The following is a 54,564-nucleotide window of genomic DNA, read 5'->3' on the forward strand; positions in this document are numbered from 1 at the left end:
GGTGACGCCCTTGCGGTCGAGGTCGGCGACGAGGATGTCGCCGCGGAGCCAGCCGCGGGCGTCGAGCCGCTCGAAGGCGGTGTAGTTCACGCCGGGAGCGACCGGGCTGTCCTGCCGGCTGGTCACCAGCCCTTCGCCGGGCGGCGCGATCGCCACGTCGGCGATGTCGGACCCGCTCGACGGCTGCCGCAGCGCCTCGACCGGCGTCTGCTGAAAGTCGAGACCGGGCCCCGGGGCGGCGGCTGCCGGGCTGAGCGCGGAGCCGGCGAGCAGGCCGCCCAGCAGGACGGCAGCCGTCGTACGGCGGCGGAGCTTTGCGCCACCGATCGGCATCGGACGGACCTCGTGCCGCCCGGTCGGCGAGCTGGGTGGGCGGAATTGGGCATGCCTGGACACAGGGGCCTCCTCGGCGTGGACGGACGCGGCCATCCGACGCCGCAGGCCCTACCCCGAGATGAGCCCCGAGTGGACGCCGGTCAACCAACCGGTGACAAAGTAACCTTTCCAGCCCTCAACCGGAAGGTTTCTGTCCCTGACGGCCGCCGCCAATCGCCGGGAGACGATCCGGGTCAGTCGAGGGAGACGGGCCGGCCGGCCGATTCCCAGGCGTGCATGCCGCCGTCGAGGTTGATCGCGTCGCGGCCCTCGGAGGCCAGGAACTGGGTCGCCATCGAGGACCGGCCGCCGACCGCGCAGACGCAGAGCACCTTCTGGCCGAGCGGCACCTCACCGACCCGCTCCTGCAACTGGCCGAGCGGGATGTGGACCGCGTTGTCGATGTGCCCGCGGTTCCACTCGTCGGGTTCGCGCACGTCGAGCACGAACGCCTCGGCGAGCAACGCGTCATCGACGTCGGCAACCACCACTGCGGGAATCTCCGGGGTCTGGTACATGCCCCCGATCATTCCAGTCCCATCAATCAGTCAGGAACCCACGGTCCCGTTCAACCCGGCCGGGCGGGCTACTTCAGCAGCTTGGAGAGCCGGCGGTCGGCCAGGGGCTTGCCGCCGGTCTGGCAGGTGGCGCAGTACTGGAGGGAGGAGTCGGCGAAGCTGACCTCACGGACGATGTCGCCGCAGACCGGGCACTTCTGCCCCTTGCGGCCGTGCACGCGCATGCCGCTCTTCTTCTCCGACTTCAGGTCCTGGACCGCGAGTCCGGTCGAGCGGCCGACCGCGTCGCGCAGGGTCTCCTGCATCGCGTCGTAGAGCTGCTGGAGCTCGTCGGCGGACAGGTTCGACGCCGGTTTGAACGGGCTCATCTTCGCCACGTGCAGGATCTCGTCGGAGTACGCGTTGCCGATCCCGGCGATCACCGACTGGTTTCGCAGTACGCCCTTCAGCTGGACCCGGCCGGCCGCTTTCAGGATGTCGCCGAACTGCTCGGCGGTGAGCGTGAACGGGTCGGGGCCGAGTTTCGCGATCCCGGGCACGTCGGCCGGGTCGCGGACGACGTACACGGCGAGTTTCTTCTGGGTGCCGGCCTCGGTCAGGTCGAAGCCCGAGCCGTCGTCGAGCACCACCCGGCAGGCGATCGGCCCCTTGCCGGGCCGGACCAGACCGGTGGACTGCTCCTCCCGCCAGCGCAGCCAGCCCGCGCGGGCCAGGTGGATGACCAGGTGGATGCCCTGTGCGGAGATGTCGATGAACTTGCCGTGCCGCTGCACGTCGTCGATCAGCAGACCGACCAGCGACGAGATCGGCGGGTCGTAGGTCTTCAGCGCACTGATCGCGGTGATGTCGGCGCGAACGAACGCCCGCTCGACGGCACGCTCCCGCAGGAACCCCGTCAGCGACTCAACCTCCGGCAACTCGGGCACCCGTCAAGTGTGCCCTACCCCACCGACACACGACAGAAATTTGCAGAGCAGCCGGGCGAGGGCTGTGGTGACTTGCGTGGGGGCGGGGGGTCGGTCAGGGTCTGGGGGTGACCGACGTACCGACGTTTCGCTACCACCCGGATCCGGTGGCCACCGGTGAGGTGATCACCAGCGACGACCCGTGCCGGTGCTGCGGCCGGCGGCAGGGGTTCATCTACACCGGGCCGGTCTACAGCGCGGAGGAGGTGGTCGAGGAACTCTGCCTGTGGTGCATCGCGGACGGCTCCGCGGCGACCCTCTTCGAGGCTGAGTTCACCGACGTCGTCAACGTCCCCGACGACGTCCCGCAGCCGATTCTCACCGAGGTGCTCACCCGGACGCCCGGCTTCAGCAGCTGGCAGCAGGAGCGGTGGATGTTCCACTGCGCCGACGCCGCGGCGTACCTGGGCAAGGTCGGCTACGAGGATCTGCTGACGGTACCGGAGGCGCTGGAGATGCTCCGGGAGGAGAACGCGCCTTTCCCGTGGTCCGACGAGCAGCGCGAGGCCTACCTCCGGACCCTGACGCCGACCGGCGAAGCGACCGCCTACCTGTTCAGGTGCCTGCACTGTGGCACCCACCTGACCTACGCCGACCACGCCTGAGAGATCAGTACGGGGTCAGTACGGGGCATCACCCATGGGGAATGGTTGCGGGTACCGCTACCTTCGAAGCAAGCAGAGAAGGAGGCCCCCATGGGTTTCGTGAAGTCACTGGTCAAGGGCGCCGTCGTCGCCAAGCTCCTGCAGGTCGCGCAGCGCGAGCTCAGCAAGCCGGAGAACCAGCGCAAGGCCAAGGAGATGTTCAACAAGGTGCAGCAGCGCCGGAAGACGCACTAACGACGGCGCGCTTGCAGGGTGTAGGTGGCGGGGAGACGCTCCGGGTGATCCGTGAGGCGCCACTCGCCCTGCTCGTCGCGTGTCATCTGACCCGGTAGCGGCTCCCAGGGGGCGCTGTCGTGCTCTTCCAGGTCGGTGACGTCGAGGCCGGCCCTCGTCAACGCGGTGAAGATCTCCCCGAGACCGTGGTTCCACTCGTGCGTGACGTTGTGGCTGAACTCGACGTCGGTCTCGACGTAGGTGCCACCCTCGTCCCAGATCTGCGGCTCCTCGGTTTCGAAGTACGGGGCCGCGAGGACGATCTCGCCGCTGGTCTCGGACACGTCCAGTGACCACAGCATCGGGTGTCCCTCCCGGATGAACAGCCGGCCGCCGGGCTTGAGCAGACCCGCTACGACAGCGGCCCAGCGTTCGATGCTCGGCAGCCACCCGATCGCGCCGATCCCGGTGAACACCAGGTCGTACTGCGCTGCGCCGAGCACCTCGACCGCGTCGTACACGTCAGCCTGGTGGAAGTCGATCTCGTGCCCGAGCGAGTCGGCGAAGGACTGCGCCTGGGCTACCGCGGGACCGGAGAAGTCCAGCCCGCTCATCCGGGCGCCGAGGCGGGCGAGTGAGACCGTGTCGGTGCCGATGTGGCACTGCAGATGCACGCCCCGGAGTCCGGAGATGTCGCCCAGCCGCGGCAGATCGAACCCCACGACCTCACTCAGGTACTGCGGGTCCGCGGCGAACCGGTCGACCTTGTAGTCCGGCGACGCGGCGTGCGCCGGCACTCGTTCGTCCCAGCTGGCCCGGTTGACTGTGCGGTAGTCGTCCATGGGGCCGACTGTGACACACCAACCCGCAGTACCGCCTGTGGTTTAAGGCTTACTGGAAGGCCGTGGTCCAGATCCTGGCCTTGTAGAACTGGGCGCCCGACCGGGTCCGGTCCGGCGAGGCGGAGAAGCGGACCGTCTTGTTGGCCCACTCGCGCGGCTGGGTGCCGTCGCCCTTGATCGAGACGACCTCACCCGAAGAGTGCTTCACGTACGACTTCACGCTGCGCTCGGTCGAGATCTGCCGGGTCCGGAAGGTGCCGCCGTCGGTGAGCAGCTCGTACACGCCCTTGGTTGCGGTGAGCAACATCTTCTGTCGGTTCGTGTAGTCCGGCTGCAGGTCGTGCCCGAGGTTGCCGCTGCCGAGGCTGAAGTGCCTGCCGTACTTGAGTCGCGTGGCCCGCCTGCTGCCGGTCACCGCGTAGTGGCTGAAACGGTTCTTCCCGACCACCCACAGCAGCTCGTAGGTCGGGTCCCACAGCACGCCGTGCGCGCCGGCGTAGTCGATGGTCTGCACCTTCGCGAGGCTGCCCAGGTTGGCGACGCTGCTCGGCGCGTAGACGGTGAGCTTGCCGTCGGAGCTGGCCACGATCACCGACCCGTTGCCCGGAACCCGCTCGATCGCGTGCGGGTTGCCGCCAGGAGTCGCCGACCAGGACAGGTCGTTCAGTTCGGTGTGCTTCTCGCTGCCGATGTTGACGATGCCCGTCTTGCCGCCGGATGCGGCGACCAGCGCGATCCAGCCCTGGGCCTCGGTGGCGCGGAACTTCACGTCCGACAGATTGGCCCACGCGCCACCACCGGGGCTGAAGCTCCAGTGCCGGTTGGCGTCGGTGAACGCCTTGTTCTTGTCGAAGACGAGGATCTTGTTCTGCGTCTGCTCGGTGGTGCCGACGTAATAGCTGGCCGTGGCCGCCGCCTGCGCCTCCTGCTGGCCGAGCATCGCGGCCGCCGGAGCTGCCGCCAGTCCGAGAAGTAGGGTCCTGCGCTGCATCAACGTGATCCTCCGTCGGTCGAATGGATCACTCACCCTGCCAAACCGACGGGGTCATCTTTCGAACACAGTCGAATTGCTTGACAGATTCCTACGCGCGGGTCTGCGCGGCGAGCTGAGTCAGTGTGAGGACCTGTTTGCGCATCATCAGGAGGTCACCCCAGGCGAGGAGGGTTCGGCGTACGGGGTTGCCTCGGGCCGGGAGTGCGAGTTTCACGAGCAAGCGGGAGCCCGTGGTCGTCGGTACTGCGGCGTACGTGACGGCGAGCTCGCCGAAGAGGCGGAGGGAAGCGCGGTCGACGAGTCGTAGCGTCAACTGGTGGCCGGGGGTGAAGTCGGCGACCTCGAAGATCGTCATGAATCTCTGGCCCAGCTCGAGGTGGTCGACACCGGGGGTCAGGGTTCGCGGGCTGGTCTTGCCAAAGTTGTCGAGCAGGTCGTAGCTGTACGGCGCGACCCGCAGCTGGCAGATCCAGCGGAACAGTTCTTCCGCGTCAGCGGCCGAGTCGCCGGCTCGCCAGCACCCGGTCACCGGGCCGTCGACGAACCGATCGCACGGGTACTCCGCCGCCATCTCCTCGGCCGTGGCCTGCCAAACCCATGGAAGCTTCGTCACAAACCAGACCATACCGTATGGTATGGCGCCTCGTTAGCCTCTGGATTGGGCATCCGCCAGCGCCGCGGATGCCTCGGCCACGCGTTGCCACTCCCCAACTTGATCCAGCCCCACTACTGCGACCCGGTACGCCGCCGTGGCCTCCCGGAGCCGCCCCAGCCCGGCCAGCGAGCGCCCGAGTTCGTAGTGGACAACCGCGCTACCCCACTGGTCGTCGTGGGCCTCGAAGACCGCCAGTGCTCGCCTACCGCGTTGCAGCGCCTCGTCATAGCTGCCCTGGTCGTTTCGAAGTGCACTGAACCTGTACTCCGCCATGGCGACCCCACGCTCGTCGCCCAACTCGGAGCGCATCTTCAGAGCGAGTCGCAGGCAGGCAGCTGCCTCAGCGTGCTTCCCCAGCATTCGCAGTGCGTGCGACCGCCTGCCGATCGCGGCCGCCTGACCCCACTGGTCACCCAGCACCCTGCATCGCTCCGCGTGATCGGCATGGCGAGCCTCAGCCTCGGAGTACCGGCCGAGACCTTCGTAGGCCAGGCCGAGGCGGCCGACGAGTTCCGCCTCCTCGGCAGCGAGTCCTGCTGCCCGGGCGTCAGCCAACCCGAGTTCACACGAGGCCAGTGCGGCGCGGTACCGGTGCTGGCCGAGTTGACCGAGCCCGAGCATGCTGTAGGCGAAAGCCCGTTCTGCCACATCACCTGTTCGGTCGGCGACGACTCGAGCGTGATCGGCGACCTCCACCATGTCGGACCACCGGCAACGCAGGTCGTAGTACCAGGGGATCCGTTGCGTGAGGTCGCTGAGCAACGGGTCGAGTTCCCCGTCGACGCGCTCGGCTGTACGGCGTACTGCTCCCAGCAGCGCACCTGCCTCGGCATCCAGCCAGGCCACTGCGGCCGCACGACCGCCCGGGTACTCCGACGGCTCCGGCGCGAGTGCTGCCGAAGCAAGCCGCGCCTGGTCGAAAAGCCAACCGAACAAGGCCTTCTCGGCTTCGTCACAGCGCCCTTCCTCCTGGATGAGCTCGGTCGCGTACAGGCGAAGGAGGTCATGCAAGCGATAGCGTCCCGACGTCGCAGCGAGGCCGACCAGGCTTGCACCAGCCAAGACCTCCAGCGCAGCCTCCGCCGGTTCACCCAGCAACGCAGTAGCAGCCTGTACTTCGAAGTCGGCGCCAGGAGCAAGCACGAGTCGCCGGAACAACCGCCCGGCCGTCGGCGGGATTTCCCGGTAGGACAAGGCGAAAGCACTCCGCACTGCCAGGTCGCCCGCAGTAAGCCGGCCTAGCCGGCCGCGCTCGTCTCTGAGCAGCTCTGCAAGATGTGCGATCGACCAGTCCGGCCAACAGGCCAAGCGATTACCAGCGATTCGCACTGCCAGCGGCAGTCTCCCGCAGGCAGCCACGACCTCCGCAACGGCATCAGGCTCGGCCGCAGCGCGCTCGACGCCGACGATGTCCGAGAGCAACGCTCGCGCGTCCTCCTCTGCCAACTCAGCAAGGTCGACGCGTCGCGCCCCTGCCAAGCCCGTCAGCCGCTTGCGACTGGTCACCACGACCAGCACAGGACCAGGCCCTGGCAGGAGTGCGCGGACCTGTTCCTCATCACGAGCGTTGTCCAGCACCAGTACGCAGCGGCGACCGGCCAGCCGCGACCTGAACATGGCAGCCGCCTCACCCACCTCTGCCGGCAACTGCCCATCCGGTACGCCGAGTGCGCGCAGCAGCCGATGCAGTACCGCCTCAGGACCGGCCGAGCCGAGTTCCACGAAGAACTGCGCGTCGCGGAGTCCCAGCGCGAAGGCCTGCGACGCCGCGTGGACAGCAAGCGTGGTTTTGCCGGCCCCTGGCTGGCCTGCGACTACCACCGTGATCGGACCGCCCCCGGCCAGGCAGTCGGCCGCAGCAGCGAGCACACTCGCCAACTCCGCGCTCCTGCCTTGGAAGTCAGGCGGCGCCGCCGGCAACTCAGCAATCGCGAGAGCCGACCCCCAGCCCTCGCCCCCACCACCCCTGGCCGCCCCCACTGACGCAGCCGCCCCCACTGACCCGGTGGGCCCCACTGACCCGGCCGCCACCCCTGCCTCGGCCGCGCCGGCTGCCCCCGCTGACCCGGCGGCCCCCGCTGACCCGGCGGGCCCCGCTGACCCGGCGGGCCCCGCTGACCCGGCCGCCCCGGCCGCCCGGGTGGCGCGTTCGGCGAGGGCTGCGGCGCGGAGTGCTCGCAGCTCCCCGTCGGTGATCCGCAACTGCTTCTCGTACCGCTCGATCAGGTCCTCGGGCGCGAGCCGCCGGCCCTTCTCGTAGTCGGACAGGCCGCCGTGCCCCTGCATGCCGAGCCGACCGGCAAGCTGCCGCAGCGACAGGCCGCGGGCCAGCCGGTGACGCAACATGGCAGCGCCGAGCGCGGCCAGGGCAGGGCTGTCCATTGCCTCACCTCGCCCCCGCTGGACAGTCTCTGGACGGCAACCAGCCCACAACATAACGGACGCTCAGTAGTTGATCGATAGCTTCGAGCCACCAATCCTGTTCCGTCCCACCAGGAGGATCGTTATGACGTTCAACTCGCGCCGGCACTGGGTTACGGCGCTCGGCTCCGGCTTGCTGGCCGGAGCCCTGGCAATCCCCGCAGTACAGGCCGCGGCAGCACCAGAGGCCGGGCCGCAGCAGGCCGGACTGCAGCAGGCCGATCTGCAGCAGGCGGTGACGGCGAAGGTCAACGCCACCAAGTCCAGCAAGGCGAGGACCGCCGGCATCCAGGTCAACGTGACCCGTGGCGCCGGCACCGGCTCGGTCTTCGGTACTACGGTCGCGCTGGCTCCGAAGGGGCAGGACACTCACCCCGAGGGCTGGCTGTTCGCCGCCCGGCTGGTCGACGGCAAGTGGCAGGTCGGTCTCGAAGGCGAGCGGACCTTCAGCGACCTGGCTGCTGACTCGCCGGTGGTATCGGCGAAGGAGAAGCAGCTCTTCGGGCAGTCGTTCGCTCCACAGGCCGCCGGTGGCGACTTCCGGACCGGTATGCGGCTGCCATTCGCGACCGGTGTCTCCTGGACCATGCCAGGCGGCCCGCACGGCTGGGGCGGCACCGATACGCCGTACAGCGCGGTGGATCTGGCCGGCGGTAACGGCCAGGTGCTCGCGGCGCGCGGCGGTACGGCGTACACGATGTGTGGCAACGGGAAGGGCTGGATCCGGGTGATCCACGATCGGGGCTACTCCACGGACTACTACCACCTGTTCGGCAACATCGCGGCGAACGGGCTGGCGGTCAGTGAGGGCACCTTCCTCGGCAACATCGGCACGGACGTGTCCTGTGGCGGTGCGGCCGACGGCGCACACGTGCACTTCGCGCTCCGCCAGAACAGCGCGTACGTCGGCATTGCCGGGCACAACCTCGGCGGCTGGGTGTTCCAGAACGCGGCGTCCGCGTACAACGGCACCGCACTGCACGGGAGCACCCTGCGCGGCCCGGGTCAGGCGCTCTACAACTACGGGGCGCTGGGCTTCACCCAGGGCATCATCGACTCGTTCGGCGGCACCTCGGTCAACAAGCGGACCGGGCCGGGCACCAACTACGCGTTGGCGGGCAGTGTGGCCGACGGGACGACGGTGAACATCTCCTGCTCGAAGAACGGCACCTCTCACACGGGTCGCTGGGGAACCAGCAGTCTGTGGAACCGGCTGAGCGACGGTACCTGGGTGAGTGACGCGTTCATGTGGACCGGCTCGGCGGCTCCGGTCAACGGCACCTGCCCGTAGTACCGGCTGGACAGGTAAGTGGCGGGAGGGCTACAGAGGCCTCCCGCCACTACTTTCGTGCTGCATCAGGCCGCGTGCCGGCCGTGGGGGGCGAAGATCCGGGCGGTGCGGATGCTCACGACGGTGGCAGGGGTCGAGGCAGGCTTGTGGGAGAACGGCTCTGCGGCGCCACCGAGGGCGAGCAGGTCGAGCTTGGTCCTGGCGAGATCGCGGTCGTCGGCCACCTGGCGGCCATTGGGCCCGTGGCCGAACCCGGCGACATTGCGCCTGTTGCTGGCTTCGAGAGCCGCGATCACTACCAGCGCGAGTACTGCGAGAACTACGATTCCGGTCATGGCAGTAATCTTGCTACCAACCAGATCCCGCCACAATTGGCACTACTGACCATCATGCACAAATTTCTGCCATACTGATTCTCATGCTGCGGAAGATCGCTGTCGTCCTGATGGAGGACGTCGCCCTGTTCGAGTTCGGGGTGCTGTCGGAGGTGTTCGGGATCGACCGGACCGACGACGGCTGCCCGCCGTTCGACTTCAAGGTGTGTTCGACCACGCCGGGTGTGCCGCTGCAAACCAGTAGCCACTCGTCGGTGATCGCGCCGTACGGGCTGGAGGAGCTGGAGGACGCCGACCTGGTCGCGCTGCCGGCCACCACCTGGCGCGGCTCGTACGACCAACGCATCCTGGCCGCCCTGCGCAAGGCGCACGAGCGCGGCGCGATCCTGCTGACCGTCTGCTCGGGCGCCTTCGTGCTCGGCGAGGCGGGTCTGCTGAACGGGCGCAGCTGCGCGACCCACTGGCGTTACGCGGACAAGTTCCGGCAGCAGTTCCCCGAGGCCAAGCTCGACGCCGACGTGCTGTTCGTCGACGACGGCGACATCATCACCAGCGCCGGTACGGCGGCCGGCATCGACGCCTGCCTGCACCTGGTCCGCCGGGAGCTCGGCAGCGCGGTGGCCACCCGGATCGCCCGCCGGATGGTGGTCCCGCCGCAGCGAGACGGCGGCCAGCGCCAGTACGTCGAAGTACCGGTGCCCGAGTCGTCCGGGGAGAGCCTGCAGCCGGTCCTCGACTGGATGGTCGACAACCTGACCATCGAACACACCGTGCCGGAGCTGGCCCGCCGGGCGAAGATGTCCGACCGCACGTTCGCCCGCCGCTTCGTCGCTGAGACCGGTACGACGCCGCTGAAGTGGGTCACCACGCAACGCGTCCTGCACGCCAGAACCCTGCTGGAGCAGACGAAACTCGGTATCGAGCAGATCGCGACCGAGGCCGGCTTCGGGACGGCGGCGTTGCTGCGCCATCACTTCCGTAGAGTGGTGGGCGTGCCACCACAGGATTATCGCCGTACTTTCCAGACCACCAGCTGATGCCGGCCGAGCAGGAAACCGCCGATGGGCTCGTCTTCCGGTCCGCCGCGGCGGCGGATGCGAGCGCAGTACTGGATTTCTGGGCCGAGGCTGCCGAGGACTCCGACCGCCCGGCCGACTCCGTCGACGCCGTGCTGCGGCTGGTCGCCCGCGACCCCGACGCCCTGGTCCTTGCCTTTGACAACAACCAGGTCGTCGGGTCGATCATCGTGGGCTGGGACGGCTGGCGCTGCCACCTCTACCGGCTCGCCGTCGCCCCGACCCACCGCCGTCGCGGGATCGCCCGCAAGCTCATCGCGTTCGCGGAGAGCCGCTTCACGGAGTACGGCGGGACGCGCGCCGACGCGATGGTGCTCGACACCAACACCGAGGCACACCCGGCCTGGCGCAACGCGGGCTACTCGCCCCAGCCGAACTGGTCCCGCTGGGTCAAACCGCTCTGATCAGACCGACCGCTGGTACGTGCGGAAGGCCCGGGTGGACAGGTAGCCGACGATCAGGGTGAAGGCCACCAGGTACAGGCCGTGCCGGGCGACCGAGTTCCAGTCGGGATCGGCCGACAGCGCCTGGCGTGCTGCGACCGCGGCCCAGTCGACCGGGTTGAAGCGAGCCGCGACCCCGACCCACTCGGGTGCCAGTTTGGGGTCGAGCATGATCGACGACATGAACGTCAGCGGTAGCGAGACGAACTGGGAGATGCCGATCAGCGCGTCCTGCTGACGAGTGAGCAACGCGACCGCGTTCGAGAGCGAGCCGAACGCCGTACCGACGAGCATCGACGCGACGACGGTCACGACGTACCCGAGCACGCCACCGTCGTACCGGGCACCGGCCGCGAAGCCGATCGCGAACACCAGGACGGTCTGGATCATCGTGGTGGTCCCGTTGCTGATCAACTGGCCGGCCATCAGCGCGCCCCGGCGTACCGGTGAGGCGAGCATCCGGTCCATCACCCCGCGCTCCATGTCCGCGATGAACGACGTCCCGCTCCAACCACTCGTCATCAGCGCCGTCATCATCACGATGCCCGGCGTCAGGAACGCGATGTACGACGAATCACCGAACCCCGGAATCGCGACGACACCCTTGAAGAGCTGGCCGAACAGCAGCAGCCAGATCGCGGGCTGGACCAGCGTGAAGGCGATCAGCGCGGGCGACCGGTACTGCGCCTGCAGCCACCGTCCGGTGATGAAGCCGGTGTGGCTGAGGAACCCTCCGGGGCGGACCCGGCGGTCGGTGGTGGCTCGTTCTGCTGTCAGCGCGCTCATGCTGCCGTCTCCTCGTCCTTCTCGGCCGACTTGAACGAGCGGCCGGTGTACTGCAGGTAGACGTCGTCCAGCGACGGCCGCGAGACCGTCACCGCCGTGACCGGAATCGCCTTCTCCTCAAGGGCTCCCAGTACTGCGGGAACCGCGGTCGCGCCGCGATCGACGCGCGCTCGCAACGTGTTGCCATCAGCAACGATTTCGCCGATGCCAGGGAGGGCTGTGAGCAGGTTGCGGACGGCGCCATCGGTGTCCGGTTCGACGAGCTCAACGTGCACGGAGTCGCCGCGGAGCTCGGCCTTCAGCGCCTCAGGGGTGCCCTCGGCAACCACCTTGCCGTGGTCGACGATCGCCAGCTGGTCGGCGAGGCGGTCGGCTTCTTCCAGGTAGTGGGTGGTCAGCAGGACGGTCAGGCCTTCGGTCCCGGCCAGCCGCTCGACCTCCGCCCACAGGTCCGCACGGGCTTCCGGGTCGAGGCCGGTGGTCGGCTCGTCGAGGAAGAGCACCCGCGGGCGGTGGACCAGCCCGAGAGCCACGTCCAGCTTGCGCTGCATGCCGCCGGAGTACGTGCGAACCTGCCGCGCGCTGACCTCGGTCAGGTCGAAGCGTTCGAGCAGCTCGGCGGCCCGGCGTACCGACTCCTGCCGGGACAGGCCGTAGATCCGGCCGGACAGCACGAGGTTCTCGGCGCCGGTCGCCATCGGGTCGGAGCTGGACTTCTGCGGTACGTAGCCGATCGAGTGCCGGACCTCGTCCTGCTGCTTCCCGACGTCGAAGCCCGCCACCCGGGCGGTGCCGGAGTCGGCGCGCGACAAGGTGGTGAGGATCTTCACGGTGGTGGACTTGCCGGCGCCGTTCGGCCCGAGCAACCCCAGTACGACGCCCTCCGGGACGGTGAAGCTCAGCCCGTCGAGCGCCCGCAACGGCGGCTTCTTGCGCCCGGCGGGATAGGTCTTGACCAGTTCTACTGCCTCGAGGGCAGGCGATGATGCCATGACGATACGACTCCTCTGAACGAGTGTGTGAGGAGTCGATCCGGCGTACCTGGCTATCCTGTGGTTGCGCCTTGGGCCAGGTCTCGTTCGCGGGATCGACTCGAGGAACTGCGGCCTTCGACTTCGGCGTTGCCGCGCCTTGGTCGGAGGCCGTTTTACTTGCCTACTTCTCTGGTGGGGCGGGCTGCATCCAGGGGAGCTCCTCTCCGAAGTACTTGACCGGGTCCTTGAACAGGTCGGCCGACGGGATGCCGAGCTTCTCGGCCAGCTCGTGAGCTTTGCGCCAGAAGGCCGAACCCTCCAGCTCGTCGGTACGGATCTCTCGGATCAACCGCCGCAGGTAGGCGATCTCCGCCTCGACCAGGGCGAGCCGGAACTCCGACTCGATCCAGAACACCCGCGGAAGGTTCGCCGCCGCCACCGCGGCGTGCGCACCCTCGATCTCCTTGACCTCGGCATCCAACGTCTCGACCCGCTGTTCCAGCAGTTCGACCACCTTGGCGGGTGGAAACGCGGCTGCGTAGGCGAGGCCCGCCTCCAGTGGGCTGAACTGACGCTCGGGCGTGCCGAGCAGCTCGGACAGCCAGTCCGCGAACTCCTCGCGGCCGGCTTCGGTGATCGCGTACACGGTCCGCTCCGGGCGATTGCCGTCGCGCACGGTCTCGACCGCCTCGACGTACCCGTGCTTCTCGAGGGCGGTCACGACCGAGTAGAGCGAGCCGTAGTTGAGCTTGATGCTCATGTCCTTGCCACGCGTCTTGAGCATCGTGGAGATCTCGTACGGGTGCATCGGCTGCTCGATCAGGCTGCCCAGCACGGCGAACGCCAGCGGGTTGGCCACCTTGCGTCGCGCCATACTCATCTCCTCGATCTCAAGTACTCGAAATCGAGTATTCGTCTCCGTCTATCCGATGTCAAGTAGTCAGACGGCTCGCTCGAAGAGCAACTCCAAGCCGTCCTCCTCGTCCCACTGCTCGCCGGCCTCCAGGAAGCCGAAGCCCGCGATGGTCGCCAGGGAGGCAGCGTTCGTAGGACTGATCGAGGCACGCACCACCCGTACGCTGGGCTCGGCCGCGGCTTGCTCGATCAGCGCGGCGAGCGCTGCCCTCGCGTAACCGCGCCGCCGGTACTGCTCATCGACGGTGTAGCCGACCTCGACCATGCCGTTCTCGTCGGGCGGTCCGTGGTAGCCGGCGTGGCCGACCACCGTGCCGTCGGGTTCGGACACGATCGCGTGGATGAGCCACCGGGCAGAGCCAGGATCGCCCTTCACCTGGGGAAGGCGGAAGTTGAGCAGCCACTTCGAGTGCTCGTTCAGGAACAGCTCGGTCAGCTCGACGCCGGCCTCCCGATTGGCCGTTGGCAGGTCGTCGGCGAGCAACGCTTCCATCGTTGCCGCGGACAAGGGCACCAAGCGGATCTGCGGTGTTGTCATGGCGATGATGCTGCTGTGCGCATGACGTCACGTCTAACGGTTTAGCGCTTCGGCGTACCAGGGCTTGATGACGGTGTCGATCAGGGCCAGCCGTTCGTCGAAGGGGAGGAAGGCGGACTTCATCGCGTTGATCGCGAACCAGCGGAACTCGGGGAGGCCGTAGCCGAACGCCTCGGCGAGCAGGGCCAGCTCGCGACTCATCGACGTACCGCTCATCAGCCGGTTGTCGGTGTTCACCGTGACCCGGAACTTCAGCTTGGTGAGCAGCCCGATCGGGTGCTCGGCGATCGAGTCGGCCGCGCCGGTCTGCAGGTTCGAGCTCGGGCACATCTCCAGCGGGATCCGCCGGTCCCGCACGTACGCCGCCAACCGGCCGAGCTCGACCTTGCCGTTGGGTTCGTCGTACGAGATGTCGTCGATGATCCGGACGCCGTGGCCGAGCCGGTCCGCGCCGCACCACTGGATCGCCTGCCAGATGGACGGCAGCCCGAACGCCTCGCCGGCGTGGATGGTGAAGTGCGCGTTCTCGCGCTGCAGGTACTCGAAGGCGTCCAGGTGCCGGGTGGGCGGGTAGCCGGCCTCGGCGCCGGCGATGTCGAAGCCGACGACCCCGCCGTCGCGGTAGGCGACGGACAGTTCGGCGATCTCCATCGACCGCGCCTGGTGCCGCATCGCGGTCAGCAACTGCCGCGCGACGATCGGCCGCTCGGCCCTGGCCATCCCGTCGTCGAAGCCCTCGCGGACGGCGTCGACGACCTGCTCGAGGCTGAGCCCGCCGGTGAGGTGCTGCTCCGGCGCGTAGCGGACCTCGGCGTACACGACGCCGTCCGCGGCCAGGTCCTGCACGCACTCGCTGGCGACCCGCTTGATCCCCTCAGCGGTCTGCATCACCGCGACGGTGTGGTCGAACGTCTCCAGGTACCGCTCCAGCGATCCGGAGTCGGCCGACTCGACGAACCACTGGCCGAGCTCACCGGCGTCGGTCCGCGGCAGCGTGTGCCCCACCTCGGCCGCCAGTTCCACGATGGTCGCCGGTCGCAGGCCGCCGTCCAGATGGTCGTGCAGCAGCACCTTCGGCGCGGCCTTCAACTCCTCCTGCGTGATCATCCAGCCATCTTGCCCCAACCTGCCCACCGAAGGCCTTCGTGTCGGTCCCCGACCCGCCCCGATCCTGACTGGCATGAACGCGCATCGCCCGGCCTGGTACCCGGAGTTCCTCGACGCGGTATCGGCCCACCTCGCGGCGGAGGAGGACAACCCGATCCTGACCGCGTGGACGATCGGTCACGAGATCCTGCGCTGTCAGACCAGCCCTGGCTGGTCCAGCCGCACAATCCTCCGCCTCTCAGCAGACCTCAAAGCCCGCTTCCCCACCCGCAAAGGCCTGTCGCCTCGCAACCTCCGCTACATGCGCGCCTTCGCCCAAGCCTGGCCCCACAAAGCCTTCGCCCAAGGCCCCCTCGCCCAACTCCCCTGGCACCACCACCTACTCCTGATCCAGAAGCTGGACGACCTCAACCTCCGCCTCCGCTACGCCCGCCTGTCCCTGGAAAACAACTGGACCCACACCACCCTCAAATCCCAAATCAACGCCCACCCCCACCACCACAAACCCACCCGCCGCCCCGGCGCCACCCGACTGCCCTGACCTGCCCAGCCGAATGCCCTCCTCCCACGACCGCAACCCAAAGATCCTGATCGGCATGCCTGACAACCCCGCACCCCGCTTCGGCACCACGCCCGCCCGCTCGACCCTTCCGGACTGGTACCCGGACCTGCTCGACCGCGTCTCCACCCACGTCAGCACCGGCCACCGGCGGGCGGTCACCGCCGCAAACACAGAAGTCCTGAAGAGCTACTGGGCCATCGGCCGGGAGATCCTCGACCGTCAGAATCTCGAAGGATGGGGCGCGAGGGTCATCGATCGATTGTCCACTGACCTCAAGTCGCGGTTTCCGGGCGCGAAGGGCTACTCACCCCGCAACCTCAAGTACATGAGGTCCTTCGCGGCCACTTGGTCCAGCCAGGCAATTGTGCAAGCGCCGCTTGCACAATTGCCGTGGTACCACCAGCTGGCTCTCCTGCAGAAGCTCGACGACAACGCTCTTCGCATCTGGTACGCCGGTGCGGCGGTCGAGCACGGGTGGAGTCGCGACGTCCTGGCGTTGCAGATCGAGAGCGGGTTCCACCAACGGTCGGGGAAGGCGGTGACGAACTTCGCCACGGCGATCGAGGACGAACGGTCGGATCTCGCCCAGCAAGCCACCCGCGATCCCTATCTGTTCGACTTCCTCGGCTCGACCGAGGGCTGGCGTGAGCGGGAGGTCGAGGAGAAGCTCGTCGAACACGTCGGGAAGTTCCTGCTCGAGCTCGGCCAGGGCTTCGCCTTCCTCGGGCAGCAGGTGCGGCTGGAGCTGGCCGGCGACGAGTTCTTCTGCGACCTGCTGTTCTACCACCTGCAGCTGCGCTGCTATGTGGTGATCGAGCTGAAGGCGGTGCCCTTCAACGCCGCCTTCCTCGGACAGCTCGGGCTGTACATGGCGGTTGTCGACGACGTTCTTGCGAAGGATGGCGACAAACCGACGATCGGGCTGCTTCTGTGCAGGAACAAGAACGAGGTCGTCGCGGAGTACGCGCTGCGGGGGTACAAGGCGCCGATCGGGGTTGCCGAGTGGACCACGGCGGTCAACAACTCGTTGCCGCCTGAGTTCGAGTCCGTGCTGCCGAGTGTCGAAGTACTGGAGGCCGAGTTGGCGGCCGGCGTGGACGAGGATTGATCTGGCGGGGTGATTCGTGCAAGCGCGCGTTGCACAAACGGTTACGCGGGGTGGATTTTGAAGACCGGGACGCCGGGGGCTACGTGGAGGATTGTTTCGGTGGGGGAGTCGGCTCGGACGTCGTTGCCGAAGAAGGCGCCGACCTCCCAGGCCCACTTCTTCAGGTAGGTGCGGATGATGTCGGGCTTGTCGGTGTCGGCGAGTTCCTCGGCGCGGAAGTGTTCGACCTTGCGGCCGAGGCGGAGGGTGCCGGTGCCGCTGGCGCGGAGGTTGCGGACCCATTGGACGTGTCCGCGGGGTGCGACCAGGTAGCGCTGGCCGTCGACGATCAGCAGGTTGACCGGGTTGCTCCGCCACTCGCCTGACTTGCGGCCCTGGACCGACAGCACCCGGCTGCCCATCAGGCTGAGGCCGACGTTCGTCAGGCCGGCGACCATCTTGTTCATCACCAGCATGCTGCGCCGGCCGCTGGTCACCACTCGCTTGTCGTTGTACTCCTGCATCGCCATCGCCTCCAGTCTTCGAGAGCGGTGCTCTCTGTTGTGACCAGTGAACACCATAGGTGTCCGGCGCGTCAAGAGCAGTGCTCTCGATTTAGTTCGGTGCTCGTGGCAGACTGACCGGCATGAACGCCGGACGGACTGCCCGTGATCGCGCCCGGGCCGAGCTGACGCAGGAGATCAAGGACGCCGCCCGCCGCCAACTGGCCGCGGAGGGCGCCGAGCGGCTCTCCCTCCGAGCCGTTTCGCGCGAGCTCGGGATGGTCTCCTCCGCGCTCTACCGCTACTTCCCCAGCCGCGACGAGCTCCTGACCGCGCTCATCATCGACGCGTACGACGCTCTGGGCGCCGAGGCGGAGGCAGCGGCGAAGAGTGAGACGGAGCCGCGCGCTGCCTGGCTCGCGGTCTGCCGGGCCGTCCGCGCCTGGGCGATCGCGCACCCGCAGGAGTACGCGCTCATCTACGGCTCACCGGTCAGCGGCTACCAAGCGCCCCAGACGACCGTGCAGCCAGCCAGCCGGGTCATCCTGACGCTGTTCGGCATCCTCAGCCAGGCGCAGGCGTCCGGCGTACTGGTTCCACCCGACGATGCGCCCGAGCCCAAGGGGTTGCTGGCGGAACAGCTGCAAACTCTGACCGAGTACGCACCCGGCGTACCGCTGAAGGTTCTCGGCCGTACTGCGATCGCGTGGACTCAGCTGTACGGGATGATCAGCTTCGAGCTGTTCGGCCAGCTGGTCGGCTCGATGGACCCGGCCGACGAGTTCTTCGCCGATGCGACAGGTCAGCTGGCCACGTTCCTGGGGCTCAACTGAAGGCTTCCGGGAGCGGGACCTGCAGCGCAATCTCGAGTCGGCGGATGTAGAGCTCACGCGGGATTGCCACCGCACCCAGCGTCGCGAGGTGGCTGGTCACCCACTGGATGTCCAGCACCCGATCGGCGGCGTACTTGTCGCTGAGCAGCTCCACCAGACCGGCCACGGCCGCCTTCGAGCCGTCCGTCTTGTGGTGGAACATCGACTCGCCCGCGAACAGCCCGCCGATCGCCACGCCGTACAGGCCGCCGGCCAGCTCGTCGCCGTCCCAGGCTTCCACCGAGTGCACCCAGCCGAGCTCGTGCAGTCGCGTGTACGCCGCGATGATGTTCGCGTCGATCCAGGAACCCGGCCGGCGCGGGTCGGCGCAAGCGCGGATCACCTGGTCGAAGGCCGTGTTGACGCGGATCTCGAAGCGTTGGCGGGCCCGCCGCAGCGACCGTGACGGCCGGAACCCGTCCACCTCGATCACGCCGCGATCCACCGGCGACCACCACAGCAGCGGCCCATGACTGTCCGGCATCGGGAACAGCCCGCGCTTGTACGCCGCCAGCACGGTGCCCGGCTCCAGATCCGCTCCGGCCGCGACGACATCGCTCGGACCGGCGACCGCGACCGGCGGGAAGTCCCACACGGAGACAGGTGGTTCGACTGGCACCCCACCATCCTGACCTACCCGCCGACGAGGGAAACGCCCGGCTCCACCGCAACATCTGTTGACAGAGATCGAGTTGCGCAACATATGCTGCTCAGCGTGAAGATCGTCGAGGAACTCGAAGGTTCGGGCGGCCTGGCGAGCATCGCCCGGATGACCGAGGCGATCGCCGCGCTGGAGACCCGCAGGACCGAACTGATCCAGGAGCTCCGGTCCCAGCGGCTGGCGAGCTGGGAGGAGATCGGGCAGGCGTGCGGCATGACCCGGCAAGGCGCGAGCCGGCGATGGTCGCGCCAGGCACACGCGACTTCCTTCGGAGCGGCAGCCGCGGCGTACCGGCGAGGACGGCCGCCGTATCCGGAGTCAGCCGTCGACTGGTTGATCCCCGGTACTGCGAAGTCGGTGCTCGACCTCGGCGCGGGGACCGGGAAGCTCACGCAACTGCTGGTCGCTCGCGAGCTGGCCGTGACGGCGGTCGAGCCGTTGGCGGAGATGCGTTCGGAATTGGTGGCGGCGGCGCCGGCGGCCGACGTACGGGATGGGTCGGCCGAGGCGATTCCCCTGGAAAACAAGGCTGTTGACGCTGTGGTGGTTGCGCAGGCGTGGCATTGGTTCGACGCCGCGAAGGCGCTGCCGGAGATCGCGCGTGTGCTGACGCCAGGCGGGACGCTTGGGTTGGTGTGGAACGTCCGAGATCACAGCGTGGCCTGGGTGGCCGAGCTGGATCGTGTGCTGCACCGGCACACGCGGCAGGAGATCGACACGAGACCATCCATCGGTACTCCGTTCCGCGAGGTAGAGCGACTCGACGTTCGGTGGGAGCACGCGCTGACTCGGGATGAGCTGCTCGACCTGGTGGCGTCGCGGTCGTACGTGATCACGATGCCTGGCAAGGACCGGGACGAGTTGATGCACCAGGTCAGCGAGTTGCTCGACTCGCATCTCGACCTGCGCGGTCGCAAGAAGCTGACGATGCCGTACGTGACTCGTTGTACCCGCGCCCGGCTCGCCTCGTGATCACGCTTCGGGCGTTGGGGGCCGCGGACGCTTCGCAGTACCGGGCGTTTCGGCTGGAGGCGTTGCGGATGACGCCGACGGCTTTCACCTCGACGTACGCGGAAGCTGTCGCTCAGCCGCTGGAGCTGACGGTCAAGCGGCTCGGTGCTGACACGACCCTGGGCGCCTTCGACGGAGAGCGGCTGGTCGGTATTGCGGGGATGAGGATCGAGCCGCGGCAGCAGGTGCGCCACAAGGCGACGCTGTTCGGGATGGCGGTTGCTCCGGAGGTCAAAGGGCAGGGTGTCGGCAAGGCGCTGGTCACGCGGCTCATCGAGGTTGCGGCGGCGACGGAGGGTTTGCGGCAGATCGTTCTGACCGTGTCGGAGGGCAACGTGGCGGCTGAGCGGCTGTACCTGTCCTGTGGGTTCGAGCAGTGGGGACGGGAGCCGGCGGCGGTGATGGTTGACGGCCTGCCTGTCGCCAAGCTGCACCTGATCCGCTGGCTGTAGCTAAGGGACTGGCCGGGGTTTCTCCCGAGTGGCGCGACCTGGTGTGGCACGTAGAGTTGACAGTGCTGCGCCCGCCCGCCGGACTCCGGGGGTGGGTGTCCGAGTTGTGAAGGAGTGCTGTGGCCGGAGTAGCCAGATTCGTTGCCAGCAGTCTTGCGCCTGCCGCCCAGCGGTTCGCCCCGCAGGCCGCGGCCGGCGTACTCCGTCAGGTCCTGGAGATCGCCATCGACGGGTACCAGCGGTTTCCCGGGGCCGAGCGGGTGGCCGAGCGGCAACTGGCCAAGGCCGGTGACGACGCGCAGCTCGCCATCGACGCGGTGATCGACCAGCACATCCGGCTGGCCGGAGTGCAGGGGTTCGTCACCAGCATCGGCGGACTGGTCACGCTCCCGGTCGCGCTGCCGGCGAACCTGACCGGCATCGCGGTGGTGCAGGCGCGGATGGTCGCCGCGATCGCGCACCTGCGCGGGTACGACCTGGACGATCCGCGGGTCCGGACTGCGGTCATCACCTGTCTGCTGGGCGAGGACGGCGTCACCGACCGGCTGAAGAAGTCCAGCCTGCCGACCTCGCCGCTCGCGATCGCGACGGCGCCCGTCTTCGACCCGGAACTGGATCGGCAGGTGGCCGGCGAGGTGGTTGGCGAACTGATCGCCCGGATCGGCGGCAAGCGGATGGGGCTGATGGTGACCCGGCGCATCCCGCTACTCGGTGGCGCGGTCGGCGCCGGAGTCGACGGCTGGTCGACGTACCAGGTCGGTCAGTACGCCGACAAGAGCCTCGTCCGCCGCGGCCGTCGCCCGATCGAGCCCTAACTGCTGACGGGAGAACGGGTGTCTGAGGTTGTCGCGCCCTTGTGGGGGCCGGTGCTGGACTGTCCGGATCCGGTCGCGCTGGCGGAGTTCTACCAGCGCATCTGCGGTGGCGAACTCGCCGTGGCGACGGAGTCGCTGGCCGAGCTGCGACTGGACTCGATCCGTCTCGGGTTCCAGCGGGATCTCAACTACCGCGCGCCGACCTGGCCGGATCCGCGAGTCCCGCAGCAGGGTCATCTCGACTTCATGGCCACCGACCTCGACGCGACGGAGCTGCGCGTACTCGCGGCGGGTGCGACCAAGTGCGCAGTACAGCCGAATCCTTCCGGATTCCGGGTTTTTCTCGATCCGGCCGGGCATCCGTTCTGCCTCTCGACCTGGGGCACCGAGGCGGGACCGCCGGAATCCCGGTGAAACTGTCGGCTCCGCGTGTCAGCATGACGTGGTGAGTACTCGACGAACCGAGCTCGCGGAGTTCCTGAAGGCCTGCCGCGCCCGGCTCACCCCCGAAGCCGTTGGCCTGCCCCCGGGCGGCCGACGCCGTACTCCGGGCCTTCGGCGGGAGGAGCTCGCCCAACTCGCCGGCGTCGGAGTCACCTGGTACACCTGGCTCGAGCAGGGCCGACCGATCAACGTCAGCGGGCAGGTGCTCGACGCGGTCGCGACCACACTGTGCCTCACCGACCTGGAGCGAGCCCACCTGTACTCACTGGCCGAGGCGACTCCGGTTCGGGCCAAGACGGGTGTGCACACGGACGACCTGGTGCTGGCCGAGATCCTGACCGCGCTCGACCCGGTGCCCGCGGTGATCACCAACACGCGGTACGACATTCTCCAGCCCAACAAGGCCTACAGCGACCTCTTCCACGACTGGCACACGATGCCCTGCGTCCACCGGAACCTGCTGTGGTGCATCGTGACCGAACCACTGGCCCGCAAGCAGCTGCTGAACTACGACACCGAAGTGCCGTATCTGGTGGCACGGATGCGCGCGGCGTACGTCGAACACATCGGCGACCCGGCGTGGGAGACGGACCTCGCTCGACTGCGGAAGCTGAGCCCCGAGTTCGCGCAGCTCTGGTCGCGGCACGAGATCGCCGAGTCCCAGCCCCGCCTGCGCCGCATCCAGAACCCGATCGCCGGCGAACTCGCCTTCACCGTCACCGAACTGACCGTCCCCTCCCACCCCGACCTGATCCTCTTCGTCGAAACCCCGGCGGATGCGGAGACCCGAGACCGGCTCCCACTGACCCGCCGCGCATCCGCCGAAGTCTGACTCTGCCCCGTGGGTCAGCCGGCTAGGGCCTGTACTACGCGGCTGGGGGAAGGCTTGCCTAGTTGGGTGGCCATCCAGGTGCTGGTGGCTACCAGAGCTTCCAGGTCCACGCCGGTTTCGATGCCGAGGCCGTTGAGTTGCCAGAGCAGGTCTTCGGTGGCGAGGTTGCCGGTGGCGCTCTCGGCGTACGGGCAGCCGCCGAGCCCGCCTGCCGAGCTGTCGACGGTGGTGACGCCTTCCCGCAGCGCGGTGAGGGTGTTGGCGAGTGCTTGACCGTAGGTGTCGTGGAAGTGCACGGCCAGCTTGCCGACGCCGACGCCCGCACTCTCGAACGCCTTGACCAGCGCGATGACCTGGCCGGGCGTCGCCACCCCGATCGTGTCGCCGAGGGAGAGTTCGTGACAGCCGAGCTCGATCAGGCGTGCGCCGACCTTGACCACCTGGTCGATCGGCACGGCGCCTTCCCACGGGTCGCCGTAACACATCGAGACGTACCCGCGGACGGCCAAACCGTTGTCGAGCGCGCGCTGCACGGTCGGGGTGAACATGGCGAACTGCCCATCCACGGTCGAGTTCAGGTTCTTGGCGGCGAACGTCTCGGTCGCGCTGGCGAAGATCGCGATCTCGCTGACACCCGCCTCGAGCGCGCGGTCGAGACCACGCTCGTTCGGCACCAGCACCGGCGTACGGAGGCCGTCCGGGAGGTCGAGCCGGCTGAGGAGCTCGGCGGCGTCGGCGAGCTGAGGAACCCACTTCGGATGGACGAAACTGGTCGTCTCGATGGTGGTCAGCCCGGCCGCGGCGAGCCGCTGGATGAACTCGGCCTTCACCGCCACGTCCACGACGGCGTCCTCGTTCTGCAACCCGTCCCGGGGTCCGACCTCGTAGATCGTCACCCGATCGGGCAGCCCAACGGCTCGGATCAGCTCAGGCTTGCGCACGTTCGCCTCCATCTCGTGAGCCGGGCTCCGTCGCCGGGGCCGGGAGGGGTCTCCTCCACAATGGCTCGTGATGACAACTTTGGCTGACATTCTGCGCGGGATCGAAGGTGGCGTCTTCCCCACCCCGGACCTGAGCATCAGCGTCGTACCGGCGCCGTCCGAGCGGGAACTCTGCGTGGCGGCCTTCACGGCGCACATCGTGATCGCCGCGGACGTGTCGCCGTCGTGGGTCGCCGGCCTGATCCCGGACGGCGATCTGTCCGCGCCGCTGAACCCACCGTTTCTGCACGCGTTGGAGGGGCTGACGGGCCGCCGCGTCAACGCGATCGACCAACTGTTGCTCGCGCCCGCGATCGCTGACCCCGCCCAACGCCGAGCCGCCACCGAAGGCCTGGTCGAACTGACCGAGCGCGGCCACCCCCGCATCGAGAGAGCCTGGCGCTACCGCGACGATGTCCGCGCTTACCTCGACCCGTACGGCGGGTTGGTCCTCACCGGTCGCGGCGTGGCCGGCCGGTTGGAGGTCGCCCTCGAGGTCCCCGAGGCGTCCCGCGAGAAGGGCCACGGCCGCCGCCTCGCCCTCGCCGCCCGCGCCCTCATCCCACCCGACGCCCACATCTGGGCTCAGGTAAGCCCCGGCAACGCCGCCTCCACCCGCACCTTCCTCGCCGCCGATTACAAACCAGTCGGCGCCGAAGCCCTCCTCACCCGGTCCTAGTACTACGCCCGCGCTGCGGCTGTGGGGCTATGTCGTCGCCGAGGCCATCGCGGGGGTGGGGTGGGGGCGGCGGTGGTAGGTGGGGGTGGTGTTGGCGTAGATGTTGCCTCGGTAGATGCCGTGGATGATTTCGGCTTCGTAGCCGTTGAGTTCTGGCATGCCGAGGGAGCGGGCTACTTCGAGTTCGGCGGGGGCGTCGTACGGGACGCGGACGAACTGGATGGAGAACGGGGCTTCGTCCAGGGTGTCGGGGATGCCTTCGAGGATGACGTAGACCGGGGTGGGGTCGCCCATGCTGTTGCCGACGCTGCCGGTGTTGAAGAGGGTGCGGCGTTCCAGGTCGACCTCGTAGAAGGGGTCGTGGGTGTCGCCGTACCCGACCACGGTCGGGAGCGGACCGTCGCCGGTGGCCTCGGTGTTCTGGAACATGCCGAGGAACTCCTGCTCGTCGTGATCGAAGCGCACGCGGCGGTGCACGCTCGTCGCTGAAGCATGGAAGAGCCGAATCCGGCGGCCGCTGAGCACGAAGTCGTAGCTGAACGGGAGCGCACGCAACCAGCTCCACTGGTCTTCGCGCAGCTCGTTCTTCCACCAGCGCAGACCGTCGCTGTCATGCGTCCGCTCCGGATCGGGCAGGAAGTCGTCCCAGTTGCCGAGGATGTTGACCTCACACCGCTCCCGGCACAGATCCACCACCGCACTACCTCGCGGCCCCTTCCCGACGTAATCACCGAGGTTGAAGATCCGCTCGATGCCCCGCTGCTCAATATCCGCAAACACCGCCTCCAGCGCCGACAGATTCCCATGAACATCAGAAACAAGAGCAATCCGCTGCAAACCCATAGGCCCCATCCTGTCGCCCCACCCAACCCACCGCACAGGAGGGTTCCGGCGCCAAGCAGCCGAGGCCGACCCCGGCAGACCCGCGGCGACCGCAGTCGGCGGGCCGCCGGAAGGACACGGACGTAGCGGGGCCAGGGCTGGCCAGCCCGGCGCGGTGGTGGGCGCTGCCGACAACCCGTGACGGGAGTCGGGCTGTGGGGCTGTGGTCTGGCTGAGCCCAGCAGGGTTGGGGTGAGTGGGTTACCAGTTGCCGGTGGGGCCGGGGAGGTCGGGGGGATCTGAGGGGTGGGTGGAGGGGTGCGGGGGTTTGGGTGGGCGTGGGGGCGGGGGTTGGGGTGGAGGCGGTGGGCCGCCTGGGGGGCCCGAGGATCCGCCGCCGGAGTGCGAGTTGCCAGAGCCAGAGCTTCCAGAGCGGGAGCCTCCTGACCCAGAGCCTCCGGAGCGGGAGCCTCCGGAGCGGGAGCCTCCGGAGCGAGGGGTGGGGGAGCCGCCGCCGGAGGGGGAGCCGCCGCCGGGTTCGCCGGCTGAGTGGGAGGTTGCGCCGGAGAGGGCGCTGGTTGCTTGTTTGGTGGCGGCTAGGGCGGCGCCTGCGCCGGCTGCTGCTACGCCGATTGCGCCGGTGGCTTGGCTGCCGCCGCCACCTCCGCCACCTCCGCCACCTCCACCCCCGCCGCCACCTCCGCCGCCAGAGGCGGAGCCGGAGGTGCGGCCGGGGGAGCGGGCGACGTTGATGGCTCCGGTGGCTAGGCCGCCGGGGTCGGCTACTGCGGCGCCGCTGGCTGAGCCGCCGCCGGCGACGGCTGCGGTCAGGGGGACGGTGAAGCGGAGTAGGGCCGGGAGGGCGACGATGGCCAGGGCCAGCATCATCAGGCCGGTGAGGACTTGCACCAGGCCGTCGCCGGACCGGTGCATCATGCCGTCATGGCTCATCCGGAGAGCTGCGGCATAGATCAATGCGGCGGCGGGCTTGTAAGCGATGAAGGCCAGCGCCCACCCGCAGAACTTCTTGAACCACGCCTTGCCTGCCTCGGTGTTCGTCGCGGCGGCCGCCAGTGGGAACGTCCCGGCCAGTAGCACCAGCATGGCCGAGCGGATCAGGAGCAGGACGATCTGGATGAGTGACGCGATCATCGCCGTCGCGCCGGCGAACAGCGCGATCAGGATCGGCAGCTTCTGCGCGACTCCGTCGTCCATCACCAGGTTCTTCATGGCGCCGTCGAAGGACGATGTGGGCGGCAACGCCTTGGTGACAAGGTACTTCGAGAATTCGTCCGACCACATCGTCAGCAGTTGCAACACTGCCGATCCGGCCGCCGATACGGCCATGAACAACATCGTTGCCTTTAGCAACTCACGGAGCGGCTCGGCGCGTTGCTCCCAGGCGATCCGCATACCCGCGACCACCGCCGCCAGCGCGAAGATCGTGCCGGCCACCCAGATGACGTGCTCCTGCAGGAACGCGACCGGTCCGCTGGCGGTCCAGTCCTGACCGCTGCCGGTGGCGAGCGTCGGGCTCTCGAGGTTGATCCAGAACGTCGCCAGCGAGCGCAGGCTCTCGAGCGCGGCCTTGTTCATGTCCTCCAGCAGCGCGTCGAACTGACTGCTGATGACGGACTGAAAGCCTTCCTTCACCTGACAGGCGACATCGAGTCGGCCGCACATCAGACACCGCTCCAGGCCACGAAACCGTCGAGGTCACGGTGCTGCGAGTACGGCGCACCGACTGGGCTCCCGCTCGGGGGTGGGACCAGGCGCCAGTCACCGGCGTACCAGGTGAGGGTGATGGTGGCGCTCATGTACTGCGATTCGACGGGCAGCGCGAGCATGATCGTGACGCGGTCGCGGCTCGCGTCAACCACTCGATAGCCGGCCAGCTGCGTCGGCTCCGAGGACGTGTCGCCGGACTCCGTCGCCAACTGCTCGATCAGGATGTCCGTCTCGCGACCCGGCAGCATCAGTTTGCGGGCAGTCGCGACGGCTTTGGTCTGGTCGGCCAGCGCGGCGATCACGTTGTACGCCGCGTAGACCGCACCGGTCGGCGAATGCGCAAAACACCGCCGGAAGCCGTCGCTGTCGGTCTTCCCCGGCCCGTACGCCGCCGACCGCGGCACCACCACCCGACGACTAACCTCCCACCCATCCACACCCGGCCCCTTCCCCGAGGGGACCCCCTGGTCGCCATACCTCACCCGACACCGCTCCGCACCACCGCCCGAAGCACCAGCCGACTGCGGACCAGCCGTAGCCCCGGAGTCGGAGCCGGGCTGGGAAGGTCGAGCCCCGGACGGCTGCACCCCCACCGAGCCCCCGGGCTCGGTGGAGCCCGGGTCGCCGGAGCCCGGGTCGCCGGAGCCCCGGTCGCCCGACCCCGGGTCGCTGGAGCCCGGATCGCCGGAGCCCGGGTCGCTGGAGCCCGGGTCGCCCGACCCCGGGTCGCTGGACCGTGGGTCGCCCGACCCCGGGTTGCCGGACTGCGAGGCGCCCGAGGTGGAGCCCGTGCCGGCTGGGGCCGAGTCACCTCGAGCCGTGCCATCCGAGCGCGAGTCGACCGTGCCTGGGCTCTGGGCCGCTGCTGGGTTGCCCGCGTCCGAGGAGGGGCCGGTGGCTAGGAGGACGGCGCCGCAGGCGAGGGTGGCGGCAATGATGATGGCGGCTGCGATGAAGCCGCGGCCGAACGGTGACTGGTCTTCGGTTTCACTCATCGGATCCCCCACGTTCCCGGGCTGCTGCTGACCCTGGAAAGCCTGGCAAAGATCGGGCGAGCGCCGCGGAAGTTATCCACAGGTAGCTGTCCGCAGCGCCTCTGTCACGCTCAATAACCCATCGATTGCGTCTCGACCTGTAGCCGATAGGTCACCCGGTGTAGCGAACTGACCTAGTCAGCTAATAGAGTCCGCGCATGACCATCGCGCCTTCGCTTTGCTCGCCCCTAGCGCTCGCCGATGCAGAACCCACTCACGCCGCCGAACCCTGGGAAAGCGACGTGATCACCGCGTACGGCCTGCTGCGCGAAGCAGCAGCCGAACTCGATCACCTGATGCGCCATTCCCTCAAGCGCAGTGGTCTGCAAATGGCAATGTTCGAACTGTTGCTGCGGCTTGCCCGTAGCCACGGGGAGAAGCAGCGTCTCACCTCACTCGCCCGGGAGCTGACCGTCACCACCGGCGGCATCACCCGGCTGGTCGACCGCGCCGAGAACCTCGGACTGGTACGCCGGGAGCCCTGTCCCGACGACGCCCGCGGCTCGTACGCGGTTCTCACGGAGGAGGGCAAGCGGCGGCTGCGCGAAGCGCTGCCGGACCACCTCCTGGAGATCGACAGCCTGTGGATGTCCCAGCTGGCGGACGAGCAGGAGCTCGTCCTCGGCAAGCTCCGTCGCGTTCGCGACAACGCCCGTCGCTGGCCCAACGGCCGGCCCAACCTCGGTCCGCTGTCCGCAGCCGACCGGATCTGACCTCAGCAAGAGCATTACCCGCTACTAACGGATGCGGCGTCTGGCTGGTGCCTGGCGCCGCACCGAGCGATCGTTGAGCCGTGAACCAACCTCTGGTCCGGCAGGTGTCCAGCGACAGCCCTCCCGTGCGCTCCCACCGGACTGGACTCTTTCTCAGGTCAGCAGCCGGCGGAGTTCTCGCCGCTCTCGCAGGCCTCGCCGCGGGCTCGGTCGCAGCCGCTCTGCTCGGCACCCGGCTGTCGCCCGTCGTGGCGATCGGCTCGGCCTTCATCGACCGCGTCCCGCCGTGGCTCAAGGACCTCGCGATCTCCGTCTTCGGAACGCACGACAAGACCGCGCTGAAGACCGGCATCCTCATCGTTCTGCTAGCCCTCGCCGCTGTCGGCGGTGTTCTCGCCGTACTGCGGTACTGGACGGGCGCGGCCGTCGTCATCCTGCTCGCAGGTCTCGCTGTCCTGGCAGCAGCCACCCGGCCCGACACTGGCCAGACCGGTTTCGTCCCGTCGTTCGTCGCCGGGGTCACCGCGCTGCTGATCCTCAGGCTCTTCGCCACCAGGCTGTCCGGTCTCGTCACTGACCCGCAGGACGGCGTCAGTCGCAGAGGCTTCCTGCAGCTCTCAGCCGGGGTGGCACTCGGAACGGTCGCGGCCGGCGCGCTGGGCCGGGTCGTCGGCGGGCGACGCACTGCCGTCGCGGAGGCTCGCGAGGCGCTGAACCTGCCCTTGCCGCCGAGCCTCGACCCGCCGGCCGGAGTACAGGCTGCTGGGGCTGTTCCGTGGGCAACGCCGACCGAGGATTTCTACCGGATCGACACTGCGTTGTCAGTCCCGCTGATCACGCCCGCCGACTGGAAACTGCGGATCCACGGCATGGTCGATCGCGAGGTCGAGGTGAACTTCGACGACCTGCTGAAACGCAAGGTCGTGCACAAGTGGGTCACTTTGGCGTGTGTCAGCAACGAGGTCGGTGGCGATCTGATCGGCAATGCGCTGTGGTCCGGCGTCCTCCTGAAGGACCTGCTGGCCGAGGCGGGGCCCGCCGCCGATGCCGATGCGATCAAGTCGACGTCGCAGGACGGCTTCACCGCCGGTACGCCGCTGAGCGCGCTGACCGACGATCGCGAGTCGATGCTCGCCTTCGCGATGAACGGGCAGCCGTTGCCGGTGGAACACGGGTTCCCGGTGCGCATCGTCGTACCGGGGCTGTACGGCTACGTCTCGGCGACCAAGTGGCTGACCGAGATCGAGGTGAGCCGGTTCGACCGGTTCGACGCGTACTGGACGCCGCGCGGCTGGTCGGAGCTCGGCCCGATCAAGTTGTCGTCGCGGATCGACGTCCCGCGGTCGAAGGCGACGGCCGGTCAGGTGACGGTGGCCGGCGTGGCGTGGGACCAGCACGTCGGCGTCTCGAAGGTCGAGGTCCGCGTCGATGGTGGCCCATGGCAACAAGCAGAGCTGGCGACGGACGCGTCCATCGACACCTGGCGGCAATGGCACTGGACCTGGGACGCGCCGCGGGGCAACCATGTCCTGCAGGTCCGCGCGTTCGATGCCAAGGGCAACCCGCAGATCGAGGCCCAAGCACCGCCCGCCCCCGACGGCTCCACCGGCCTGCACAGCGTGGACATCAAGGTCAGCTAGGCGGGGACCCGCAGGACGCACCAGACGACGGTGCCGGTCTGGGTGGCCGAGGTTCCCCAGGTCTGGGCGATTCCGGTGAGGATGCGGCGGCTCAACGGATCGATCGACGCCTCGTCCGTCGTACCGGCGATCTGCCGGTGGGCGATCGCGACCGTCAACAGGCTCTGCCTGAGCTCGAGTCGCAGGACAGGTTCGATGGCGAAGATCTGGATCACGTGGTGGACGAGCTCGGCGGCGACCGCGACGGCGTCCTCGGTGAGAACGCCGCAGTCCCATTGGTTCAGGCGCTCGGCCACGTGCCGGCGCGCGCTGCTCGCGGCGACCCGACCGGATGGCAGCAACTCCACCGACAACCGCCGCAGTGGTGGCTGGTGGACCGCCGCCAGCGCCACCGAGAGATTCGGGCAGATCCGAACGAAGTTACCCAGCACGCGGACCCGGGACTTCAACCGGCCCTCCAGGGCCGGGCCGGAGATCAGGACCAGTTCGGTTCCCGACCAGATCGCCGCCTGCCGGGCCGCCACCGCGAAGATGTTCAGCGCGACCGGGTGCTGGATCGCGACCAGTTGCAGGTCGACCACCACGGCGGTCGGCTGATCGGAGACATTTCAGCAGCATGGTCCGCAGTTTCGGGACGGCCGCCAGCGACAGCACTCCGATCAGGCGGATCACCGTGACCCCGGCGACGCCCTCGCGAAAGTCGATGGCCAGCAACGTGTCGCTGCCACTCCGACTCGGTTCACCTTGGTTCAAGGTGATCAGCTCCCCAAGGCGCCCACCTTCAGTGACGGAAGCCTGCCGGCGACGTTACACCTCGTAGTCGCGATGTCGAGGCTTCACGCCCCTCAGTCACCCTCTGTCCAGGTGACGGCCGCCAGGACCATCGGGAGGAAGGTGTGTTCGAGGGTGCCGGCCGGGAGCTGCTCGGGCTCCAGCAGGGTTTGCGCGCGGGCGCCTTCGTGGACCGCGATGACCAGTCGGACGAACTGCTGCGCCGGGACGCTCAGCCGGAGCCCGCTGGCCTTGGTGATTTCCTCGACGAGTCGGGTCAGTTGGTCGCGGAACATCGCCCGCTGCCGGTTCAGCGCCTCCGCGGCCTCCGGGTGCCGGAGTGCGTGCAGGGTGAACTCGGTGGAGATCAGGTGCCACTGCCGCTGGTCAGGCGCCGCCTCGTCGAGCAGACCCAGTACTGCGTCCAGCAGGGTCACCGGCTGGTTCGCAAGGTCGGGCAACAGCGCGGCGATCTGCTCCAGCAGGCGATCCGTGGTGGCCTGGAACAGGGCGAGCACGAGCTCGTCCTTGGAGCCGAAGTTCGAGTAGAACGCGCCGCGGGTGAAGCCGGCCCGGTCGCAGATGTCCTCCACCGAGGCGCCGTGGAAGCCGCGCTCGGCGAACACCTCGAGGGCACCTTCGAGCAGCCGGGCCCGGGTGTTGGAGCGACGTCGCTTGGGCAGTTCCATGTCAGTAGGATACAGTTCTGTATTGAATACACAACCGTATTGAACGGGGTTTGTCAGGATGGAGCTCAAGGCTCACGCGATCAGCGTGCGGGGTCCGCACGCGCCGATGCTGCAGCCGACGTCCGTCAGTGTCGGCGACCACCAGCTGGTACTGCTGGCGGGTTACCCCGGCCCTGGTCACGTCGCCGTGTCTCTGGGGCTGTCCGGGCGGCTGAAGCCGGACGGTGGCGACGTACAGCTGGACGGCGAGACCTCTGGTCGCGTACTGCGCCGCCGGGTGGCCGTCGTCGATGCGCCGGGGATCACTGAGCCTGATGACGCACTGCCGGTCCAGACCGTCGTCGGCGAGGAGCTGGCGATCGCTGGGCAGAAGGCTGGACGTAAGTCCGTCCTGGAGTGGTTGGAACAGCACGGGTGGGCCGGGTTCGCTGACCGGCGGTTCGAGCACCTGCCGGTGAGTGTGCGGACCAAGCTGCTCGCAGAGCTCACCGTGGCTCGGCCGGACGTCAAGGCGGTCATCCTGACGATGCCGGACCGGCTCGGTGGGGATCCGCACGAGTGGTACGAGCTCGGGCGCGACCTGGCGTCCCGCGGGTACGGGGTGATCATCACCTGCGCAGACGCGTCGGCACGACTCCTCGGAGTCGAAGCAGCCCAACTCGGCTCAGTCAGCCCGCCCGCTCCCGTGCAGGTGGAACCCGTAACACCGATCGAAACCACGGAAGAGCCCACCGAGGTAGCCGAAGAGCCGGTGATGGCCGAAGAGCCGATGGAGGCCAAGGAGCCGGTGGAGCCCGAGGAGCCGGGGAGGCCGGTCGTGGCCGAGGAGCCGGTGGAGCCCGAGGAGTCGGTGGAGCCGGTGGAGCCGGTGGAGCCGGTGGAGCCGGTGGAGGACGTAGTACCTGAGGAGGCGCCCGCGGACGACGTAGTACCGGAAGAGCCTGTGGTGGCTGACGTAGTCGACGAGACGAAGAAGGACCTGGCATGACCTCGATCCGGATGGCGATGAGTGAGCTGCGGCGGTTGACCGCGGGGCGGTTGCCGAAGCTGGCCGTGGTTGCGTTGCTGTGCGTCCCGATGCTGTACGGCGGCCTCTACCTGTACGCCAACCACGACCCGTACGGCCGGCTGGACAAGGTCCCCACCGCGGTCGTCGTGGAAGACGCCGGTACTACGTTGTCGACCGGCGAGAAGTTGTCGGTCGGCCCGCAGGTCGCCGACGAGCTGGTGAGCTCGAAGAGCTTCGACTGGCACCGGGTGAATCGCGCCGACGCGCTGGAGGGGGTCGGGAACGGGAAGTACGAGTTCGCGCTCGTGCTGCCGAAGACGTTCTCCGCGGATCTCGCGTCGAGTGCCGAGTTCCAGCCGCGGCAGGCGAATCTCGAACTGCTGACCAACGACGCGAACAACTACCTCGCCCACACGATCGCGAACCAGGTCGTCGCGCAGGTGACCAAGTCGGTCGCCGCGCAGGTCAGCGAGACCGCGGCGAGCAAGCTGCTGGCCGGGTTCAGCACGATCCACGGCCAGATCACCAAGGCGGCCGGCGGCGCCGGGCAACTGCAGAGCGGTCTCACCTCAGCTGCCACCGGAGTCGGCAAGCTCCAGACCGGTGCAACTCAGCTGAACACCGCGCAACAGCAACTGTCCGCCGGAGCAACGAAACTTGACACCGGCCTCGGCGAGGCAGCGAAGGGCGCTGACAGCCTCGCGACCGGCGCAGGCCAGTTGAGCTCCGGCCTGACGACGCTGAAGAACAAGACGGCCACCTTGCCCGCCGACACCCGGAAGCTGGCCAACGGCGCCGATCAAGTTGCTGATGGCAACGAGAAGATCGCGGGCATCGGCCAGGAGGTCGCGACCGCCTCGAGCACCCTGGTCACGGACCTGAGCACGCTCGACGCAGGCCTCGCCGCCCGTCTCAAGGCTCGCGGTTTCACGCAGACGCAGATCAACCAGGTGCTGACCGAGACCGCGAAGCTGCGCGCACCGGTGGTTACCGCGAACACGAAGATCCAGTCGACCTCGAAGCAGCTGAACCAGCTCGCGACGGGTGCCCGGCAGGTCGCCACCGGAGCCGAGACGCTCGCCAACGCGACACCCGCGCTGACCAGCGGAATCAAGGACGCCTCCACGGGTGCTTCGCAGCTGAGCACCGGCGCGACCCGGCTGAAGAGCGGCATCGGCACTCTCCACGCCGGATCCACGCAACTCGCGGCCGGTGAACGCCAAGCGGTCACTGGGCAAGGCCAACTGCTGACCGGCGTCAACAGCCTCGCGACCGGAGTCGGCAAACTCAAGACCGGCGCGACGGACCTGAACACCGCACTGACCAACGGCGCGAAGCAGATTCCGGACCCGTCTCCTCAAGCCCGCAAGGCGGTTGCCGAGACGCTGGGCGCACCGGTCGGACTGAGGAACTCCTCGCAAGCGACCGCCGACAGCTACGGCGCGGGACTCGCGCCGTTCTTCCTCAGCCTGTCCTGCTGGATCGGCGCGTACGTCCTCTTCCTGCTGGTCCGGCCGCTGTCACCGCGAGCACTCGCCGGCCTGCAGGCACCGGTTCGCGTCGCCCTCGGCGGTTGGTTGCCTCCTGCAATCTTCGGCGCGATCCAGGCGGCGCTGGTGTTCACCGCGGTCATCTTCGGACTCGGGATCGACACCGCGCACCCCTGGCTCACGGTCGGCTACCTGATGCTCACGTCGCTGACCTTCGTCGCGATCCTGCACGCTCTGTCCGCCTGGCTGGGGGCCGTGGGCAAGTTCCTCGGCCTGGTCCTGATGGTGATCCAGCTGGTCAGCGCGGGCGGTACGTTCCCGTGGCAGACGATCCCGGCACCGCTCTACTTCTTCCACCACGTCCTGCCGATGAGCTACGCCATCGACGGCGTCCGCCACCTCATGTACGGCGGACCCGGCAACAGCATCCCCAAGGACCTCTTGGTCCTGGCAGCCTGGCTCGCAGTCGGCCTGACCCTCTCCTCCCTGGCAGCCCGCAAACAACGAGTCTGGCCGGCCAAGAAGCTCCAGCCAGAACTCGCGATCTAACTCGGATCGGCCAGGAGTTTGGTGGCTGCTACCAGTAGTTCCTGGGTGGCCGGCTGGTCGAAGTACGTGATGAGGGCTTCGTAGGTGCCGTGGTGGGCGGCGTCGGGGTCTACTACATAGCCGAAGTAGCCGTCGGTGTAGCCGATGACTCGGGTGATGGGGTGCGGGCTGTCGGTCTGGAGGTAGCAGCCGTGGCTGGCGAAGAGTTCGACTGGGAGGTGGACCCAGGCGACCTCGCCGAGTTTGACGACGCTGATCGGGAGGTCGAGCGCGGGCGGGAGGTTGGCAGCTGCCATTCGCGCTTGGCCGCGGGCGCCGTCGAGGCGGGTTTGCGCGATGCGCTGGGCCGGGTGGTCGATGCCGCCGTGGATATCGGCTTCGGCGGTCGCCACGCTGGCTTCCAACTCCATCGGGGTCGGCAGGTCGCGGACCTTCAGGCTGACCGTCGTACGGCGGATGGTTGGAGCCACGGAGGGTAGGTCGAGGCCTGGTTCGGTGAGTGCTTCGGCGACGCGAGCCGCGAGGAGACCGCCGAGACGTTCGACCTCGGGGGCGCCGCGGCCTTGGCGGGTGAAGCGAGGACTCACGTCGCCTGCCGCTCCCTGGAGGAAACCGACAACCGGCTCGGGACGAAAGGCGGTGGCGCCGGGAACGAGGCCGGCGCCGGTAGGCGGAGCGGCGGCAGGCGGAGCGCTGGCGGGGGGAGCGGTGGCGCCGGGGGCGGGGCGGGCGCCGCCGGGAGGGGCAGGGGCGAGGTTGGCTAGGGCTTTGCGGGCTGCGCCGGGCCAGTCGGCGGAGTACAGGAGGTTTTCGGGGCCGTACGTCGTGGGGTGGCAGGCGAAGTCGAGGAGGACCGCGGCGAGTGAGTCATCGGCGAGCGAGTGCAGGGCCAGGATCCCGGCGGTGTTGTCGTGGGGACCGTTGCGCCGATGTCTGTTGGTGCCGACGCCGATCACCTCGATCGAGCGCCATGAGGCGCGGACCGGGCGGCGTTCCAGCGAGGCGGAGGCGACGGCAGCGGCGAGTGCCTCGTACAGCGCGGCCTCTCGCTCGGCCGGGATGACCGGATGAATCTCGCCGGTCCAGCCCGCCGGCGCGGAGTGGGTGTGGGAGGCACACACCAGCACGCATTCAGGCGGGATGCCCGCCGCAGCGCCGGCCGCCGCGGAAAGCTCGGCCGCGAGCGACGTGCCGACCGCGATCGCGTCCAGGCTCAACCAGAGCACCCCGGGCGAGTCCGCCGTACTGAGCCAGATCATCGTCGCGCGCAACGGATCCGCAGTACCGGTGGCAACCCCCTCGCGGGCCGCATAGCCGTCGAGACGATGGCCGGGGGGTGGCGTCACGTCCAGGGACACCGCGGCCAGCAGCAATTCGTTCATGTCAACGCTCCCGCGGTCAGGCCGGTGCTGAGCTGCCGGTGGAGTCTCCAGTAGACCGCCGGCACGGGGAGGATCGGAATGGTCCGGTGAATTCACTGTGACAACCCTGCGTCACAGCGGCCTCCGTCAAACCCTGCGTGATCAGATAGCGCCTTTCCGGGACATCAGCCGCGCGGGATCGCGCCGACGAGGCGCGCGGTGATGTCCGTCGGGTCGGTGATGGCATGGCCCACGACGACGGCGTACGCGCCTGCCGCACACACGGCCCGGACGTCGTCGGGCGTACGGATCCGTCCTTCGGCGATCACCGGGCAGTCCAGCTCGGCGACCAGCCGGCGGACCAGGTCGACATCTGGTCCGATGGGGGTGCTCGCATCCGTATAGCCGGACAGCGTGGTGGCGACCAGATCCGCTCCGTCGGCCCGCGCCGCGAGACCGGCCTCCAGACTGTCCACGTCAGCCAGCACCGGTACGCCGAGCTCACCGTGGACGCGTTCGATCTGGCGGCGCAGGGTTTGCCCGTCGGGGCGCGGCCGCAGGGTGCCGTCGAGCGCGACGAGATCTGCGCCCGCCTCGACCACTTCGACGGCCGACTCGAACGTCGGGGTGATGAATACTCCGCTGGGGTCGCCGAGTTTGTTGAGGCCGATGATCGGCAGCTCGGTGACGGCGCGGATCGCGGCGATGTCCTCGGCTCCGTTGGCGCGGATCGCTCCGGCGTCACCGGCCTGCGCCGCGCGGGCCATCAGGGCCATCGCCTCCGGCGAGTGGAACGGGTTGCCTGGGTCGGCCTGGCAGGAGACCACGAGGGTGCCTGGCTTGATGATCGACATGAGTTGTCCCTGTTCATTGCGGGCGGTGGATCACGAGCAGTTCGGCGTACGGGCCGGGTGGTGATGTCGCCAAGCGCTCGGCACCGTCGAGGGAGTTGCCGGCGGGCGCGGTGAGGCGGGCGCGGGGGGTTAGCGCTTGGCGCACTGGCTCAGCGAGTTGTTCGCCGGCGCCGGAGAAGAGGCCGCCGACGCAGGCGACCGGTACTGGGTCGTTGCCGGCCAGTCGGTCTACTGCGGTGGTGATCGTTTCGGCGATGTCGACGGCTGCTTGCTGGACGATGCCTTGGGCAACTAGATCGTCGGCGGCGGCAGCGCGCAGTACTTCGGGCGCGAAGCGGGCGACGTCGTCCACGAGGGTTGGGGACGAGTAGAGGGCGATCGGGTCGAGTGTCGTCTCGGCGAGGCTGGTCACTGGACCGCGGCCGTCTCTTGCCCGCTGTACTGCGGCGAGTCCGGCGCGACCGATCGCGAAAGCACTGCCGGCGTCGCCGAACAGGTACCCGTGCCCGTCCACCTTGTGCCACGACCCATCCCGATCCACCGCCAGACACACCAACCCGGTGCCACCAGCAACCACCACCCCGTACCCATCCGGCAAAGCCCCCGCATGAGCCGTCACCATGTCCTGAGTCAACCGAACCTCATCCGCCTGAAACAGCTCACAGACACCCACAGCAAGCTCCTTCGCCTTCTCCGGTTGTTGCGGAAACCCGGTGAGACCGAGAGCGACAACCTCGACCGCTTGAAAGACATCGTTGGCCTCGCCGCCCCGCGAGCCACCGGAGGCTGGGCCAGGCCAGCCTGCCTTTTCTGCTGTGTGGCGGATTGCGTTGAGGGTTTGTTGGAGGCTGTTGGTGCCGTGGGTGTAGCCGGGGCCTTCGGCTGTGGTGCGGGTTGGGAGGACTCGGAGGCGGAGGGCTGACTGGCCGCCGTCGAAGGCTAGGTGGGTCATGCGGTGATCCAGTCGATCATCGAACAATGATGGAGGGGTCGGAGGGATCGAGGGCCATGTGCCTACTCTGGCTGCCTGGCTCTGGTCGGTAAAGCAAACTGAGTAGACCACTAGAACTTCTGGAGGGGACGGCATGCGGTTCGGGCTCAAGGTGAATCCGGCGGGGTGGGACGACGCGGCGTACTGGGCGGGGGTTGCCGAGTCGGCGGGGTTCGGCGGGCTGTGGACGGGTGACAACCTGCGCAATCCGCGGGACGCCGCGATTCCGGTGCACGACGGGCCGACTGTGATTTCCGGGTGGGCGGCGACCACGACCAAGATCCGGGTTGGGTTGCTGATCGCGAACATGGTGTTCCGGCACCCGACGCTGCTCGCGAAGCAGGCGACGACGCTTGACCACATTTCCGGCGGGCGCTTCGACCTGGGCATCGGTTCCGGCGTCTGGCCGACCGACCACGGGATGGCCGGTACGCCGAGCTGGACCGCGCGTGAGCGGACGGACCGGCTGGCCGAGTTCGTGGCGGTGGTGGAGCGGTTGCTGTCGGGCGATGTGAGCGACCACGACGGTCCGTATTACCCATATACGCTGGCCGCGATGTCGCCGGGCACGGTGCAGGAGCGGCTGCCGTTGATCGTCGCGGCGAACGCTCCGCGGGCGCTTGCGGTGGTCGCGGCCCACGCGGACGGCTGGGTGACCTTCCCCGGCGCTGCCGCCGAGGAGGAGTTCTACGCGAAGTCCGTCGAGCGGGTGCGCTTGCTGGACGAGGGCCTCGGCGGCCGGAAGATCCGCCGGGTGCTACTGGCCTACGGCGAGATCGACCCGTGGGCATCGGTCGACGGATTCGCCCGTCTCGTCGACCGCTACCGCAACATCGGCTTCGACGAACTGGTGCTCTACAGCCCGAAAGAACACCAGCAAGCCGTCTTCGACCAGGTAATCACCCGCCTCGACTCCTACTAGAGCTCGATGTTCGACATGACGTGTTTGATGCGGGTGTAGTCCTCGAGGCCGTACATGGAGAGGTCTTTGCCGTGGCCGGAGTTTTTGAAGCCGCCGTGGGGCATTTCGGCGACGATCGGGATGTGGGTGTTGATCCAGACGCAGCCGAAGTCGAGGCGGCGGGCCATGCGCATCGCGCGGCCGTGGTCGCGGGTGAAGACCGAGGAGGCCAGGCCGTACTCGACGCCGTTCGCCCAGCGGAGGGCTTCGTCCTCGTCGGTGAAGCGTTGGACGGTGATGACCGGGCCGAAGATCTCCTGCTGGATCGCCTCGTCGTCCTGCCGCAGCCCTGAGACGACTGTGGGGGCGTAGAAGTAGCCGCGGTCGCCTACCGCACTACCGCCGGTTTGCAGGGCGGCGTGGTCAGGGAGCCGGTCGACGAAGCCCTTGACCCGGCGGAGTTGGTCGGCGTTGTTCAGGGCGCCGTACGCGACCTCCTCCTCGGGGCGGCCGGTCGTGGTCGATCGCGCCTGCTCGGTGAGGGCTGCGACGAAGTCGTCGTGGATGCGTGGGCCCGCAAGGACTCGGGTCGCGGCTGTGCAGTCCTGGCCGGCGTTGAAGTAGCCCGCGCCGGCGATCGCTTCCGCGGCGGCCTCCAGGTCGGCGTCGTCGAAGACGACCACCGGAGCCTTGCCGCCGAGCTCGAGATGCGTGCGCTTCAACTGTCGTGCCGCGGCCGACGCGACCTCCATGCCCGCCCGGACCGACCCGGTGATCGCGACGAGCTGCGGGATCTCGTGATCGACCAGCGCGCGCCCGGTGTCGCGATCTCCGCAGACGACGTTGAAGACACCCGGCGGCAGGAACTCGTTGCACAGTTCGGCCAGCAGCACTGTCGAGGCTGGTGTGGTGTCGCTCGGCTTCAGCACGACGGTGTTCCCGGCCGCGAGCGCCGGTGCGATCTTCCAGATCGCCATCATCAACGGGTAGTTCCACGGCGTCACCTGACCGACGACACCAATGGGCTCGCGCCGGATCCAGGACGTGTGGCCGGCCAGGTACTCCCCGGCCGACCGCCCCTCCAGTACCCGCGCGGCGCCGGCAAAGAAGCGTAACTGGTCCACACAGGGCGGCAGCTCCTCGCTCGCGGTCAGCGCGAGCGGCTTGCCGGTGTTCTCGCTCTCCACCCGGGTGAACTCGTCCGACCGCATCTCCAGCGCATCCGCGATCTTCAGCAACATCCGCTGCCGGTCCGCCGGCGTCGTGTCCCGCCAGCTCTCGAAGGCCCGGGCCGCTGCCCGCATCGCCTGGTCGACATCCTCCGGGCCCGACTTCGGCGCCTGCGCGTAGACCTCACCGGTCGTCGGGTCGATCACGTCGTACGTCGCACCGCCGAGCGCGCCGGCCGGCTTGCCGTCCACAAGATTCGAGAGCGTCTGCATGGCCGCGAGCCTAATCGCAGTCGCAACGAATTCGGTAGGCCTTCCGGCGATCCACAACGGATTCACGCGCCGGAGACACGTTCTCCTGCGACATAGGTCGCAACTACCTTCGCCGCACCGATCTCGTCGAGAGGTTGGGTGAAGGGGTCCCGGTCGAGGATGGCCAGGTCGGCGAGCATGCCCGGCGCGATCCGCCCGGTCTCGTCGGCATGGTTCACCCACGCACTCCCGGACGTGTACGCCGCCAGCGCCGTCGCCAGGTCAAGCGCCTGCTCCGGCAGGAACGCCTCGTACTCGCCATCACCGGTGTGCCGATTCACAGCAACCTGTACTGCGGCCAGCGGGTCCGGGCTCGACACCGGCCAGTCCGAGCCGGCCGCGAGCCGGGCACCCGAGCGGGCCAGATCGCCGAACGGGTACTGCCAGTTCGTGCGCTCCGGACCGAGGAACGGGATCGTCAACTCGTCCATCTGTGGCTCGTGGACTGCCCAGAGTGCCTGCATGTTCGCGGCGACTTCGAGCTCGGCGAAGCGGCTGATGTCGTCGGGGTGGATGACTTGCAGGTGGGCGATGTGATGCCTTCCGTCGCTGGCGCCGTTCGTCTTGCGGGCGGCTTCGAAGGCGTTCAGTGCTTCGCGGACGGCGCGATCGCCGATTGCGTGCACGTGGACTTGGAAGCCTGCAGCGTCCAGGGCGGTGATGTGCTCGCCGAGGGCACGCGGGTCGACGAAAGAGAGGCCTGTGTTGGTGGTGCGGCAGCCGCAGCCGTCGTAGTACGGGTCGAGCATGCCGGCGGTGAAGTTTTCGGCGACGCCGTCCTGCATGATTTTGACGCTGCGCGCTTGGAGGCGGGGGAATTGCAGCGCTGCCCGGCGCTCCAGCAACCCGGGGATCTGCTCGGCGCCGAGGTCGCGGCGCCACCAGAGGGCGCCGTTGACGCGGGCGGTGAGGCGGCCGTCGCGCGCCAGTTCGACGTACGCCGGGGTCGAGTCGGACAGGTTCGCGTAGTCGCCGAGGATCGCGTCCTGCCATCCGGTGACGCCGAGGGAGTGGAGGTACGCCTGGGCGTTGAGGAGGGCGGCGACCTGCTCCTCGTGGGTGGTTGGTGGGACGAGGCGGCCGACCAGGTCCATTGCTCCCTCGTGGAGGGTGCCGGTCGGGGTGCCGTCGGGGGCGCGTTCGATGCGGCCGTCGGCGGGATCCGGCGTACGGGCGTCGATGCCGGCGAGGCTGAGGGCGCGGGAGTTGACCCAGGCGCCGTGGTGGTCGGCGTTGACGAGGAAGGCAGGGCGGTCGGGGAGGACCGCGTCGAGGTCGGCCGCGGTGGGGGTTCCGCCGGTGTAGTCGGGTTGATGCCAGCCACCGCCGAGAATCCAGTCGAGGTGGGGATTGGCTTCGGCGTACGCCGCGATGGTGCGGAGCGTCGCGTGGCGCCCGGACACGTGGGAGAGGTCGCACCGAGCTCGCTCCAGACCGCCTTGCACCGGATGCACATGAGCGTCGACGAACCCCGGCAACAACAACCCACCTTCCAGATCAACCACTTCCACATCCGAACCCCTGAACTCGTCCCAGACATCGCTGGCGGTCGCGGAGTCTCGCCCCGCCACACCGCCCCGCCGCCCGTCCCCGGGTCCGGCTGCCAGGATTCGGCCGGCGCGGATTGCTGCTGACCAGCCGGGACGGTAGGTGTGGCCGTCGAAGATGGCGCCGTTGGTGAAGAGGGTGTCCATTGGAGCAGTTTGTCGTAGTGCGGAATCCGCGCGAGAGACCGACTGCGACGGTGGATATCGATAGGAGATTGGACACTTTGGAACGGAATCGCTTGCCAGGGTTGCAGGTCGGCAGGCAGGATGGCGGGATCGGCCAGGTTGAGATGAGGGAAAAGATGATGCCGTCCGACGGGCTTGACGACACCGACTTCGCCCGGTTGCAGCAGTCCGCGCGTGACCATCTGTGGATGCACTTCACCAGGATGGGGAGCTACCAGACCGCCGAGGTTCCGGTGATCGTGCGCGGGGACGGCGCCTACATTTACGACGCTCGCGGCAAGCGCTACCTCGACGGGCTGGCCGGTCTGTTCGTCAGCCAACTGGGGCACGGGCGCACCGAGCTGGCTGAGGCCGCTGCTAAGCAGGCCTCTGAGCTGGCGTTCTTTCCGCTCTGGTCCTACGCGCATCCGAAGTCGATCGAGCTCGCCGAGCGGGTGGCCGGCTACGCACCGGGCGATCTGAACCGGGTCTTCTTCACCAGCGGTGGTGGTGAGGCCGTCGAGACTGCCTGGAAGCTGGCGAAGAACTACTTCAAGCTGACCGGCAAACCGATGAAGCACAAGGTGATCAGCCGCGCGATCGCGTACCACGGCACCACCCACGGCGCGCTCTCGATCACCGGCCTACCGGACCTCAAGGCGCAGTTCGAGCCGCTGGTCCCGAGCACCTTCCGGGTGCCGAACACGAACCTGTACCGCGCCCCGATCCACGGCGACGACCCGGTCGCGTTCGGCCGCTGGGCCGCCGACCAGATCGCCGTCGCGATCGCGAACGAAGGCCCCGACACCGTCGCCGCCGTCTTCCTCGAACCGGTCCAGAACGCGGGCGGCTGCTTCCCGCCCCCACCCGGGTACTTCGAACGGGTCCGCGAGATCTGCGACCAGTACGACGTCCTGCTGGTCAGCGACGAGGTGATCTGCGCCTACGGGCGGCTCGGCCACATGTTCGGTGCCGAGCGGTACGGCTACCAGCCGGACATGATCACCTGCGCGAAGGGACTCACCTCCGGCTATGCCCCGCTGGGCGCGATGATCGCCACGGACCGGCTGATGGAGCCGTTCCTGCAGGGCAACGCGTCGTTCGCCCACGGCTACACCTTCGGGGGCCATCCGGTCTCCGCGGCCGTCGCACTCGCGAACCTCGACATCTTCGAGCGCGAGCGCATCAACGAGCACGTCCGGGACACCGAGGGGGAGTTCCGTGCGACGCTCGAGAAGCTGCTCGACCTTCCACTGGTCGGCGACGTCCGCGGTGACGGGTACTTCTACGGGATCGAACTGGTCAAGGACAAGGCGACCAAGGAGACCTTCGACAACGACGAGTCCGAGCGGCTGCTCCGCGGCTTCCTGTCCAAGGCCCTCTTCGACGCCGGCCTCTACTGCCGCGCCGACGACCGCGGCGACCCCGTGATCCAACTGTCGCCGCCCCTGATCTGCGACCAGACCCACTTCGACGAGATCGAACAAATCCTCCGCGCCGTCCTCACCGAGGCGGAAACCAAGCTCTAGAAGTCGAATCCGAGGCCGAGGCGGTCGAGGGTTCGGAGCCAGAGGTTGCGGTGGCCTGCGTGGGAGTCCGCGCGGGCCATCGACCAGCGGGTCAGGTGGATGCCGGCGGAGCGGATCGGCTCGGGTGGGAACGGGAGTGGGCGCTCGCGGACCATCCGGAGTTCGGTGCGCTCAGAGACTTCGCCGTACAGGAGGTCGAGCATCACGTTGGCGCCGAAGCGGGTCGCGGCTACTCCCAAGCCGGTGTAGCCGAGGGCGTAGGCGATGCGCCCGCGAGACGCCGTACCGAAGAATGCGCAGAAGCGGGTGCTGGTGTCGATGACACCGCCCCAGCGGTGGGTGAAGCGCAGGCCTTCCAGTTGCGGGAAGGTCGCGAAGAAGTGCCGGGCGAGCAGCTCGTGGATGCTGTCGCGTTGCTCGTACGCCGGGTCGATGCGGCTGCCGAAGTGGTAGAGCGGGGTGTAGCCGCCCCAGAGGATCCGGTTGTCGCGGGTCAGGCGGTAGTAATGGAAGAGGTTCGAGGCGTCGCCCACGCCTTGCCGGTTGCCCCAGCCGATGGCGGTCAGTTGCTCGGCTGACAACGGCTCGGTGACCAGTGCGAGGTCATAGACCGGGACGGCGTAGAGGCTCAACCGCCGGAGCAAGGGCGGGAAGGCGTTGGTGGCGAGCGCGATCCGGCCCGCGCGCACTGAGCCGGTTGCCGTGCGCAACAAATCGCCATGCAGACCGATCACGGGTGAGTGCTCGTGGATCCGGACGCCGAGGTCGAGGCAGGCGCGTCGCAGGCCCCAGGCGAGTCTGGCGGGCTCGACCAGCGCAGTACCGGAGTGATCGGCGAGTGCGCCGAGGTAGGTCGGGGAGTTCAGTTCGGCGCGGGTCTGGTCGCGGTCGAGCACGGTCACTCGGTGGCCGAGCGCTTGCCGGGCTTCAGCTTCCTTGGCCAGCTCGTCCAGGTGATGCGGGGCGGTCGCGACCGTCAGTTCACCCGTTCGTTCCCACCCACAGTCGATCCCGTACTTCGCGATGCCGGCGCCGATCGCGTCGAAGTTCTCCTCACCCAGGCGCTCCAGCTTCGGCAACTCGCCCGGCCAGCGGGCCAGCCCGTTGCCGAATCCGTGCGTAAGACTCGCCGCGCAGAAGCCGCCATTGCGTCCGCTCGCCGCACTCCCACAGGTCGACGCTTCCAGGACGACCACGTCGAGCGATGGGTAGCGCTCCTTCGCCCGCAGCGCTGTCCACAGTCCGGTGTAGCCGCCGCCGACGACGGCGAGATCGGCCGTTGCCGGCCCGACGAGCGGATCAAGCGGGGTCGGAGCAGCGGGATCGTCGAGCCAGTACACCCCCGGCTTGGCGTCGCGGAGCGCGCCCGAGCCCGCGGCGAGGGCAGCCGCGGCGCCCGCCTCGCGGGATGCACCGCGGCCGGGGTGGCGGGGAGCGGTCCGCTCAGCGGGCACTGGTGTTCCGGCGGCGGCGGGCTAGTTCTCCGCCCAGTACCAGGACCAGGGCTACCAGGAACATCGCGGTGCCGATGACGTTGATTTGGGGTGGGATGTCGCGTTGGGCCGAGCCCCAGACGAACATCGGGAAGGTCACCGTGGTGCCGGCGTTCAGGTTGGTAATGATGAAGTCGTCGAAGGACAGCGAGAAGCTGAGCAGGGCGGCCGCCAGGATGCCCGGGAAGACCAGCGGGAAGGTGATCCGCCAGAACGTCTGCCACTCGTTGGCGTACAGGTCCATCGCCGCCTGCTCGAGCCGCGAGTCCATCCCGGTCAGCCGCGCCTTCACGGTGACCACGACGAACGACAGGCAGAACATCACGTGCGCGATCAGGATCGTCCAGAAGCCGAGCCGGCCGCCGAAACCGGACGAGACGAACAGCGCGAGCAGGGACGAGCCGAGCACGATCTCCGGTGAGGCCATCGGCAGGAAGATGAACAGGTTCGTCGCCGACCGGCCGCGGAACCGTTGCCGCACCATCGCAAACGCCATCAACGTGCCGAGCGCCGTGGCGATGACGGTCGCGACCAGGCCGATCCGCAAGCTCACACTGACCGCCTCGCACAGCCCGGACGGCCGGCACGGATGCTGCCAGTTATCCCAGGTGAAGCCGTCGAACGTGTAGGAGAGCTTGTTCGTCGGCGCGTTGAACGACATCAACATCACCACGAAGATCGGTGCGAACAAGTAGAGCAGCACCAGCAACCCGATGAACAGGATCAGGTGCCGACCGATCCAGCGACCGACGCTCGTCATACCAGCTCCTCCGTCCCGGATCGACGGACGTAGAGGAGCACCAGTACGACGATCGCGGCCATCAGCGTCACCGACAGCGCGGCGGCCGTCGGATAGGAGCCGGCCGCGAACAGTCGTTGGATGTCGTTGCCGATCATCCGTTGCTTCGGCGTACCGAGCAGCTGGGCGTTGATGTAGTCACCCGCCGCCGGGATGAAGGTCAGCAGCGTTCCCGCGACGACGCCCGGCATCGACAGTGGCAGCGTCACCGTGCGGAAGGTGGTGAACGGACCGGCGAAGAGATCGCCGCCCGCCTCGATCAGCCGATGATCGATCTTCTCCAAGCTGGCATAGAGCGGCAGCACCGTGAACGGCAGGAAGTTGTAGGTCAGGCCGGTCACCACCGCCGCCGTCGTGGCGAGCAACCGGCCGTCCGAGCCGAGGATGTGCACCGCCTTCAAGGCATCGACGACAAAGCCGTTGTCGCTGAGCAGGGTCTTCCAGGACAGCGTGCGGATCAGGAAGCTGGTGAAGAACGGCGCGATCACCAGCGCCAGCATCACGTTCTTCCAGCGGCCGGCCTTGAAGGCGATCGCGTAGGCGAGCGGATAACCGAGCAAGAGACAGAAAGCCGTTGTCAGCAAGGCGTACCACAACGAGCGCCCGAACGGTCGCGCGTAGTCGGCCAGCGCCTCCACGTAGTTGTGCCAGCTCCACGTCATCGAGAACCCGGCCTCGATCGAACCGTCCGGGTCGTAAAGGCTGGCCGCGAGCAGAGTCACGCTCGGTACGACGAAGAACAGCAGCAGCCACAACCCACCGGGAAGCAGCAACAGGTACGCCGTCAGCCGGCGCCCTGGTCGCTCGGCCTTCCCAGCGGCACCCGCGGGCGGCGTACCGGCAGCGGGCCCGGGAAGCTGGCCGAGGGCGCTCATCCCGCGTCGCCCGTGACATCCTCGACGCCGGCCAGCGCGTCCTGCGCCGCGTCGAGCACGAAGGTGTGCGCCGGCTGCCACTGCAGATCGACCGCGTCGCCGACCTTCAACGCCTCCCGCGCCCCGGTGTTCTGCTCGAACACCGTCAGCTCCTGTCCCCAGGGCAGTTTGGCCAGGTACTGCGTACTCACGCCGACGTAGCTGACATCGGTCACCACCGCGGAGCGCAGTACGTTGGAGCCGTTGTTGTGCTCGGTGTCCGCCGGGGCGAGGAACACCTTCTCGGGTCTGATCCCCATCCAGATGTCGCCCTCGGTCACCCGGCACCGCGGTACCGGCACGGTCACCTTGCCGCCATGGACGTCGACCACCAGATGGCCGTCGGTCTGCCCGACGATGGTGGCGCGGACCAGGTTGGACTGCCCGAGGAAGTTGGCGACGAACGTGGTCGCGGGCAGGTCGTAGAGATCGGCCGGCGAACCGAGCTGCTCGATCACGCCGGCGTTCATCACCGCGATCGTGTCGGCCATCGTCATCGCTTCTTCCTGGTCGTGCGTGACGTGCACGAAGGTGATGCCGACCTCGGTCTGGATCCGCTTCAGCTCGAGCTGCATCTGCCGGCGCAACTTGAGGTCGAGCGCGCCGAGCGGTTCGTCCAGCAGCAGCACCTGCGGCCGGTTGATCAGCGCGCGGGCCAGCGCCACTCGTTGCTGTTGGCCACCAGACAGCTGCGACGGCTTTCGCTTGCCGTAGGCACCGAGCTCGACCAGGTCGAGCATCTCGCCGACCTTCTGCTTGACCTCCTTCACCCCGCGCCGCCGCAACCCGAAGGCGACGTTCTCGAAGGTGTCGAGGTGCGGGAAGAGCGCGTAGTTCTGGAAGACGGTGTTGACCGGACGCTTGTACGGCCGCAGCCCGGTGATGTCCTGCCCGGCCAGGCTGATCGTGCCGCTGGTCGGCTCCTCCAGCCCGGCGACCATCCGCAGTGTGGTGGTCTTGCCACAACCGGACGGGCCGAGCAACGCGAAGAACTCACCCTGCGGCACGGTCAGGTCCAGCTCGTGCACGGCCCGGTGGCCGGCGAACTGCTTGCTGACCCCGCTGAGCACTAGGTCACCGGTCTCGTTGTCAGGCATGAGCGGTCAGCCCCCGATCGCGAGGTTGAAGTCGGTTTCGTAGAGCTTCGCCTTGGCCGTGTCCAGCGGCATGAACGCGAAGGTCTTGTCCAGCACGGACTTGTCCGGGAAGATCAGCGGGCTGTCGACCAGCTCGGGGTCGACCTTCTCCATCGCCGCACGGGCGCCGTCGACCGGGCAGATGTAGTTCACCCAGGCCGCCAGCGTCGCCGCGACCTCCGGGTCGTAGTAGTAGTTCATCAGCGCCTCGGCATTCGCCTTGTGGGCGGCCTTGTTCGGCACCAGCAGGTTGTCCGACCAGAGCGCCAGCCCCTCTTCGGGGACGACGAACTTGATGTCCGGGTTGTCCGCCTGGAGCGCCAGCACGTCACCCGACCAGGCCTGGCAGGCGACGATGTTGCCCGCGTTGAGGTCCTGCACGTAGTCGTTGCCGGTGAAGCGGCGGATCTGCCCGGAGGCGACGTACCGGCTGAGTCTTTCCAGCGCCTTGGTCCAGGCCGCGTCGTCGAACTTGTTCGGGTCGGCGCCTTCCAACCGGAGCATGAACGACATCGTGTCGGGCATCTCGGACAGCATGGTGACCTTGCCCTTGAGATCGCCGCGGCTGAGCAGATCGGCGAAGCTGCCGACCTCCTTGGTGAACTTCGCGTTGTAGGCGATCCCGGTCAGGCCGGTCTGCCAGGGCACGCTGTGGTCGCGGTTCGGGTCCCAGCGGGGGGCTTTCAGTTGCTTGAGCAGATGCTTGTCGACGTTCGGCAGGTTGGCGTGGTCGAGCTTCTGGATCCAGCCGAGGCCGACCGTGCGGGCGGCCATCCAGTCGGTCAGCACGAAGATGTCGCGGCCGCAGGGCTGGCAGGCGCCGAGCTGGTCGCGCACCTTGGCGTAGAACTCGGCGTTGTCGTTGACGTCCGCGGTGTAGGTGACCTTGATCCCGGTCTGCTTCTCGAACGCGGCCAGGGTCGGCAGCACGGTCTTGCCGTTGACCTTCTCCTCCGACTCGTCCATGTAGCTCGGCCAGTTGGAGAAGATCAGCGTCTTCTCGGTCGCCGACAGGTCGGTACTCAGGCAGCTGCCGGCACTCTGTTTCGCGGCCGGGATGCCGCAGGCGCTGAGCAGGCCACCCGCCCCCACCCCGAGCGCGGCCCCGCGGAGGACGGCCCGGCGCCCGATCACCGGCTGCGGACGAGAGCTCATCCGACCTCCTAGCAGAGTCATTCTGAGGGACTTTCGCGGGCGATACTGTCAAACGAATTTCGCCAAGACAAGGGATTCCGTAGTTGCATCGTCATTTGGCAACGGATTCCGGTACTACGGGTTGCCGCGGCCCGGTGACGCTGAAAGGATCTGCTGGTGACCGGACGCACGGGGACTCCCGACAAGAACACCGCGGTACTGCTCGACGACATCGCCAAGGCCATCATCCGGCAGCTCCAACTGGACGGCCGCAAGTCCTACGCCGCGATCGGCAAGGCGGTCGGGTTGTCCGAGGCCGCGGTCCGGCAACGGGTGCAGCGGCTCACCGACGCCGGCGTCATGCAGGTGGTCGCCGTGACCGATCCGCTCGAGATGGGCTTCGCCCGGCAGGCAATGATCGGCATCAAGGCCGAAGGCGCGCTGGAGCCGATCGCCGAGGAACTCGCGGCGATGGACGAGATCGAGTACGTCGTGATCACGGCCGGCTCCTTCGACCTGCTCGCCGAGGTGCTCTGCGAGAGCGACGAGCAGTTGCTCAAGGTGCTGTCCGAGCGGGTCCGGTCGATCAAGGGCGTGAAGGTGACCGAGACGTTCGTCTACCTGAAGCTGGTCAAGCAGACCTACTCGTGGGGTGTGCGCTGATCCTCTGGGCCGAGACCGCGGATCCTGCGGAGCCCGAGCGGCACGCAGGCTCCGCCGGGTCGGCCGGGGCCGCGGGGTCGGGGGTGAATCGGTCGCCGCTCGCCGGTGACCGGGACGCCGACGTAGCGATCGTCGGCGCCGGGTACACCGGCCTGTGGACGGCGTACTACCTGGCGAAGGCCGATCCGAGTCTGCGGATCGTCGTGCTCGAGGCGGAGACCGTCGGGTTCGGTGCCTCCGGGCGCAACGGCGGCTGGTGTTCCGCACTGTTCCCGGTCTCGTCGCGGCGGCTCGCCTCGCTGCCTGGTTCGAGTCGTGAGTTGGCAATCGCGATGCACTGGGCGATGCAGGGCTCGGTGAACGAGGTCGGGCGGGTCAGTGCGCTCGAAGGCATCGACTGCGACTACCACAAGGGCGGCACGATCGTGCTGGCTCGGTCGGCCGCCCAGTTGGCTCGCGCGCGGGCCGAGGTGGCCGAGGCCACGGAGTGGGGGCCGGGCGATCTGCGCTTCCTGGAACCCGACGAGGTCGCCACCAAGGTCCGCGCGAAAAAGGTGCTGGGGGCAACATTTACGCCACATTGCGCGGCGATTCATCCGGGCAAGCTGGTGCGCGGGCTGGCCGCTGTGGTTGAGCGGCTCGGCGTGACGATCCACGAGCAGACGCGCGTCCTGGCGATCGAGCCCGGCCGGGCTCGCACGCAGTACGGCGTACTGCGTGCTGAGGTCGTCGTCCGGGCGACCGAAGGGTTCACGCCTTCGCTGGCTGGGGAGTCGCGGACGGTGGCGCCGGTGTACTCGTTGATGGTGGCAACGGAGCCGTTGTCTGCGGCAACCTGGGAGCGGATCGGGCTGGCGGATCGGCCGACGTTCAGCGATCACCGGCATCTGGTGATCTACGGGCAGCGGACTGCGGATGGGCGGCTCGCCTTCGGCGGGCGGGGTGCGCCGTACCACTTCGGCTCCCGGATCAGGCCGTCGTTCGACAGTGAGCCACGGGTCTTCGCCGCGCTACAGGCGACGTTGCGCGGGCTCTTCGACGGGTTGGACGACGTCGCGTTCACGCATGCGTGGGGTGGCGCGCTCGGCGTACCGCGGGACTGGTGTGCGTCGGTCGGGATCGACCACGGGACCGGCCTGGCCTGGGCCGGCGGCTATGTCGGCGACGGCGTCAGTACGACGAACCTGGCCGGCCGGACGTTGACCGACCTCATCCTTCGCCGGGACACCCGGCTGATCCACCTCCCCTGGGTCGACCACCGCTCACCGCGCTGGGAACCCGAACCGCTCCGTTGGCTCGGCATCAACGCTGGACTCCGGGTGATGACCGCGGCTGATACTGAGGAGAGACTGACGCGGCGGGACAGCCGCATCGCTCGCTGGATGGCTCCCCTGCTCGGAGGTTGAGATGGCCGTCGACGTACTGACCGAGATCGTGATCGAGCGACCGGTGGCCGAGGTGGCGGCGTACGCCGGGGAGCCGGGGAACGCGCCGGAGTGGTACGCGAACATCGAGTCGGTCGAGTGGCTGACGGAGCCGCCGATCGCGGTCGGGTCGCGGATGAACTTCGTCGCGCACTTTCTGGGGAGGCGGCTCGCGTACACGTACGAGGTGATCGAGCTGGTGCCGCTCGAACGGTTGGTGATGCGGACGGCGCAGGGACCGTTTCCGATGGAGACGAGCTACCAGTGGTCGGCCGAGAGGGATGGTGCGACGCGGATGACGTTGCGCAATCGCGGCGAGCCTTCCGGGTTCGCCGGGGTGGCCGGACCGTTGATGGCGGCAGCGATGCGTCGGGCGAACCAGAAAGATCTGGCCCGGCTGAAAGCACTGATGGAATCCACGGGCTGACGCGTCGGCCCCCACCGGGCTGGGCTCAGCCAGTGGCTTGGGCGGTCAGCGCAGGGAGGGTGGGGAAGTTGGCGAGGTCGGGGAGTGAGGGGAGGTCTGCCAGCGAGGGCCGCTCGATGCTGGCGCGGCCGGCGAGGAGGGCCTGGAGTGGCGCGCCGTAAAGGATCGTGGGGTCGCGGAGCCACTCCTCGACAACGGGTACGGCGGCACGCTGGTGGTTGGAGAGGTCACGCAGGCTCAGCTCGTCGACGTCGACCGGGTTGCCGGTGAGTTCGACGATGTCGCTCATCAGGCCGCCGACCTGCTCCTCCCAGAGAAGGTTGTCGGTGGCAACATCGTCGGACCGGATCAGCAGCAGTGTGACGTCACTGGTGAGATCGCCCTCACCCCGGGCGGCAGCGCCGTACAGGCTGGCGTGCAGTGGTGGGATGCGCCAGGAGGCGATGTTGGCCGCGAGGGTGTCGGCGAAGGTCGCACGGAGGTTGGCGAGCAGCTCGACGGCTTGGGCTGCGAGGTGCGAGCGGTTGAGCCGATAGAGCAACGAACTGCCGGCCTCGTCGACGTGGACCAACCCGGTCGAGGCCAGCCGCTGGAGGACCAGCCGGACACCGGCCACGCTGCCGGTTCCTGCTTCGGCATGCACTTGGCGACCCGACAACATCCGGTCGGCGCGGGCGAGAACTTGGAGCACAGGACCGTCGAGCGAGGGGATGACGGTACTGATCGGAGTACTGAAATCCACCGGCTACCGCGCCCACAATTCCGTCCACGTGATCACTATTGTGATCATAGTGACCGGCCGCTCACACTCTGTCAGCGGGTCAGAGGCCCCTGGCGTCGGCGCGCGCGGTCGGGGTCATCCGGAGTTCGGCGGTGAAGGCGTAGCGGTCGCCGCGGTAGACGGCCGACGTGTACTCGAAGACGCGCTCGCGGCGGTCGAAGCTGACGCCGTGCAGGGCCAGGCACGGCTGGGTGCCGGGGATGTTGAGCCACTCGGCCGTCTTGGCGTCGGGCATCACGGGTTCGAGCTTCGACGTACCGCTGACCAGTTCGATGCCGTAGCGGTCGGTCAGCAACTCGTAGAGCGAGCCGCTCAGATCCTCGGCTTCGAGTCCGGGGACGTAGCTGCCGGGGAGCGTGGTGCGCTCGACCACCATCGGCAGGTCGTCGGCGAGCCGGAGCCGGGTGAAGGTGAGCACAGGATCGCCGACCGGGATCCGGAGCCGGCGCGCGGCTGCCCGCTCGGCCTTCTGCCGGCGGAACTCCAGCGTCTGGCTTCCCGGCTGCATGCCCCGGCGGCGGATGTCCTCGGAGAAGCCCATCATGCCGAGCCACTTCGCCACCTTCGGGCGGGCGGTATAGGTACCGCTGCCGTGCCTGCGGACCAGCAGCTCCTCGATCACCAGCTCGTCGACCGCCCGGCGCAACGTCATCCGCGCGACGTTCCAGCGCGCGGACAGTTCCCGCTCAGGCGGCAGCGCGGCACCTTCCGGCAGGGTGTCGATCAGGCTGAGCAACAGCGCCCGGATCTCAGCGGCCTTACCGGGCAACGAACTGTGCATCTGCCCTGCCTAACACCCCACCGGTCTTCCCCGGAAGCCCTTCGAACCTCATCGAACAACGCTCGACTAGACCAATCGCCGTCGGCGCCCGCAAAAACAATCACGTGTGCTTGATTCTTGCCGGTGACGGTGGGAGGCTCGGGGGACTGGTCTAGGGCGGGAGTGGCGCGTGCTGGATGTGGTGCTGGACGATCTGAGTGCTGAGAGTGTCGAGCTCGACCTCCTGGTCGGCGGGCTGGCGGCCGATGGCTGGAGTACGCCGACGCCTGCCGAGGGGTGGACGATCGCGCATCAGATCGCACACCTGGCCTGGACGGATGAGGCGGCGCGGCTGGCTGCGGCGGAGCCTGACGAGTTCCAGGTGGAGTTGCGGAAGGCCGCGGAGAACCCGACCGGATTTGTGGACGACGGGGCCGCTGAGGGTGCCGCGCTGACGCCGGGAGAGCTGCTGACGTACTGGCGGCAGACGCGGGGTGAGTTGCAGGAGGCGTTGCGGGCGGTGCCTGCTGGGCAGAAGATCGCCTGGTTCGGGCCGCCGATGAGCCCGGCCTCGATGGCGACGGCGCGGTTGATGGAGACGTGGGCGCACGGGCAGGACGTCGCGGACGCGCTCGGTGTCACGCGGAAGCCGAGCAACCGGTTGAAGCACGTCGCGCACCTCGCAGTACGGACTCGGGACTTCGCTTATCTGTTGAATGATCGGCAGCCGCCGGCCGTGCCGTTCAATGTCGAGCTCACCGGGCCGGATGGCGACCGATGGACCTGGGGGCCTGAGGACGCCGAGCAGCGGGTGAGCGGGCCGGCGCTGGACTTCTGCCTGCTCGCGACGCAGCGGCGGCATCGCGACGACCTCGAAGTACAGGCTGTTGGTACCGAGGCGGACGAGTGGCTGGGCATCATCCAGGCGTTCGCCGGGTTGCCGGGCAAGGGTCGCGAGCGCGGGCAGTTCGCATGAGCGAACGCGAGCCGATCAGGATCGGGAACGCCTCGGGGTTCTACGGCGATCGGTTCAGCGCGTTTCACGAGATGCTGACCGGCGGGCCGCTCGACGTACTGACCGGTGACTATCTGGCTGAGTTGACCATGCTGATCCTCGGCCGGGATCGGTTGAAGGACCCGTCGCTCGGCTACGCGAAGACCTTCCTCAAACAGCTCGAGACCGGCCTGGGCGAGGCGCTGGATCGCGGCGTCAAGGTGGTCAGCAACGCCGGCGGGCTCAACCCCGCGGGTCTCGTGCAAGCCATCCAGGAGCTCGCGGACAAGCTCGGCCTGCACCCGAAGATCGCGTACGTCGAAGGTGACGACCTGCTCGCCCGGGCCAAGGAACTCGACCTCGGCCAGCCCCTGACCGCCAACGCGTACCTCGGCGCGTGGGGTATCGCCGCGGCGCTCGACGCCGGAGCAGACGTGGTCGTCACCGGCCGGGTCACCGACGCCTCGGTGATCGTCGGGCCGGCCGCCGCGCACCACGGCTGGCGACGCGACCAGTACGACGAACTCGCGGGCGCCGTCGTCGCCGGACACGTGATCGAGTGCGGCTGTCAGGCGACGGGCGGCAACTACGCGTTCTTCCGCGAGCTCCGCAACTTCGGCCGGCCCGGTTTTCCGATCGCGGAGATCCACGCCGACGGCAGCAGCGTGATCACCAAGCACGACGGCACCGGCGGCGCGGTCACCATCGACACGGTCAAGGCGCAGCTGCTCTACGAGATCACCGGCGCCCGGTACGCCGGTCCGGACGTGACCGCCCGGCTCGACACGATCGAGCTGGCCGAGGACGGCCCGGA

Annotated in this window: 58 protein-coding genes (2 of these 58 only partly in view); 25 read left to right on the top strand and 33 right to left on the bottom strand. The window is 68.3% G+C overall.

Features of this window, described 5'->3' with window-relative positions; genetic code table 11:
• From AB0F51_RS09135 to AB0F51_RS09145, 3 genes are all read right to left on the bottom strand, one after another.
• Positions 1–396, bottom strand: the 5' end (the start) of a protein-coding gene (locus tag AB0F51_RS09135; RefSeq protein WP_360276382.1) for a phosphodiester glycosidase family protein. Its footprint begins 3,123 nt before the window's first position; only the first 396 of its 3,519 coding nucleotides appear in the window; it begins with the start codon at positions 394–396; its stop codon lies off the left edge, out of view.
• A 173-nt stretch (positions 397–569) separates the two neighbouring features.
• A complete protein-coding gene (locus tag AB0F51_RS09140) occupies positions 570–893 on the bottom strand; it encodes a rhodanese-like domain-containing protein (RefSeq protein ID WP_360276385.1) in 324 nt (107 codons plus the stop codon).
• A gap of 68 nt (positions 894–961) precedes the next feature.
• Positions 962–1,819 (bottom strand): DNA-formamidopyrimidine glycosylase family protein, encoded by an 858-nt coding sequence (locus AB0F51_RS09145; protein ID WP_360276388.1) that lies wholly within the window; start codon positions 1,817–1,819, stop codon positions 962–964.
• A gap of 107 nt (positions 1,820–1,926) precedes the next feature.
• Between AB0F51_RS09145 and AB0F51_RS09150 the strand changes: the two genes are divergently transcribed.
• Both AB0F51_RS09150 and AB0F51_RS09155 read left to right on the top strand, forming a co-directional pair.
• Entirely contained in the window at positions 1,927–2,463 is a 537-nt protein-coding gene (locus AB0F51_RS09150; protein WP_360276390.1) for a CbrC family protein, read from the top strand.
• Between the two features lie 90 nt (positions 2,464–2,553).
• The gene (locus tag AB0F51_RS09155) at positions 2,554–2,697 is read left to right on the top strand and encodes a hypothetical protein (protein ID WP_360276393.1); all 144 of its coding nucleotides are present in this window, start codon (positions 2,554–2,556) and stop codon (positions 2,695–2,697) included.
• On the opposite strand, the gene AB0F51_RS09160 is transcribed toward AB0F51_RS09155, so the two are convergent.
• The 4 genes from AB0F51_RS09160 to AB0F51_RS09175 form a co-directional block, all read right to left on the bottom strand.
• Complete coding sequence (locus tag AB0F51_RS09160; protein ID WP_360276395.1) at positions 2,694–3,518, bottom strand: class I SAM-dependent methyltransferase; 825 nt, start codon at positions 3,516–3,518, stop codon at positions 2,694–2,696. The two genes, AB0F51_RS09155 and AB0F51_RS09160, sit on opposite strands and share 4 nt — an antisense overlap.
• Positions 3,519–3,567: 49 nt before the next feature.
• Complete coding sequence (locus AB0F51_RS09165; protein WP_360276397.1) at positions 3,568–4,509, bottom strand: DUF6528 family protein; 942 nt, start codon at positions 4,507–4,509, stop codon at positions 3,568–3,570.
• Between the two features lie 91 nt (positions 4,510–4,600).
• Positions 4,601–5,125 (bottom strand): hypothetical protein, encoded by a 525-nt coding sequence (locus tag AB0F51_RS09170; protein ID WP_360276400.1) that lies wholly within the window; start codon positions 5,123–5,125, stop codon positions 4,601–4,603.
• Positions 5,126–5,158: 33 nt separating this feature from the next.
• Positions 5,159–7,549: an NB-ARC domain-containing protein gene (locus AB0F51_RS09175; protein WP_360276403.1), complete on the bottom strand. Its 2,391-nt coding sequence runs from the start codon at positions 7,547–7,549 to the stop codon at positions 5,159–5,161.
• Positions 7,550–7,673: 124 nt separating this feature from the next.
• On the opposite strand from AB0F51_RS09175, the gene AB0F51_RS09180 reads away from it, so the two are divergent.
• A complete protein-coding gene (locus tag AB0F51_RS09180; RefSeq protein ID WP_360276405.1) occupies positions 7,674–8,879 on the top strand; it encodes a peptidoglycan DD-metalloendopeptidase family protein in 1,206 nt (401 codons plus the stop codon).
• A gap of 65 nt (positions 8,880–8,944) precedes the next feature.
• Here AB0F51_RS09180 and AB0F51_RS09185 read toward each other — a convergent pair whose 3' ends face one another.
• Positions 8,945–9,214 (bottom strand): hypothetical protein, encoded by a 270-nt coding sequence (locus tag AB0F51_RS09185; RefSeq protein WP_360276408.1) that lies wholly within the window; start codon positions 9,212–9,214, stop codon positions 8,945–8,947.
• An 83-nt stretch (positions 9,215–9,297) separates the two neighbouring features.
• Here AB0F51_RS09185 and AB0F51_RS09190 point away from each other — a divergent pair, with 83 nt between their 5' ends.
• Entirely contained in the window at positions 9,298–10,251 is a 954-nt protein-coding gene (locus AB0F51_RS09190) for a helix-turn-helix domain-containing protein (RefSeq protein ID WP_360276410.1), read from the top strand.
• Positions 10,251–10,694 carry a GNAT family N-acetyltransferase gene (locus tag AB0F51_RS09195; protein WP_360276413.1) on the top strand — a complete coding sequence of 148 codons (444 nt, stop codon included), beginning with the start codon at positions 10,251–10,253 and terminating at the stop codon, positions 10,692–10,694. Before AB0F51_RS09190 ends, AB0F51_RS09195 begins: the two co-directional genes overlap by 1 nt.
• Here AB0F51_RS09195 and AB0F51_RS09200 read toward each other — a convergent pair whose 3' ends face one another.
• The 5 genes from AB0F51_RS09200 to AB0F51_RS09220 all read right to left on the bottom strand — a co-directional run bounded on the left by AB0F51_RS09200 (position 10,695) and on the right by AB0F51_RS09220 (position 15,053).
• The gene (locus AB0F51_RS09200; protein ID WP_360276416.1) at positions 10,695–11,519 is read right to left on the bottom strand and encodes an ABC transporter permease; all 825 of its coding nucleotides are present in this window, start codon (positions 11,517–11,519) and stop codon (positions 10,695–10,697) included.
• Positions 11,516–12,511, bottom strand: coding sequence for an ATP-binding cassette domain-containing protein (locus AB0F51_RS09205; protein ID WP_360276419.1), 996 nt, complete (start codon positions 12,509–12,511; stop codon positions 11,516–11,518). The genes AB0F51_RS09200 and AB0F51_RS09205 overlap by 4 nt, the downstream gene beginning before the upstream one ends.
• A 163-nt stretch (positions 12,512–12,674) precedes the next feature.
• A complete protein-coding gene (locus AB0F51_RS09210; RefSeq protein WP_360276422.1) occupies positions 12,675–13,367 on the bottom strand; it encodes a PadR family transcriptional regulator in 693 nt (230 codons plus the stop codon).
• 66 nt (positions 13,368–13,433) lie between these two features.
• On the bottom strand, positions 13,434–13,946 hold the full coding sequence (locus tag AB0F51_RS09215; protein WP_360276425.1) for a GNAT family N-acetyltransferase: 513 nt from the start codon (positions 13,944–13,946) through the stop codon (positions 13,434–13,436).
• Between the two features lie 33 nt (positions 13,947–13,979).
• Positions 13,980–15,053: an adenosine deaminase gene (locus AB0F51_RS09220; protein WP_360276428.1), complete on the bottom strand. Its 1,074-nt coding sequence runs from the start codon at positions 15,051–15,053 to the stop codon at positions 13,980–13,982.
• A 73-nt stretch (positions 15,054–15,126) separates the two neighbouring features.
• Between AB0F51_RS09220 and AB0F51_RS09225 the strand changes: the two genes are divergently transcribed.
• Both AB0F51_RS09225 and AB0F51_RS09230 read left to right on the top strand, forming a co-directional pair.
• Positions 15,127–15,594, top strand: coding sequence for a DUF1016 N-terminal domain-containing protein (locus AB0F51_RS09225; RefSeq protein WP_360276431.1), 468 nt, complete (start codon positions 15,127–15,129; stop codon positions 15,592–15,594).
• Between the two features lie 55 nt (positions 15,595–15,649).
• Positions 15,650–16,723, top strand: coding sequence for a PDDEXK nuclease domain-containing protein (locus AB0F51_RS09230; protein WP_360276434.1), 1,074 nt, complete (start codon positions 15,650–15,652; stop codon positions 16,721–16,723).
• Positions 16,724–16,764: 41 nt separating this feature from the next.
• Here AB0F51_RS09230 and AB0F51_RS09235 read toward each other — a convergent pair whose 3' ends face one another.
• Positions 16,765–17,232 (bottom strand): nitroreductase/quinone reductase family protein, encoded by a 468-nt coding sequence (locus AB0F51_RS09235; RefSeq protein ID WP_360276437.1) that lies wholly within the window; start codon positions 17,230–17,232, stop codon positions 16,765–16,767.
• Between the two features lie 116 nt (positions 17,233–17,348).
• On the opposite strand from AB0F51_RS09235, the gene AB0F51_RS09240 reads away from it, so the two are divergent.
• Positions 17,349–18,038, top strand: coding sequence for a TetR/AcrR family transcriptional regulator (locus AB0F51_RS09240; protein ID WP_360276440.1), 690 nt, complete (start codon positions 17,349–17,351; stop codon positions 18,036–18,038).
• On the opposite strand, the gene aat is transcribed toward AB0F51_RS09240, so the two are convergent.
• Positions 18,031–18,696 carry a leucyl/phenylalanyl-tRNA--protein transferase gene (aat, locus tag AB0F51_RS09245; protein ID WP_360276442.1) on the bottom strand — a complete coding sequence of 222 codons (666 nt, stop codon included), beginning with the start codon at positions 18,694–18,696 and terminating at the stop codon, positions 18,031–18,033. The genes AB0F51_RS09240 and aat overlap by 8 nt on opposite strands.
• Positions 18,697–18,792: 96 nt before the next feature.
• On the opposite strand from aat, the gene AB0F51_RS09250 reads away from it, so the two are divergent.
• The 5 genes from AB0F51_RS09250 to AB0F51_RS09270 all read left to right on the top strand — a co-directional run bounded on the left by AB0F51_RS09250 (position 18,793) and on the right by AB0F51_RS09270 (position 22,292).
• The gene (locus tag AB0F51_RS09250) at positions 18,793–19,710 is read left to right on the top strand and encodes a class I SAM-dependent methyltransferase (RefSeq protein WP_360276445.1); all 918 of its coding nucleotides are present in this window, start codon (positions 18,793–18,795) and stop codon (positions 19,708–19,710) included.
• Entirely contained in the window at positions 19,707–20,201 is a 495-nt protein-coding gene (locus AB0F51_RS09255) for a GNAT family N-acetyltransferase (protein ID WP_360276448.1), read from the top strand. The genes AB0F51_RS09250 and AB0F51_RS09255 overlap by 4 nt, the downstream gene beginning before the upstream one ends.
• 119 nt (positions 20,202–20,320) lie before the next feature.
• Complete coding sequence (locus tag AB0F51_RS09260; RefSeq protein ID WP_360276451.1) at positions 20,321–21,016, top strand: EcsC family protein; 696 nt, start codon at positions 20,321–20,323, stop codon at positions 21,014–21,016.
• Between the two features lie 18 nt (positions 21,017–21,034).
• Entirely contained in the window at positions 21,035–21,430 is a 396-nt protein-coding gene (locus tag AB0F51_RS09265) for a VOC family protein (RefSeq protein WP_360276454.1), read from the top strand.
• A 31-nt stretch (positions 21,431–21,461) separates the two neighbouring features.
• Positions 21,462–22,292, top strand: coding sequence for a helix-turn-helix transcriptional regulator (locus AB0F51_RS09270; protein ID WP_360276457.1), 831 nt, complete (start codon positions 21,462–21,464; stop codon positions 22,290–22,292).
• Positions 22,293–22,306: 14 nt separating this feature from the next.
• Here AB0F51_RS09270 and AB0F51_RS09275 read toward each other — a convergent pair whose 3' ends face one another.
• Entirely contained in the window at positions 22,307–23,245 is a 939-nt protein-coding gene (locus AB0F51_RS09275) for a hydroxymethylglutaryl-CoA lyase (RefSeq protein ID WP_360276460.1), read from the bottom strand.
• A gap of 58 nt (positions 23,246–23,303) precedes the next feature.
• Here AB0F51_RS09275 and AB0F51_RS09280 point away from each other — a divergent pair, with 58 nt between their 5' ends.
• Positions 23,304–23,951, top strand: coding sequence for a GNAT family N-acetyltransferase (locus AB0F51_RS09280; RefSeq protein WP_360276463.1), 648 nt, complete (start codon positions 23,304–23,306; stop codon positions 23,949–23,951).
• Between the two features lie 27 nt (positions 23,952–23,978).
• Here the strand turns inward: AB0F51_RS09280 and AB0F51_RS09285 are convergent, their stop codons facing one another.
• The 3 genes from AB0F51_RS09285 to AB0F51_RS09295 form a co-directional block, all read right to left on the bottom strand.
• Complete coding sequence (locus tag AB0F51_RS09285) at positions 23,979–24,794, bottom strand: metallophosphoesterase family protein (RefSeq protein ID WP_360276465.1); 816 nt, start codon at positions 24,792–24,794, stop codon at positions 23,979–23,981.
• 240 nt (positions 24,795–25,034) lie between these two features.
• Positions 25,035–26,456: a hypothetical protein gene (locus tag AB0F51_RS09290; RefSeq protein WP_360276468.1), complete on the bottom strand. Its 1,422-nt coding sequence runs from the start codon at positions 26,454–26,456 to the stop codon at positions 25,035–25,037.
• Complete coding sequence (locus AB0F51_RS09295; protein WP_360276471.1) at positions 26,456–27,496, bottom strand: hypothetical protein; 1,041 nt, start codon at positions 27,494–27,496, stop codon at positions 26,456–26,458. Before AB0F51_RS09295 ends, AB0F51_RS09290 begins: the two co-directional genes overlap by 1 nt.
• 197 nt (positions 27,497–27,693) lie before the next feature.
• On the opposite strand from AB0F51_RS09295, the gene AB0F51_RS09300 reads away from it, so the two are divergent.
• Both AB0F51_RS09300 and AB0F51_RS09305 read left to right on the top strand, forming a co-directional pair.
• A complete protein-coding gene (locus tag AB0F51_RS09300; RefSeq protein WP_360276474.1) occupies positions 27,694–28,248 on the top strand; it encodes a MarR family transcriptional regulator in 555 nt (184 codons plus the stop codon).
• An 80-nt stretch (positions 28,249–28,328) separates the two neighbouring features.
• A complete protein-coding gene (locus AB0F51_RS09305; RefSeq protein WP_360276477.1) occupies positions 28,329–29,888 on the top strand; it encodes a molybdopterin-dependent oxidoreductase in 1,560 nt (519 codons plus the stop codon).
• Here AB0F51_RS09305 and AB0F51_RS09310 read toward each other — a convergent pair.
• Together AB0F51_RS09310 and AB0F51_RS09315 are read right to left on the bottom strand one after the other, a co-directional pair.
• Positions 29,885–30,472 carry a hypothetical protein gene (locus tag AB0F51_RS09310; protein WP_360276480.1) on the bottom strand — a complete coding sequence of 196 codons (588 nt, stop codon included), beginning with the start codon at positions 30,470–30,472 and terminating at the stop codon, positions 29,885–29,887. The genes AB0F51_RS09305 and AB0F51_RS09310 overlap by 4 nt on opposite strands.
• 261 nt (positions 30,473–30,733) lie before the next feature.
• The gene (locus AB0F51_RS09315; protein WP_360276482.1) at positions 30,734–31,348 is read right to left on the bottom strand and encodes a TetR/AcrR family transcriptional regulator; all 615 of its coding nucleotides are present in this window, start codon (positions 31,346–31,348) and stop codon (positions 30,734–30,736) included.
• Positions 31,349–31,406: 58 nt separating this feature from the next.
• Here AB0F51_RS09315 and AB0F51_RS09320 point away from each other — a divergent pair, with 58 nt between their 5' ends.
• Complete coding sequence (locus AB0F51_RS09320; RefSeq protein ID WP_360276485.1) at positions 31,407–32,336, top strand: hypothetical protein; 930 nt, start codon at positions 31,407–31,409, stop codon at positions 32,334–32,336.
• Complete coding sequence (locus tag AB0F51_RS09325; protein WP_360276488.1) at positions 32,333–34,396, top strand: YhgE/Pip domain-containing protein; 2,064 nt, start codon at positions 32,333–32,335, stop codon at positions 34,394–34,396. Before AB0F51_RS09320 ends, AB0F51_RS09325 begins: the two co-directional genes overlap by 4 nt.
• On the opposite strand, the gene AB0F51_RS09330 is transcribed toward AB0F51_RS09325, so the two are convergent.
• The 3 genes from AB0F51_RS09330 to AB0F51_RS09340 all read right to left on the bottom strand — a co-directional run bounded on the left by AB0F51_RS09330 (position 34,393) and on the right by AB0F51_RS09340 (position 37,563).
• Positions 34,393–35,778: a hypothetical protein gene (locus AB0F51_RS09330; RefSeq protein ID WP_360276491.1), complete on the bottom strand. Its 1,386-nt coding sequence runs from the start codon at positions 35,776–35,778 to the stop codon at positions 34,393–34,395. The two genes, AB0F51_RS09325 and AB0F51_RS09330, sit on opposite strands and share 4 nt — an antisense overlap.
• 164 nt (positions 35,779–35,942) lie before the next feature.
• The gene (locus AB0F51_RS09335; protein ID WP_360276493.1) at positions 35,943–36,611 is read right to left on the bottom strand and encodes an N-acetylmannosamine-6-phosphate 2-epimerase; all 669 of its coding nucleotides are present in this window, start codon (positions 36,609–36,611) and stop codon (positions 35,943–35,945) included.
• A gap of 13 nt (positions 36,612–36,624) precedes the next feature.
• On the bottom strand, positions 36,625–37,563 hold the full coding sequence (locus AB0F51_RS09340) for a BadF/BadG/BcrA/BcrD ATPase family protein (protein ID WP_360276496.1): 939 nt from the start codon (positions 37,561–37,563) through the stop codon (positions 36,625–36,627).
• 133 nt (positions 37,564–37,696) lie between these two features.
• Here AB0F51_RS09340 and AB0F51_RS09345 point away from each other — a divergent pair, with 133 nt between their 5' ends.
• Positions 37,697–38,524: an LLM class flavin-dependent oxidoreductase gene (locus tag AB0F51_RS09345; protein WP_360276498.1), complete on the top strand. Its 828-nt coding sequence runs from the start codon at positions 37,697–37,699 to the stop codon at positions 38,522–38,524.
• Here AB0F51_RS09345 and AB0F51_RS09350 read toward each other — a convergent pair.
• Both AB0F51_RS09350 and AB0F51_RS09355 read right to left on the bottom strand, forming a co-directional pair.
• The gene (locus AB0F51_RS09350; protein ID WP_360276501.1) at positions 38,521–39,945 is read right to left on the bottom strand and encodes a gamma-aminobutyraldehyde dehydrogenase; all 1,425 of its coding nucleotides are present in this window, start codon (positions 39,943–39,945) and stop codon (positions 38,521–38,523) included. The genes AB0F51_RS09345 and AB0F51_RS09350 overlap by 4 nt on opposite strands.
• 62 nt (positions 39,946–40,007) lie before the next feature.
• On the bottom strand, positions 40,008–41,678 hold the full coding sequence (locus AB0F51_RS09355) for an amidohydrolase (RefSeq protein ID WP_360276504.1): 1,671 nt from the start codon (positions 41,676–41,678) through the stop codon (positions 40,008–40,010).
• Positions 41,679–41,833: 155 nt separating this feature from the next.
• On the opposite strand from AB0F51_RS09355, the gene AB0F51_RS09360 reads away from it, so the two are divergent.
• Complete coding sequence (locus AB0F51_RS09360) at positions 41,834–43,225, top strand: aspartate aminotransferase family protein (protein ID WP_360277260.1); 1,392 nt, start codon at positions 41,834–41,836, stop codon at positions 43,223–43,225.
• On the opposite strand, the gene AB0F51_RS09365 is transcribed toward AB0F51_RS09360, so the two are convergent.
• Genes AB0F51_RS09365 through AB0F51_RS09385 form a run of 5 tightly spaced genes read right to left on the bottom strand, consistent with a single transcriptional unit; the run spans position 43,222 to position 48,722 of the window.
• Positions 43,222–44,679, bottom strand: coding sequence for an FAD-dependent oxidoreductase (locus AB0F51_RS09365; RefSeq protein ID WP_360276507.1), 1,458 nt, complete (start codon positions 44,677–44,679; stop codon positions 43,222–43,224). The genes AB0F51_RS09360 and AB0F51_RS09365 overlap by 4 nt on opposite strands.
• A complete protein-coding gene (locus AB0F51_RS09370; protein WP_360276510.1) occupies positions 44,669–45,478 on the bottom strand; it encodes an ABC transporter permease in 810 nt (269 codons plus the stop codon). The genes AB0F51_RS09365 and AB0F51_RS09370 overlap by 11 nt, the downstream gene beginning before the upstream one ends.
• Positions 45,475–46,392 (bottom strand): ABC transporter permease, encoded by a 918-nt coding sequence (locus AB0F51_RS09375; protein ID WP_360276512.1) that lies wholly within the window; start codon positions 46,390–46,392, stop codon positions 45,475–45,477. Before AB0F51_RS09375 ends, AB0F51_RS09370 begins: the two co-directional genes overlap by 4 nt.
• Positions 46,389–47,528 carry an ABC transporter ATP-binding protein gene (locus AB0F51_RS09380; protein WP_360276514.1) on the bottom strand — a complete coding sequence of 380 codons (1,140 nt, stop codon included), beginning with the start codon at positions 47,526–47,528 and terminating at the stop codon, positions 46,389–46,391. The genes AB0F51_RS09375 and AB0F51_RS09380 overlap by 4 nt, the downstream gene beginning before the upstream one ends.
• Positions 47,529–47,534: 6 nt before the next feature.
• On the bottom strand, positions 47,535–48,722 hold the full coding sequence (locus tag AB0F51_RS09385; RefSeq protein ID WP_360276517.1) for a spermidine/putrescine ABC transporter substrate-binding protein: 1,188 nt from the start codon (positions 48,720–48,722) through the stop codon (positions 47,535–47,537).
• A gap of 156 nt (positions 48,723–48,878) precedes the next feature.
• Here AB0F51_RS09385 and AB0F51_RS09390 point away from each other — a divergent pair, with 156 nt between their 5' ends.
• The 3 genes from AB0F51_RS09390 to AB0F51_RS09400 are packed head-to-tail and all read left to right on the top strand — an operon-like array spanning position 48,879 to position 51,215.
• Entirely contained in the window at positions 48,879–49,364 is a 486-nt protein-coding gene (locus tag AB0F51_RS09390) for an Lrp/AsnC family transcriptional regulator (protein ID WP_360276520.1), read from the top strand.
• Positions 49,349–50,770: an FAD-binding oxidoreductase gene (locus tag AB0F51_RS09395; RefSeq protein ID WP_360276523.1), complete on the top strand. Its 1,422-nt coding sequence runs from the start codon at positions 49,349–49,351 to the stop codon at positions 50,768–50,770. The genes AB0F51_RS09390 and AB0F51_RS09395 overlap by 16 nt, the downstream gene beginning before the upstream one ends.
• Position 50,771: 1 nt before the next feature.
• Complete coding sequence (locus tag AB0F51_RS09400) at positions 50,772–51,215, top strand: SRPBCC family protein (protein ID WP_360276525.1); 444 nt, start codon at positions 50,772–50,774, stop codon at positions 51,213–51,215.
• A 25-nt stretch (positions 51,216–51,240) separates the two neighbouring features.
• On the opposite strand, the gene AB0F51_RS09405 is transcribed toward AB0F51_RS09400, so the two are convergent.
• Together AB0F51_RS09405 and AB0F51_RS09410 are read right to left on the bottom strand one after the other, a co-directional pair.
• Positions 51,241–51,957 (bottom strand): hypothetical protein, encoded by a 717-nt coding sequence (locus tag AB0F51_RS09405; protein WP_360276527.1) that lies wholly within the window; start codon positions 51,955–51,957, stop codon positions 51,241–51,243.
• 79 nt (positions 51,958–52,036) lie between these two features.
• Positions 52,037–52,777 (bottom strand): GntR family transcriptional regulator, encoded by a 741-nt coding sequence (locus AB0F51_RS09410; protein WP_360276529.1) that lies wholly within the window; start codon positions 52,775–52,777, stop codon positions 52,037–52,039.
• Positions 52,778–52,946: 169 nt separating this feature from the next.
• On the opposite strand from AB0F51_RS09410, the gene AB0F51_RS09415 reads away from it, so the two are divergent.
• Positions 52,947–53,732: a TIGR03084 family metal-binding protein gene (locus tag AB0F51_RS09415; protein WP_360276532.1), complete on the top strand. Its 786-nt coding sequence runs from the start codon at positions 52,947–52,949 to the stop codon at positions 53,730–53,732.
• Positions 53,729–54,564 carry the beginning of an acyclic terpene utilization AtuA family protein gene (locus AB0F51_RS09420; protein WP_360276535.1) on the top strand. 892 nt of this gene lie beyond the right edge of the window, so only the first 836 of its 1,728 coding nucleotides appear in the window; its start codon is at positions 53,729–53,731; its stop codon lies off the right edge, out of view. Before AB0F51_RS09415 ends, AB0F51_RS09420 begins: the two co-directional genes overlap by 4 nt.

Origin of the sequence: Kribbella sp. NPDC023855, assembly GCF_040639475.1 — a bacterium.
Lineage (GTDB): Bacteria > Actinomycetota > Actinomycetes > Propionibacteriales > Kribbellaceae > Kribbella.

What these genes read in the sequence shown, in the direction of transcription:
- AB0F51_RS09140 (WP_360276385.1), bottom strand. Translation starts at nt 893, where the DNA reads ATGTACCAGACCCCGGAGATTCCCGCAGTGGTGGTTGCCGACGTCGAT.
- AB0F51_RS09155 (WP_360276393.1), top strand. Translation starts at nt 2,554, where the DNA reads ATGGGTTTCGTGAAGTCACTGGTCAAGGGCGCCGTCGTCGCCAAGCTC.
- AB0F51_RS09160 (WP_360276395.1), bottom strand. Translation starts at nt 3,518, where the DNA reads ATGGACGACTACCGCACAGTCAACCGGGCCAGCTGGGACGAACGAGTG.
- AB0F51_RS09165 (WP_360276397.1), bottom strand. Translation starts at nt 4,509, where the DNA reads ATGCAGCGCAGGACCCTACTTCTCGGACTGGCGGCAGCTCCGGCGGCC.
- AB0F51_RS09175 (WP_360276403.1), bottom strand. Translation starts at nt 7,549, where the DNA reads ATGGACAGCCCTGCCCTGGCCGCGCTCGGCGCTGCCATGTTGCGTCAC.
- AB0F51_RS09180 (WP_360276405.1), top strand. Translation starts at nt 7,674, where the DNA reads ATGACGTTCAACTCGCGCCGGCACTGGGTTACGGCGCTCGGCTCCGGC.
- AB0F51_RS09185 (WP_360276408.1), bottom strand. Translation starts at nt 9,214, where the DNA reads ATGACCGGAATCGTAGTTCTCGCAGTACTCGCGCTGGTAGTGATCGCG.
- AB0F51_RS09190 (WP_360276410.1), top strand. Translation starts at nt 9,298, where the DNA reads ATGCTGCGGAAGATCGCTGTCGTCCTGATGGAGGACGTCGCCCTGTTC.
- AB0F51_RS09195 (WP_360276413.1), top strand. Translation starts at nt 10,251, where the DNA reads ATGCCGGCCGAGCAGGAAACCGCCGATGGGCTCGTCTTCCGGTCCGCC.
- AB0F51_RS09200 (WP_360276416.1), bottom strand. Translation starts at nt 11,519, where the DNA reads ATGAGCGCGCTGACAGCAGAACGAGCCACCACCGACCGCCGGGTCCGC.
- AB0F51_RS09205 (WP_360276419.1), bottom strand. Translation starts at nt 12,511, where the DNA reads ATGGCATCATCGCCTGCCCTCGAGGCAGTAGAACTGGTCAAGACCTAT.
- AB0F51_RS09210 (WP_360276422.1), bottom strand. Translation starts at nt 13,367, where the DNA reads ATGGCGCGACGCAAGGTGGCCAACCCGCTGGCGTTCGCCGTGCTGGGC.
- AB0F51_RS09215 (WP_360276425.1), bottom strand. Translation starts at nt 13,946, where the DNA reads ATGACAACACCGCAGATCCGCTTGGTGCCCTTGTCCGCGGCAACGATG.
- AB0F51_RS09220 (WP_360276428.1), bottom strand. Translation starts at nt 15,053, where the DNA reads ATGATCACGCAGGAGGAGTTGAAGGCCGCGCCGAAGGTGCTGCTGCAC.
- AB0F51_RS09225 (WP_360276431.1), top strand. Translation starts at nt 15,127, where the DNA reads ATGAACGCGCATCGCCCGGCCTGGTACCCGGAGTTCCTCGACGCGGTA.
- AB0F51_RS09230 (WP_360276434.1), top strand. Translation starts at nt 15,650, where the DNA reads ATGCCTGACAACCCCGCACCCCGCTTCGGCACCACGCCCGCCCGCTCG.
- AB0F51_RS09235 (WP_360276437.1), bottom strand. Translation starts at nt 17,232, where the DNA reads ATGGCGATGCAGGAGTACAACGACAAGCGAGTGGTGACCAGCGGCCGG.
- AB0F51_RS09240 (WP_360276440.1), top strand. Translation starts at nt 17,349, where the DNA reads ATGAACGCCGGACGGACTGCCCGTGATCGCGCCCGGGCCGAGCTGACG.
- AB0F51_RS09275 (WP_360276460.1), bottom strand. Translation starts at nt 23,245, where the DNA reads ATGGAGGCGAACGTGCGCAAGCCTGAGCTGATCCGAGCCGTTGGGCTG.
- AB0F51_RS09280 (WP_360276463.1), top strand. Translation starts at nt 23,304, where the DNA reads ATGACAACTTTGGCTGACATTCTGCGCGGGATCGAAGGTGGCGTCTTC.
- AB0F51_RS09285 (WP_360276465.1), bottom strand. Translation starts at nt 24,794, where the DNA reads ATGGGTTTGCAGCGGATTGCTCTTGTTTCTGATGTTCATGGGAATCTG.
- AB0F51_RS09290 (WP_360276468.1), bottom strand. Translation starts at nt 26,456, where the DNA reads ATGTGCGGCCGACTCGATGTCGCCTGTCAGGTGAAGGAAGGCTTTCAG.
- AB0F51_RS09295 (WP_360276471.1), bottom strand. Translation starts at nt 27,496, where the DNA reads ATGAGTGAAACCGAAGACCAGTCACCGTTCGGCCGCGGCTTCATCGCA.
- AB0F51_RS09300 (WP_360276474.1), top strand. Translation starts at nt 27,694, where the DNA reads ATGACCATCGCGCCTTCGCTTTGCTCGCCCCTAGCGCTCGCCGATGCA.
- AB0F51_RS09315 (WP_360276482.1), bottom strand. Translation starts at nt 31,348, where the DNA reads ATGGAACTGCCCAAGCGACGTCGCTCCAACACCCGGGCCCGGCTGCTC.
- AB0F51_RS09320 (WP_360276485.1), top strand. Translation starts at nt 31,407, where the DNA reads ATGGAGCTCAAGGCTCACGCGATCAGCGTGCGGGGTCCGCACGCGCCG.
- AB0F51_RS09325 (WP_360276488.1), top strand. Translation starts at nt 32,333, where the DNA reads ATGACCTCGATCCGGATGGCGATGAGTGAGCTGCGGCGGTTGACCGCG.
- AB0F51_RS09330 (WP_360276491.1), bottom strand. Translation starts at nt 35,778, where the DNA reads ATGAACGAATTGCTGCTGGCCGCGGTGTCCCTGGACGTGACGCCACCC.
- AB0F51_RS09335 (WP_360276493.1), bottom strand. Translation starts at nt 36,611, where the DNA reads ATGTCGATCATCAAGCCAGGCACCCTCGTGGTCTCCTGCCAGGCCGAC.
- AB0F51_RS09340 (WP_360276496.1), bottom strand. Translation starts at nt 37,563, where the DNA reads ATGACCCACCTAGCCTTCGACGGCGGCCAGTCAGCCCTCCGCCTCCGA.
- AB0F51_RS09345 (WP_360276498.1), top strand. Translation starts at nt 37,697, where the DNA reads ATGCGGTTCGGGCTCAAGGTGAATCCGGCGGGGTGGGACGACGCGGCG.
- AB0F51_RS09350 (WP_360276501.1), bottom strand. Translation starts at nt 39,945, where the DNA reads ATGCAGACGCTCTCGAATCTTGTGGACGGCAAGCCGGCCGGCGCGCTC.
- AB0F51_RS09355 (WP_360276504.1), bottom strand. Translation starts at nt 41,678, where the DNA reads ATGGACACCCTCTTCACCAACGGCGCCATCTTCGACGGCCACACCTAC.
- AB0F51_RS09360 (WP_360277260.1), top strand. Translation starts at nt 41,834, where the DNA reads ATGATGCCGTCCGACGGGCTTGACGACACCGACTTCGCCCGGTTGCAG.
- AB0F51_RS09370 (WP_360276510.1), bottom strand. Translation starts at nt 45,478, where the DNA reads ATGACGAGCGTCGGTCGCTGGATCGGTCGGCACCTGATCCTGTTCATC.
- AB0F51_RS09375 (WP_360276512.1), bottom strand. Translation starts at nt 46,392, where the DNA reads ATGAGCGCCCTCGGCCAGCTTCCCGGGCCCGCTGCCGGTACGCCGCCC.
- AB0F51_RS09380 (WP_360276514.1), bottom strand. Translation starts at nt 47,528, where the DNA reads ATGCCTGACAACGAGACCGGTGACCTAGTGCTCAGCGGGGTCAGCAAG.
- AB0F51_RS09385 (WP_360276517.1), bottom strand. Translation starts at nt 48,722, where the DNA reads ATGAGCTCTCGTCCGCAGCCGGTGATCGGGCGCCGGGCCGTCCTCCGC.
- AB0F51_RS09400 (WP_360276525.1), top strand. Translation starts at nt 50,772, where the DNA reads ATGGCCGTCGACGTACTGACCGAGATCGTGATCGAGCGACCGGTGGCC.
- AB0F51_RS09410 (WP_360276529.1), bottom strand. Translation starts at nt 52,777, where the DNA reads ATGCACAGTTCGTTGCCCGGTAAGGCCGCTGAGATCCGGGCGCTGTTG.